Below are 57,671 nucleotides of genomic sequence, written 5' to 3' on the forward strand. Positions count from 1 at the left end.
AAACCCAGATTTGTGTGGTCCATCAAATCCGAAACGCCAGCAGGTACGTTGTTTGGAAAGACAAAAAAGCATTTACAAGGGATATGAAACATATTTACAATGCACCCACAAAAGAAGCCGCCAGGGCCGCTTTGGACGATTTTGCAGCCGCATGGGAAGATAAATATTCCTACGCCATTAAAAGCTGGAAAGACAATTGGGAAGACCTGACCGTATTTTTTGAATTTCCCCTGGAAATCAGAAAAATAATCTACACAACGAACATTATTGAGAATCTGAATGGGAAAATCCGAAAGTACACCAAAAACAAACTTTCATTCCCTTCTGATCAATCTGTAATGAAATCCGTATATTTGGCTTTGAGAGAAGCTGCCAAAAAATGGTCAATGCCAATCCAAAATTGGGGCATTATCCTAAATCAGTTCCTTGTCATATTTGAAAAAAGGGTCCAGCTATAATTAGCTAAACCCTCGATATTTTATACTTACTCACTTTGTGAAACAGTGTCCTTTTTTTTAATAGTTTAATTGTTTTAAGTAGTCGAGTTTGGCTTTCCAAAGTTCTAATTTCTCTTTATATTCATCAATATGACCTCTAACATTCATTACTAAAGGATTTTTATCAGACACGTTGGAAATAAAACCAATATTATTTTCTAATTGCTGAATTTCTCTAATTGTTTCGTCAATTTTCTTTCTTACAAAAAGTTGTTCAGAATCTAATTTTCTATAATTTTTTTGATCTAAATAACTATTAACTAAGTTTTCAAACTTAATCATTTCTACCTCTTTTTTATCAATTGGGCTCGAATCTATAATTTTATCTAATAGTTTATTGAATTTAGCTTCAATATGTCTCATTTCATACGGAACTCTACCTAAGTTACGCCAAGTTTCAATATATTCTTTTAAACTTTCTAAAGTAAATTCATTTTTTTTCTCAACCTTCTCTTTAAGTTGCTTTAATAAAGCTTTCTTTTTATTAAAAACTTCAAGTTCCTCTTTATTTCCTTCATCTTGTTTATTGTGAAGCCTATCAAAATAATGATTACATGCATCTTTAAACTCTTTCCACAGTTTGTCAGAATATTTACGCGGTACATGTCCAATAGTTTTCCAATCTGCCTGAATTTTTTTCATTATTTCAGTTGCAGTATCCCAATCTTCACTATCTTTAAGTTCAATAGCTTTTTCAATTAAAGCTTTCTTTTTATTTAAATTTTCTAAATGTTGTTTTTTAACATCTTTAAAAAATTGATTTTTTTCAGTATTGAATTTTTTTGTAGCTTCTTTAAATTTGTTCCAAACATCATCATTTTTAGATCTTGGTACCTTCCCTAAACTAAAAAATTTATTACGCAACTCTTCAATATCCTTTATACTTTTTTGCCAATCAATTCTTGTATGATTTTTAGAAGTATCATATGCTTTAATTTGATTGATAACTTCTAACTTTTTTTCAATATTTTTCTCGTATTTTGATTTAAGGTCTTTAAAAAATTCATGCCTCTTATCATGAACTTTTTTAGTAGCTGCGCTAAAACGCTCCCAAACTTCTTCTCTAAATTCACTAGCAACAGGTCCAACCTCTTCTTTCCATAACTTATGCAATACCTGTAATTCTTTAAATGCAACATTTACATCTTCAAGTTCAGCTAGTTCTTCAGCCTTTTCAACTAATTTCTGTTTTTCTTCTAAATTATGTTTAAAATCCAGTTCTCTTAAATCATTATTTAAATGTAATAAATCATAAAAGCGTTCTACATGATGATGATATGTTCTCCAAGTATCATTATATTTAGCTCTTGGAATAGGGCCTATTTCTCTCCAACGTGCTTGAATATCCTTAAACATTTTATACATAGTTGCTCCATCGGCATTATCTATCAAATCTTTAAGTTCTTCTATTAAATCAAGTTTCGCTTGTAAATTTTCCTTTAGTTTATTTTCTTGATTAGAAAAGAATTCATTTCTTTTAACTTTGAAGTCGTAAAGAATACTATTATATGTAGTTTTTAAAGGATTTTTATATTGAAAATCAACAATATTACCTCCTTCTTCTAAAAATTTTTCTTTTTCTTTTCTAAGTAACGTCCCAAACTTAACATTAAAAACACTTTTAATATTATTTACATTATTTTGGATACTTTGTACCGGTTTATTTTTTACTAAATTACTTAATTCGTTAACTAAATCCTCCAGCGTAAAACTGCTGTAATCAAGCATTTCTTCATCTTGAAAATCAACATTTTCTGAACTTTCAGCAATTTTACTTTCAATTTCATCAATAGCTTGATTAGACGATACGATTTTTACTTCATCTAATTCATTCTTTTTTGATGTTTCAGTTTTTTTTGTATGGTCTGGATTAGAATTATTATCTTCTACTGGTAATTTATTATTGTTGTCTAACATATAAAAATGTTTAATGTTCGTTTAATTATACTATATAATTGCTTTATAAATAGCGTTTTATAAATAAAACACTATTTCTTTATAAGATGTTAATTTTTTACAAAAGTTGCGTAAATTTAAGTAATTCTTTTTATGAATTCCATATTTCCCATGACTTTTCAGCTTGCAATTCCAACATCTCGAGTCCATTTTTTGTAATAGCTCCTCTTTTTTTTCCTTCTTGCAAAAACTTAGTCTCTTCCGGGTTATATATTAAATCATAAAGTAAATGTTTATTATTTATAAATTGAAATGGAATATTTGGGGCATCGTCTATATTGGGGTATGTTCCAAGTGGGGTACAATTTATAATTACAGTATATTCTTCAATTATATCTTTATTTAAAACTGAATACAAATAAACATTTTCTGCTACTTTTCTAGAAACAAATTTAAATTGAATATTTAACATTTCCAAAGCAAAGGCAACTGCCTTTGAAGCTCCTCCGGTTCCTAATATTAGTGCTTTATTATGATGATTTTTCAGTAATGGTTTAATTGACTCCACAAAACCATAAGCGTCTGTATTATAACCAATTAATTTATTATCATTGGTTACTTTTATTGTATTCACCGCTCCTATTTTTTGTGCATCAACATCAACTTCACCTAAATATTTTATAATTGATTCTTTGTAAGGAATTGTAACGTTTAAACCTTTAAAATCATCTTTTTTTTGATATAAAATAAATGGAAATTCTTCAATTTCAGGAATATCAAAATTGAAGTATTTATATTTTGTTAATCCTAACTTTTGAAATTTTTCAGAAAAATATTTTCTTGAAAATGAGTAGGATATGTTTCTCCCTATCAAGCCAAATTTAAAACGATTATTCATCTATATATTCTTTACGTTCAGTTCCATACTTATCAAGCAACAATATAATTGCTGCTCCAACTAAAATAAAAAAAACTGCAATCCAAGTTTCCTTTTGGGCAAAATCAGGAAAATACCTGCTGAAATTTTGAATTACTTTATCTCCATTAACATCATATACAAAATTGCCATTTACAACTTTGTAAACTTCTTTTTTCCATGGCCATACTATACCTAAAGAACCTGTAATAAAACCTATGATGGTTGCAGTTACCAAATGATGCCACCTTTTAAGTACAAAACCTAATATATGAGATATAAAAACCAATCCAAATGCTGATCCTCCGGCAAATGTTGCTATTATTTTAAGGTACCTTATTCTTTCAACATTATCTATAAAGCTAAAATTCAATATAAGGATTTCCGACAAGGTTTTGTATAGCATTGTTACAGAATCAACCAATAACAACACGTAATTTCCCATTAAAATTAATATGAATGATCCTGACAAACCCGGTAATGTCATTCCTGAAACACCTATAATTCCGCAAATAAAAACAAACCACAAATTGTCATTTTCTTTCGCAGGATTCATAAAACTTATAGCTATACCTAATACCATACCCATTATCATTAAAACAACATTTTTAGCTCTCCAATCATTAAAATCTTTAGAGATATAGAATATTGAGCCTAAAATCATCCCAAAAAATGAGCTCCAAACATATAATTCGTAATTTGTTAGTAAATAATCTAATACCAATGAAACACTAAAATAACTAAAAACACTTCCACCTATAACCAGTAATAAAAAAGTACCATTAACATACTTATAAAAACTTTTAAATCTTCCGTTTATAAGTAATAAAAAAGCTTTGTAATTAATTTTTTTGAAAGAATATATTAATTCTTCATAAAATCCTAACACAAAAGAAACTGTACCTCCAGATACTCCGGGAACTTTATTTGCGGCTCCCATTGCCAATCCTTTAATAAAAAGGAAAAACTTATCTGAAAATGTGCGTTCTCTACGTGCCATTACTTATTTAGTTATTTATACTATTTGCAAGTTTTTCTAATATCAAAATTACTGCAAATCCTAATATAGACAACATTAAAGCTGTTGTTAATTGCGGATTTCCATCGAATGACAATGGAGAAACACTAACTTCTTTTATTACTATGGTTTTATCTCCAAACATTTTTGTTTCTAATACTTTTTTCCATGGCCAAATTTTATTTAAAGAACCTAAAATAAAACCTGTTAAAATTGCTAAAGTAAAATTTCGGTAATGACTAAATAACCATTTCAATATTTTAGAAAAACTTAATAATCCAACTATTGCTCCTGCAGCTAACACCGCTAATAATTGCAAGTTTTTAGTGTGTACTGCGTCCAAAACAGGTTTATATGCACCTAACAAAACCAATATAAAAGCACCAGAAATACCTGGTAAAATCATTGCACATATTGCTAAAGCACCCGCTAAAAACAAGAATAAAGGTGATGAATTTTCAGAAATTAAAGGTTGTAATGTAGTTATATAATATGCCAATATTGCACCTGCCAACAACAAAATTACAGTAACTATATTCCACTTTGTAATTTGTTTTGCAACATATAAGATACTCGCCAACACTAAGCCAAAAAAGAATGACCAAACTAAAATTGGTTTATGCTCTAATAACCAAGAAATTAATTTTGCCAATGAGATTATGCTAATAAATATACCTGACAATAATGCTATTAAAAAATTACCATTTATTGCTTCCCAAGCCGCTTTAATACCTTTTGATTTCAGGAGTTTTAAAGTAGCAATATTTATGGAACTTATTGAGGTTAACAACTCCTCATAAATACCTGAAATAAAAGCTATTGTACCTCCAGACACACCCGGAACTACATCAGCAGCTCCCATAGCAACTCCTTTAAGGGTAATTACTATATAATTAATAAATTTTCGCTGTTGCATTTATGGCTAAATATTTTCCCACAAATGTAGCATTTTTAAAATGAAGTTTATTTGAAATTACTTATAATATCCTTTACTTGATTCATTTGATAAACTTCAGGAAATAATTCTTTAACAATCGAATTATATTCAAAATCTATAGCCAATCCTTCAAGTAAATGTTCCGTTCCTTTTTCAGCATTTTTCAACTTAAAATATAAAGCACTTAGCCTATATTCTATTTCAGCAAAATCTTTAAAATATGCTTTTGCTTTTAAAAGATTTGTAAGCGCATCTTCATAATCGCCAATAAAACATAATACATCACTTAAACCAACCCAAATTGTTAAATCGTAATCTTGCAACATTAAACAACGCTGAAATGCTTTTATTACTTCTTCAAAAAAGTTAAGTTTTAAATTAATCTCGGCATACTTTCTCCAATACAATGTGTTTTCTTCGTCAATCTCAATAGCTTTATTGATATTATATAATGCTTTTCTATATTTTTTTTGTTTGATATTTAAATTTGTAATAGCAATCCAACCTTTATCTAATAAAGGATCTTCGTGAACTGCTTTTTGATAATATTGTATTGCCAGCGATAATTTATTTAATTTTTCGTAGCACTCTCCTATTCTTAAAAAAGCAAAAGAAGTAGGGTCATCCAACTCAATTGTTGTTTTGTAATTATCAATAGCTTCATCAAATCGATTTAATTGCTCTAATGTTTTGGCTTTTTCAAGATATGCTCCAACAAAATATTCATCAATTAAAACAGCATAATCAAAAGCCCTGTAAGCTTCTTCAAATTTGTCTAAAATAAAATATTGTCTTCCTAATTGATGCCAAGCAACTTCACTATACGGATCTGTATCAATATAATTATTTAAATATTCAACCGCTTCTTCATGTTGATTTTGCATATCAAAACAATATATTACATTGTAGAGTGATGAATAATCTTCAAAATCAACTTCTAAACATTTTGCAAAATTTAATCTTGCTTTATCAAAATCATCTAAAAACAAATATTCCATACCAATCATAGACAAAATATCTGCTTCATCATCTGTATAACTTAAAGCTAATTTTAATGAATTTATAGCATTGTTGTGATCGTCTTTTTTTGAATAAATACTTGCTTGTTGTACATATATTTCTTCATTAGTAGGTTCTATGGCTTGCAAATCTTTTAACAAGGCAGAAGCTTTGTCTAATTCGTTATCAAAAATTAATAATTCGGCCTGTAATAATTTTAGCATAATTGAATTTGGATGCTGCTTTAAACCAAGGTTTATAGCTTTTTTTGCTAATGCGTTCTTCCCTGAATCTATATAATAATGTATAATCTCTTCAAACTCAACCGAGTCGAAGAAATAAACATTATTCGTTTTTAACATAGATTCAAATTTTGATAGTGGTAAATTGTTTTCTTTTGGAGTTAAAGACATAATGAAGATTATATAATTACTACTTTAATAAAAGTACAAGACTAATTTTTAAAATTAATAGCAACATATAAATGTTTTTAACAAATTAATTAACAAAATACATTATATTTGTATTACAAACAATGTTTGGTATACAATGAGTAAAAAAATACTACTTAGCTCAAAAGAAATTCATATTATACTACATAGGTTAGCGTGTCAGTTAATTGAAAATCATAACAATTTCGAAAACACCGTACTAATAGGACTACAACCTAGAGGTATATTTTTAGCTGAACGTTTAGTTGCTATTTTAAAAAATGACTATAATGTTTCTAATGTTGAATTAGGGCAATTAGACATTACCTTTTATAGAGATGACTTTAGAAGGCGTGAAGCACCCTTACAAGCTAATAAAACAACTATTAATTTTATTGTTGAAGATAAAAATGTAGTATTTATTGACGATGTTCTTTTTTCAGGAAGAAGTATTCGATCAGCTTTAACAGCCATCCAATCATTTGGAAGACCAAGTAAAATTGAGCTTTTAGTACTGGTAGACAGAAGGTTTAGTCGTGATTTACCAATTCAACCTGATTACAGAGGTAGGCAGGTTGATGTTATTAATAAAGAAAAAGTTACAGTTCATTGGAAAGAAAAAGACGGTAAAGATGCCGTTTATATAATAAACAATTAATCTCATGAGTCAATTAAGCGTACAACACCTTTTAGGCATAAAGCATATAAACAAAGCTGATATTGATTTAATTTTTAAAACTGCCGACCACTTTAAAGAAGTAATTAACAGACCCATAAAAAAAGTACCCTCTCTAAGAGATATTACAATAGCCAACTTATTTTTTGAAAACAGTACGCGCACAAGGTTATCTTTCGAATTAGCAGAAAAACGTTTATCTGCCGATGTGGTTAACTTTTCAGCTGCTCAATCTTCAGTAAAAAAAGGTGAAACACTAATTGATACTGCAAATAATATTTTATCAATGAAAGTTGATATTATAGTAATGAGACATCCTGATGTTGGCGCTTGCGATTTTTTATCAAAACATGTTAATGCACGAATAGTTAATGCAGGAGATGGTACACACGAACACCCAACTCAAGCATTGTTAGATTCTTTTTCTATACGTGAAAAATTAGGCAGTGTAAAAGGTAAAAAAATTGTGATTGTTGGAGATATTTTACATTCTCGTGTAGCATTATCTAACATCTATGCCCTTAATTTACAAGGCGCCGAAGTTAAAGTTTGTGGTCCAAAAACATTAATACCAAAGTATATTGAAAGTTTAGGTGTTGGCGTAGAATACAATATTAAAAAAGCATTAGAATGGTGTGATGTTGCTAATGTTTTAAGAGTTCAAAATGAACGTATGGAAATAAATTATTTTCCTTCAACCAGAGAATATTCTCAATTATTCGGAATAAATAAACAATTATTAGACTCACTTGGCAAGAAAATTGTTATTATGCATCCTGGACCAATAAATAGAGGTGTAGAATTAACAAGTGATGTTGCTGATGCTGATCAATCTATTATTTTAAATCAGGTTGAAAATGGTGTTGCAATTCGTATGGCTGTAATCTATTTATTAGCTCAACAAATTCAACATAAATAAAAATGATAATTAATAAAACTGAAAAATACACACATATAAAACCTGGTCAATATTCTGTAAATCAATTCATAACAAAACTACAAAATAAACAACCAGAATTTATTGAAGAACATATCATTATAGATTTTTCTGAAAAAATTAACATCAATATTAAAGAAATTTTATTATTTTTGAATATGAGTGTGCTCCACTACCAGAATGATAAAAGCTTTGTGATTGTATGTAATGGTATAAATATAAGCGATGTCCCTGAAGAAATTAATGTTGTTCCAACATTTGTTGAGGCATTAGATGTTCTTGAAATGGAAGCCATTGAACGTGATTTAGGATTTTAAAACCAATAGCTTATTGATGAAAAAATTACTTTTAATAACTTTTTTACTGTTATTTACTTATTCTTTTGCACAACAAAAGGAAAAAAATATTCAGGCTGATGATACTAAACCTCCTGTAACTTTATCATCAATATCAGCCTATCCAAATCCTTTTTCTGTAAATACAAGCATAAATTTTAATTCTACAAAAGTCCAACATATTGAATTTACGGTAAAAAACTTATTGGGAAAAACTGTTTATAAGGAACTGATCAACTCAAAATCAGGATATAACACTATTCAATTTAATCGAAATGATTTAAGTAAAGGTATGTATATTTATACACTGCAAACTGAATCTGAGATTGTTTCTAAAAGACTCGTAATTAGATGAGTTTAAAACTCACTATTTTAGGATGCCATTCTGCCACACCACGTGTAAATGCTCACCCAACATCACAATTTTTAGAAATAAAAAATCATCATTTTTTAATTGATTGTGGAGAAGGAACTCAAGTTCAATTAAGAAAGTATGGTGTTAAATTCACAAAAATTAAACATATATTTATTTCTCATTTACATGGGGATCATTTTTTTGGTTTAGTTGGTCTAATTTCAACCTTTAGACTTCTTAACAGAAAAACAGAATTACATATATATGCTCCAAAAGGATTAAAGGAAATAATTACTTTACAATTAAAAATTTCAAATTCGTGGACTAACTATCCTTTGATTTTTCATCAATTAGAATCTAACAACAGTGAACTTATTTTTGAAGATGAAAAAGTTGAAGTTTATACAATACCATTAAACCATAGAGTTTACACAAATGGATTTCTTTTTAAAGAAAAAGTTGGAGCACGTAAATTAAATACAAATGCAATAAAAAAATTTGATGAAATTGATATTTGTGATTATCAAAACATAAAAAATGGAAAAGATTTTGTTTTAAGTAACGGCTTAATTATAAAAAACAAAGAATTAACAATTGATCCACCTAAACCACTAACTTACGCCTATTGTAGTGATACCTCATTTAAACCTGATATTACTCCTGTAATTTTTAATGTAAACTGCTTATACCATGAATCAACTTTTTTAAAAGACAAAGAAAATTTAGCAGAAAGCACAAAACATACAACAGCAGAGCAAGCTGCAAACATAGCTAAACTTGCTCAAGTAAAACAATTAATACTTGGACATTTTAGTAGCAGATATAAAGATAAAGAGAAATTTAAAGAAGAAGCGCAAGAAATTTTTGAAAATACTATTTTAGCTGAAGAAGGTAAAGTTTATAAAATAGAATAACTGAACAATTTCAAACTAACTAATGTAGTTTTTTAAAAATTCTTTTAATGGCATAGGTTCTAACTTTCTTGATCTGTAGTGTTCCACATAAATTTCATAATTCTTTCTGGCAAAATTTTGTATTGCTTCAGAAGTGTGAGACTCCATTATAGATATCGTTTTCATAATAAAAATATTTGGGGTTGAGTTAATTACAGAATCGATATTAAATTCTTACGACAGTAAATTTATAAAAAAATAAATAAATAAAACAAATATATTTACCTTTTATTTGATTTTTTATACCATTTATTTAATTTTTATAACCATTTATTTAATATGCAATAAACTTATTATATATAAAATTCAACATTTAAATCTGATTTACTTATAAGAAAAAAATTTATATATATTTATATAACTTTTTAATAGTATTAGTTTTAATTAAATTATATTTTGAAGAACTTCTCAATACATACACTTTATAAAGAAATTTTTGAAACTTATAGTTCAACTAAAATTGAAAAACATATAAAAAAAATAATTGAACTCGATTTTTATTACCCATATAACACAACTTTCTTTTGCATAACAAATACTGTAGATCAAAAATTTGAATATATCAGCAAAAATTTTTCTTCTTGTTTGGGCTTAAACAGTAAAAAAATGATGGATGAAGGAATGGATTACTTTTGGTCTCGTTTTCATCCTGATGATATTGAAGTTTGGATTCAATCTTTAAAACATCTAATGGAATTCACTATGAATGAATTAGGTGATGAAAAACGTAGAAGAATGAGTTATACCTGGAATTATCGTTTAAAAAATGGCAACAATAAGTATGTGAATATTATCCAAAATACTACCCCTTTACAATTTGATGAATTTAATAAACCTGTAATAGGTTTAGCACATTATACAGTTTTAGATAGTAGAATTAAAATGGACATCTGTGCTTCTGCAAAGTATTTAAATGACAAAGACGAATACCAAACATTATTTTTTTCCAATTTATCTAATAAAAACCTTTTAGATATGATTAGTAACAGAGAAAGAGATATTATGCGTTTATTGCTTTTAAAACAAACTAGTAGTGAAATTGGTGAGAAACTTTTTATAAGTAAACATACTGTAGATACTCACAGAAGAAATATCTTAAAAAAATTAAACCTAAATTCTACAGGAGAATTAATAAGTTATTTTAAAAACAACCCAAGCTTTATATAGTTAATAATAAAAAATTACTCAATATGAGTATTGAATAGTAATTATTTGATAACTAAATTAGCTATCAAATAAATAGGTTATTATAAAATTGCTAACTTATAGAGAAAGTAAATTATGTATTAATATGCTCAGATAGTTAAATAAAACGGAACTAGTTTTAATTATTTTGAATGAATTAAACTTTTGTTGCTGTTAAAACGTTTTTTTTACTATCCCACAAAACTACTACCAAATAATACAAATAATATTCCCACATTATTATTTAAAATCTCTAAATAATAACCTATTTTATTTTTACATTCTACTAAAAAACCAATTAATATGTTTTATTAATTAACTAATTTTTAACACAATACATATCATAAAAATAAACCTTTTACCGTTGAAATTAAAACATTGGTGTATAAAAATATTAAAAGGATATTGTAATTATTTGAATTAGTTAACTAGTACCTTTTAAAAAAAAGCCTCTAAACTTTTCAAGTTTAGAGGCTTTTATATTTTATTTAATTATTATTTATTCTTTTATAGAATCATATACAGCTTTTATCTCATTGTATTTATCAGTCATATCAAGATTTTGATATAATCCCATTAAAGTTTGTATAACACTAATATTTGAACCATTAAATTCATAAGCTTTTTCATAAAATGGCACTGCTTCTTTATAAATTTCTAATTGTTGCGCTTGCAATCTATCATATTTAGCAAAGTCTGATAAACTATTATTCATTTCTTCAATAATAGGCTCAGCTTTATCAATAATTGCAGCACCAATGTTATTATAGGCATCTCCATAGTCCGGCTTTAACTCTATAGCTTTTTCAAAATATTTTATAGCTTCATCGGTATTTTTTTGTTCCATATTCATTACACCAACATTATAAAACAAAGTAGGATCTGTTGGATTAATATTGATAGCTTCTTCTAATTTTTCTTTAAACATATCTTTATTATCCATTTTATAATAAAGATTAGCTTCATCTATCAATAATGAATAACTCTCAGGAAATTCTTCTCTACCTTTTGCAATAATTTCTAAAGCCTTGTCAGTATCACCTAATTCAGAATAATTTAATGCTAAATTTTTAAAGATGCTTTCTCTTCTGGAATCTTTTTGTTCAACTTTAGGATTTTCAGCTAAACCTAATTTAACTTGTAAATCCATACTTTTTTTGTCATTATACGTTACTTCTTTACCTGTAGCTTTATTTGTTGCAATATAAACAGTAGAAATTCCTGTATAATTTAAATCTAAAAGTTCTTCGTATAGTTTTTTTGAAGTTTCAAAATCTTTACCAAAATAGTAAACTAAAGCAGCATTATCCAAAAATGAAGTATCCTTTGGGCTTAACGCATAAACTTGTTGAAAACCTTTTGCCGCTTTTATATAATCAGCAGGTTCTTTTGTTTCAACAGCATATTCGTAATCATCAGAAGCTTTAGTCGCTACATTAGTAATTAAACTGTTAATCAACTCTGCTATTTCGTTAGAATATTTTTGGCTTTTGGTTTGTTTCTCATAATCGATTAATTCATTAAAAGCAGCACCTACTTTATCATAATCTATTTGACCTGATCCATTTTTATACAAAGCTTTACCTTTTAAGTAGTAAAATTTTGCTTTTGTTTTTTGGTCTGCATTTGCAATTAAGCTTTCAGCTGAATTTATAGCCGATAACGCTGCAGTAAAGTCATTGGCTTTGATAGCTTTTTCTGCTGTTTTTAATTCACTCTTTTGTCCGAATACTGTCATACCGACAAATAAAGCAGACATAACTAATATTTGTTTTCTCATTTTAATTGATTTATTCTTGGTTTTTATTTTCTTCATTATTATTTTCAATTTCCGTATTATTTTCAATTTCCGTGCCATTTTCATTTTCATCCATCACTTCATCTTCATGCATTACTTTTGCTACCGCAGCTATAGAGTCGTTTTCTTTAATATTAATCAGTTTTACACCTTGCGTTGCACGTCCCATTATTCTAAGGTCTGTAACTGCTAACCTGATTGTAATTCCTGATTTATTAATAATCATCAAATCATCTTCATCAGTCACATTTTTTATAGCCACTAAATTACCTGTTTTTCCCGTAATATTAATAGTTTTTACACCTTTTCCTCCACGATTTGTAATTCTATAATCATCTAAACTGGATCTTTTACCATAACCATTTTCAGAAACAACCAAAATGTTACTTTCATCATCATTTACAGCTATCATTCCAATAACTTCATCTTTTTTATTTGCTAAAGTAATACCTCTTACACCCGAAGCATTTCTACCCATAGGTCGTGTTTTACTTTCTTCGAACCTAATTGCTTTACCAGATTTAACTGCCAACATTACTTGACTATCGCCTGTTGTAAGTTTAGCTTCTAATAATTCGTCATCTTCTTTAATAGTAATTGCATTTATACCATTTGTTCTTGGGCGAGAATATTGTTCTAACGAAGTTTTTTTAACTTGACCTTTTTTAGTAGCCATAATTACATAATGGCTATTTACATATTCTTCATCTTTCAAATCTTCAGTTACAAGAAATGCCTTAACCTTATCATCTTGTTCTATATTTATTAGATTTTGAATTGCTCTACCTTTTGAATTTTTGCCTCCTTCAGGTATTTCATAAACACGCATCCAAAATACTTTTCCTTTTTGAGTGAAGAAAAGCATATATTGATGATTGGTTCCGACAAATAAATGTTCTAAGAAATCTTCATTACGAGTTGTTGCTCCTTTTTGCCCTCTTCCTCCTCTATTTTGAACTTTATACTCATCAAGATTAGTTCTTTTAACGTAACCGGCATGAGATATAGTTACCACTACGCTAGAGTTTGGAATCATATCTTCTATTGATAAATCTCCTCCGGCATATTCAATTATAGATCTACGGTCATCACCATATTTATCTTTTATAGCAATAAGTTCTTCTTTTATAATCTCATATCGTCTATCTTCATTAGATAAGATATCTTTTAAATCAGCAATTAATTTAATAATATCTTCATACTCTGATCTAAGTTTATCTTGCTCCAGACCTGTTAATTGGCGTAAACGCATTTCAACTATAGCCTTAGCTTGAATTTCACTTAACTCAAATCTTTCTATCAAACTATCTCTTGCTTCGTCGGCATTAGAAGAAGCTCTAATTATTTTTATAACCTCATCAATATTATCACTAGCTATAATTAAACCTTCTAAAATATGAGCTCTTGACTCAGCTTTTTTAAGTTCAAATTCTGTTCTTCTAACTACAACTTCATGTCTATGTTCAACAAAATAATGAATTAATTGCTTTAAGTTTAATTGTCTTGGTCTACCATTAACAAGTGCAATATTATTTACACTAAATGAAGTTTGTAAAGCTGTGTACTTATATAATTTATTTAAAACTATGTTTGGTATTGCATCTCTTTTTAACACATATACTACACGCATTCCATTTCTATCAGACTCATCACGTATATTAGCAATTCCTTCTAGTTTTTTTTCATTTACCAATTCAGCAGTTTTTTTAATCATTTCTGCTTTATTTACCTGATAAGGAATTTCTGTAACAATAATACATTCTCTACCATTAACTTCTTCAATAGTTGCCTTAGCACGCATTATAATTCTTCCTCTTCCGGTTTCAAAAGCTTCTTTAACACCTTCGTAGCCATAAATTATACCTCCGGTTGGAAAATCAGGAGCTTTTACATATTGCATTAATTCAGAAATTTCAATATTTCTATTATCAATATATGCTAAAGTTCCGTTTATAACTTCTGTTAAATTATGAGGTGCCATGTTAGTTGCCATACCTACAGCAATACCTGAAGCTCCATTTACCAATAAATTTGGAATACGTGTTGGTAAAACAGTAGGTTCATTTAACGTGTCATCAAAATTCAATTTATGATCTACAGTATCCTTTTCAATATCAGAAAGCATTTCTTCCGAAATTTTCTGCATACGCACCTCTGTATAACGCATTGCTGCCGGGCTATCTCCATCTACAGACCCAAAGTTACCTTGACCGTCAACCATCATATAACGCACACTCCAATCTTGAGCCATACGCACCATAGAATCGTAAACAGAAGTATCTCCATGTGGATGATATTTTCCTAAAACTTCCCCAACAACCCTGGCTGATTTTTTATAAGATCCTGTAGCTTTAATTCCTAATTCATGCATTCCGTATAACACTCTTCTATGTACTGGTTTTAAACCATCTCGCACATCTGGTAATGCTCTTGAAACAATCACTGACATTGAATAATCAATGTATGCAGATTTCATTTCATCTTCAATATTAATTGGTATCAGTTTTTCTCCGTCTGCCATATAATTTTAATTTTATTTTAGTGTCAAATTTTAACAAAGCAATATACAATATTTCACTTTTTTACAACCAATTTAAAGGTATGTTTTTATAATTTTTATCAACAATTACGCACTTCAATAACACCCTTATAACACTCTGGTTTTCAGTGTTTTTTACATTCAAAAATTACCTGTTTTAATAAAATTCAGAAAAGTGATTTCGTTTTTATATAAAAAAAAGAAAAAAATCAGTTAATTTTACAATATAAACATATAAGAATGGACGAAAATTTTTCACCAAAAGTTAAAGATGTAATTGCTTACAGCAAGGAGGAAGCCCTACGCTTAGGGCATGATTTTATTGGTACAGAACACCTAATGTTAGGTATGTTAAGAAAGGGAGATGGAAAAGCTATTGAAATATTAAATTCTTTAGATATTAACTTAGATCACTTACGTAAAAAAATTGAAGGTTTAAGTCCTATCAACCCTACTATTGAAACCACTACTGAGAAGAAAAGCTTACACTTAACAAGACAAGCCGAAAAAGCGCTAAAAACCACTTTTTTAGAAGCTAAATTATACCAAAGTGAATCCGTAAATACTGCTCATTTATTGTTATGTATTTTACGAAATGAAAATGATCCTACTACAAAATTATTACACAATTTTGATGTTACTTATGAAGATGTTAAAACTATATTTAAACAACTTTATTTTGACGAAGAAATAAATTTACCAAGAGCTGAAGATACTTCTGATGACGATTTTGATTCTCCAAAATCGAATCCGTTTGAACAACCTAAAGGTGGTAAAGTTGCACCTAAAAAATCCAGAACTCCTGTTTTGGACAATTTTGGACGTGATTTAACCCGTTTGGCAGAAGAAGGAAAATTAGACCCTGTTGTTGGTAGAAAAAAGGAGATAGAACGCGTATCACAAATTTTAAGTCGCAGAAAAAAAAACAACCCAATGTTAATTGGAGAACCGGGTGTTGGTAAATCTGCTATAGCTGAAGGTTTGGCATTACGTATTATTCAACGTAAAGTTTCTCGAATTTTATTTAATAAACGTATCGTTTCATTAGATTTGGCAAGTTTGGTTGCTGGTACAAAATATCGCGGACAGTTTGAAGAACGTATGAAAGCCCTTATGAATGAGTTAGAAAAAAATGATGAAATAATTTTATTTATTGATGAAATCCACACTATTGTTGGTGCCGGTGGAGCTACAGGTTCTTTAGATGCTTCAAACATGTTAAAACCAGCTTTGGCTCGTGGAGAAATTCAATGTATTGGTGCCACTACTTTAGATGAGTTCCGTACAAATATTGAAAAGGATGGAGCCCTTGAACGCAGATTTCAAAAAGTGATTGTTGAACCAACTTCTGTTGAAGAAACAATTCAAATTCTGCACAATATAAAAGATAAATATGAAGATCATCATAATGTTGATTTTACTGACCAAGCAATTGAAGCTTGTGTAAAATTAACTAATAGATATATGACGGATCGATTTTTACCGGACAAAGCTATTGATGCTATGGATGAATCTGGTTCTCGTATACATATCACAAATATAATTGTTCCAAAAGAAGTACTTCAACTTGAAGCTGAATTAGAAAAAATAAGAGAAGATAAAACTGCTGCTGTAAACGGCCAGAAATATGAAGAAGCAGCTCGTTTACGAGACGATGAAAAACGTGTTGAAACTTTGTTGCAAACTGAACAACAAAAATGGGAAGAAGCTTCAAAATTACACAGAGAAATTGTTACCGAAGATAATGTTGCCGAAGTTGTTTCTATGATGACCGGTATACCTGTAAATAGAGTTGCTGAAGCCGAAAGCCATAGATTACACGATTTACCAAATCTTATAAAAGGTAAAGTTATAGGCCAAGATGAAGCTGTATCTAAAGTTGTAAAAGCCATCCAACGTAACAGAGTTGGACTTAAAGACCCTAACAAACCTATTGGTTCTTTTATCTTTTTAGGTCAAACCGGTGTTGGTAAAACTCAACTTGCAAAAATACTGGCAACTGAATTGTTTGACAGTGAAGATGCTTTAGTTAGAATTGATATGAGCGAATACATGGAAAAATTCGCTATTTCTAGACTTATTGGAGCTCCTCCAGGTTATGTTGGTTACGAAGAAGGCGGACAACTTACTGAAAAAATAAGAAGAAAACCTTATGCTGTTGTTCTTTTAGATGAAATTGAAAAAGCACATCCCGATGTTTTTAATATGTTATTACAAATTTTGGATGACGGACATATAACTGACAGCCTTGGAAGAAAAATTGATTTTAGAAATACAATTATTATTATGACATCTAACATTGGTTCTCGTCAATTAAAAGATTTTGGAACAGGTGTTGGATTTGGCACTGCAGCAAAAACTGCTCAAGCTGATGATAATGCCAAAAAAGTTATTGAAAATGCTCTTAAAAAATCTTTTGCACCTGAATTTTTAAATAGAATTGATGATGTAATTGTATTTAATGCTTTAGAACGAGAAGATATTCATTCAATAATTGACATAGAGTTAAACAAACTTATCAAACGTATAGAAGATTTAGGTTACAATTTAACTTTAACTGATAACGCTAAAGACTATATTGCCGATAAAGGTTTTGATAAACAATATGGGGCACGACCTTTAAAACGTGCTATTCAGAAATATATTGAAGATGCCTTGGCTGAAGAAATTGTTAACTCTAAACTTAGTGAGGGAGATTCTATTTTTATGGATTTAGATGAAGATAGTAACGAGCTTACAATTAAAATAAGTAAAGGAAAAGATAAGGTTGAGTAATTCTCAACCTTTTTTTTGAAAAAAATTAGCTATTTTTAAAGAAGATATTTAACAATTCTATAATTATGAGATCTTCAACAAAAATTTGGTTAGGTATATTTACTTTTTTACCTTTTATTTTATTTATAGTTTTCTTTATTTTCTTTTTTATTTTCTTTTTAGAGAATATAATCGAACTGGAAAATCATCAAAATGAATTTCCTATAGAGTTCATACAATCACTATTTGGAATTATTACGTTAATAATTATTGCCGGTTTAACAAGTTTAGGGATTAAAATCTACTATATTGTTCACACTATCAACAATCCTGAAAACGAAACCAATAAAAAAATAATGTGGACTTTAATTTTAGTTTTTGCAGGAATTATAGGTTCTGTTGTGTATTATTTCATAGAAATTTTACCTCTAAAACCAAAATTAACTGAGAGTAATCCTTTAACAAAACCCATTCCGTAACCTAAAAACTGAATAACGGTTGTAATTAAACTTAAAAAAGCAACTGCTAATGACCTGCTCTTTATTAATGAGTCAATAAAAAGCACCAAAAAATAGATTAAAAAAGCTATAGCAAACAACTGAAAATCAAAAATTAGAAGTATTAACGATATAGCCAACATCAGTATAAAAAAAGTTGGAAACCAATAGGTTATTTTTGCTGTTTTAGGATATTTTTTATTTAATAGAGGTCTTGCTTTACCAAATGAAAAAATTTGTTTAAAAAACTGTTTTAAAGTGGTTCTGCGTTTATGGTAAACATATGCTTTTTCAATAAACTGAGTTTCAAAATTATGTGCCCATAATCTAAAAGTTAAATCAATATCTTCACCTATTTTCATTGAGCTAAAACCCTTGGTGATTTCAAAAGCATTTTTGGACATACCAAAATTAAAACTTCGAGGCTGAAATTTATCAACCGCCTTTTTATTCCCTCTAATTCCTCCTGTAGTAAAAAAGGAAGTCATACTATAATTAATAGCTTTTTGAATTTTTGTAAAAGATTCATCTGCTGCATCAGCTCCACCAAAAGCATCGGTAAAATTTTGTGATAATGCCTTATCAACTTCAGTTAAATATTGGGGCGGAATTATACAGTCGGAATCAAAAACGATATAATAATTACCGGAAGATCTTTCCATTCCAAAATTTCTACTTGCCCCTGCACCACTATTTTCTTTAAAAAAATATTTTAAATTTAATTTATCAGAATATTTTAAAACTATTTCATCAGCCTTTAAAGTTGACCCATCTTCAACAATAATAACTTCAAAACTATCGGTATATGTTTGCTTAGTTAAACTTAATAACAGTTCATCAATTTCTTGAGGGCGATTATAAACAGGAATGATAATAGAAAATTGGAACTCCACTCATAGATTTTTAATAAATTCAAAGTTAAGTTAATTTGGGTAAATATGACAAACCAATCTTAAAAGAAAAGACCTACTTAAATATAAGCAGATCTTATTTATATTTATTGATAATTTAAAGTTGTTCTTCTAAAACTTTTTCTTCTTCAAGTTTATATAACTCCAGATTTTCAATTTCAAAATTATTGATATAATCATACATTTCATTATTCTCAGAACTAACTAAATTAACATATAATTTAGCTGATTTACTAAACTTCTCATCACGCTGAGCATTTAGTACCAATAAATATCCCATAATGATATTACCTGCCATTTCTACCAACCTTCTTGAATGAAAATCTAATAACTCTTGATTATGAGTTTCTATCACTTTAGTAGAAGTTTCTTCATATTTAGAAGTCATTTCTTGTAGCTTTTCCTTTAAAATTTGATTTTCTTCAGAAACCTCAGCATCATAACTTCTAATTTGTTCTAAGAAAACTGATGTTGTTACACCTTTAATAGCTGCAACCGCCTGTAATTGTGTAGTGCCTTCATAAATAGAAGTAATTCTAGCATCTCTATAAATCCGTTCTATAGGAAAATCTTGCATAAAACCTGTTCCTCCATGAATTTGCAATGAGTCATAGGCTATTTTATTACAAGCTTCACTTGCTGTAAGTTTAATTAATGGAGTAAATACATTTGATAATTTCATATAATGTTTCATTTCCATTCTTTCCTCTTTCTCTAAAGGTCTATCATTCATAACATCTTCATACACTTTAGAAATATCTACAAATCTTGTAGTTTCATACAATAATGAACGTAGAGCATCTATGCGAATTTTCATATTGGTAATCATCTCATAAACAGCAGGGAATTTCACAATTACTTTACCAAATTGAGCTCTTTCTTCAGCATATTTTAAAGCTTCTCGATAAGCAGCATCAGCAATACCTACTGATTGAGCACCAACACCCAAACGAGCAGAATTCATTAAAGCCATTACATATTTAATTAATCCGAATCTTTCCTTCCCAACCAATTCTGCTGGAGCGTCTTTAAAAACTAACTCACAAGTTGGTGAGCCTTTTATTCCTAATTTCTTTTCTAAGTGTCTTACCTCTACCGCATGGTCATTGCGATCATAAATAAACATTGATAGTCCTCTCGCATCAGTAGTACCTTCTTCTGATCTTGCCAAAACTAATGAAATATCTGCATCTCCATTGGTTATAAATCTTTTTACTCCATTTAGTTTCCAAGTATTCTCCTTTTCATCGAATGTGGCTTTTAGTTTTACAGATTGTAAATCAGATCCTGCATCAGGTTCTGTTAAAACCATAGCTGCAGTTGCTCCATCTCTATTAAAACGTGGTAAATATTTTTCTTTTTGCTCTTCTGATCCAAATTCATAAATTGTTTCAGCACAATCTTGCAATCCCCAAATATTAGCAAATCCGGCATCAGCTCTTGCCACCATTTCTGCCGCCATTACATAAGGAAGTAGTGGAAAATTAAGTCCATCATATTTTCTTGGCAAAGACATCCCAATTAAACCTGCATCGTACAAAGCTTTATAATCGGCAGTAGTTCCTTTTGCATATACAACTTCATTATTTTCTATATGAGGACCTTCAACATCAACAGACTCTGCATTACTTGAAATGGTATTGGCACAAATATCTCCTACAATTTCTAATATTTTTTCATAGGTATCGATAGCATCTTCATGATTTAAAGGAGCATAATCATACATTTCTGATTCCGTAAAATTTCGTTCTTTTAATTTTACAATCTTTTTAACGATTGGATGCTCTAAATGAAATTTAAAATCGGGCGTATCTGTAAAAAAATTATCCATTTTGTATATTTTTATATTTTCAAAGAACTATCTAAAACCAAAAATTTTCGTCAACCTGAATTTATTTCAGGTTCTCATTAAAATTGGTAAAAATATCGTGAGATTCTGAAACAAGTTCAGAATGACGTCTCTTAATTATTTTAGAGTTTCTCTTTAATTATAGTTATTATTTTATTTTGCGTTCTTTTTATAATACTTTATCATTTTAGGAACTACTTCTCCTAAATCTCCTTCAATAACATAATCTGCTAATTTATTAATTGGTGCATCAGGATCATTATTAATAGAAATTATCATAGATGCATCTTGCATACCTGCTGTATGTTGTATTGCACCGGAAATTCCTGCAGCGATATACAATTTTGGTCTAACCGTAGTTCCTGTTTGTCCAATTTGACGATTATGATCTATAAAGCCTGCATCAACAGCAGCTCTGGAACCCCCTACTTCTCCACCTAACAAATCAGCTAAATCTTTTAAATGCTGAAAATTTTCTTTAGAACCAACTCCATAACCACCTGCAACAATAATTGGTGCTTCTTTAAGATTTACATCTGATTCTTCTATATGTCGTTCAATAATTTTTACAATAAAATCTTCATCTTTTACTATTGAATTTACATCAATATTTATAATTTCTGTTGAGTAATCTGCATCAAAAATTTCTTTTTTCATAACACCTTCTCTAACTGTAGCCATTTGCGGATGCATATCCCAATTGATAATATTAGCCATAATACTTCCTCCAAAAGCTGGCCTTATTGCATACAACAAATCTTTATACTCTTTCTTTTCTTTTTTAACGAAATGATCTCCAATATCTAGAATTGTGCAATCTGCCGTAAGTCCACAATTTAATACAGAAGCTATTCTTGGTGCTAAATCTCTACCGACGGATGTTGCTCCAAACAATACAATTTGAGGATTTTGCTTTTTTAAAATTTCTGTTGCTAAAGCAGCGTGTGGTAATGTTCTATAAGGTTCTAAACGCTCATCGTCTGCAACATATAACTTATCTACACCATAAGGTGCTATTTGTTTTGAAATATCTTTTAATTTTGATCCAAATACCATTGCTTCTAACGGACATCCTAACTTTTGGGCTAATCTTTTTCCTGCTGATAATAACTCTTGACTTATTTCTGCTACTTTTTTATTTTCTACTTCGCAGTATACAAATACACTTTTCATTTTTAACTATTTTAAAGTTATAGCACTCTTAACCAATCGTATGATGCTCAATTAGTTCTTTAATCATATTCTCTATATCAACATCTGAATCACTTAATATTTTAGCTTCACTTGATGTTAATACAACACTTTCTACACTTTTTACTTTGGTAGGAGAACCCGATAAACCTATTTTATCCATATCAGCATTAATATCTTCTACACTCCATTCAGGAATAGTTAAATGAGGTCTTTTTTGATGCAACGAAATTAACATCTCATCTGCTGATCTAAGTTCTGTTTCTGTTCTTGCATATTTATATTTCATCACTTTTTTTGCATGTCTTGATCTGCAATCCGGAGAAGAACCATGAACCGTCATTAAACAAGGAAAAGTTGAAGAAACAGTTTCAACTCCTTTTTCTAAACGTCTTTTTGCTATAATCTCCTTATCTCTAATTTCTAAAATTTCTTCTACGTAGGTTACTTGCGGTATTTTTAATTTATCAGCACATTGCGGACCAACTTGCGCAGTATCTCCATCAATGGCTTGTCTACCACCAAGAATAAGATCGAAAGGAGCTAATTTATTTATACCTTTTACAAGTGTGTAGCTTGTTGCTAATGTATCAGCTCCACCAAACCGTTTGTCAGAAATCATAATTCCATTATCGGCTCCCCGGTAATAACCTTCTCTAATAATATCTGCTGCGCGTTTTGGTCCCATTGTTAATACAATAACTTCTGAGCCTGCTACTCTATCTTTAATATTTAATGCAAGTTCTAACGCATGTAAATCATCCGGATTGAAAATTGTTGAAAGTTTACCTCTGTTAACTGTACCATCAGGTTTCATGGCATCAGGACCTACATTTCTTGTATCTGGCACTTGTTTTGCCAGTACTATAATTTTAAGTGGTCTCATAGAATAATATTACTTGTATATATTTAATTCTATCAAAATTAAAATATTTAATTCTGGAAAAACGTGATAATACTCATACTTCTAAAATTTAATTTTATATAGTGTAGGTAACCTAAATTCAATTTTATAAGCGCACAAAAAAAGCGAGAATTTTAAAAATTCTCGCTTTTTTTTAATTTATAAAGTACTTAAATCTACTTTTTTGTACTCTTTTTTGGTTCTTCAACTCCTAATTCTTCAGAAATTTCTTTTTTCATAAATTCATCCATTATAGCTGTGCTAACTCCCATATTAGAAAATCCTCCATCATGAAATAAGTTTTGAAGTGTTACTTTTTTAGTAAGATCTGAAAATAAACTTATTGTATAATCTGCACATTCTAAAGCAGAAGCATTCCCTAATGGAGACATCTTATCCGCAAAGGCTAAAAAACCATCAAAACCTTTTACACCACTTCCGGCAGTAGTTACAGTTGGTGATTGTGAAATTGTATTTACTCTTACTTTTTTATCACGCCCAAAGAAATACCCAAAACTACGAGCAACAGATTCTAAATACGCTTTGTTATCAGCCATATCATTATAATCCGGAAATACTCTTTGAGCTGCCATATACGTTAAAGCTACAATACTTCCCCATTCACTCATAGCATCTTTTTTATATAACATACTCATCAATCTATGAAAAGATAGCGCAGATACATCCCAACCTGTTTTTGTAAAATTATAATCTTGATTTGTATAATGATTTCCTCTACGAACATTTACTGACATACCAATTGAATGTAATACAAAATCAATTTTACCTCCTAAAATTTCCATTGATTTATCTATTAAATCCTCAAGATCCATCATTGACGTTGCATCTGCAGGAATTACTATAGATCCGGTTTTTTCAGCCAATTCAGAAATAGTTCCAAGTCTTAAAGCAACTGGAGCATTTGTTAAAACAAATTTCGCTCCTTCTTCATGAGCTCTTTCTGCAACTTTCCATGCTATAGATTTTGAATCTAAGGCTCCAAATATAATTCCTCTTTTACCTTTAAGTAAGTTATACATAATCGTATTTTATTTAGTTTTTAGTTTTAATTGGTCGCAAATATAGTAATTTCTTAATTTAACAGTTGTTTTGCGTGCTCAATTGCTGTCTCGGTAATATCTTTTCCACTTAACATTTCTGCAATTTCATTAACACGCTCATTATCCGTTAAATATTTTAATTTTGTAACTATGTTATTATCAATATCTTCTTTATACACTTTATAATGTTGCACTCCTTTTGCAGCAATTTGAGGTAAATGCGTAATTGTTATTACCTGCATATTCTCGCTCATTTGTTGCATAATCTCAGCCATTTTTTGAGAAACATCACCAGATACACCACTATCAATTTCATCAAAAATAATAGTTGGTAAGTTTAAATATTCTGATAAAATTGCTTTTACAGCCAACATTATTCTAGACATTTCTCCGCCAGAGGCTATCTTTTTTAATTCGCCAAAATTTGTTCCCTTATTTGCTGATATTAATAATTGCAATTCATCCTTCCCATTAGAAAAATAGTTATGTGTATGATTTAAATTGAATTTAAATCGGGTATTTTCCATTCCTAAATTTATAAGAATATCTTCCAGTTTTTTTATCAATACAGGAATCGCTTTTTTACGTTCATCAAAAATTATTTTGGCTAATTTATCAATTTTTACGGCAACCTTTTTTACTTCATTTTCTTTTGCTGAAATTATGGCTGAAGAATTTTCTACAGCATCAACTTTTATTGAAAGTTCTTCTTGAACAGCTAATAATTCTGAAATAAACGAAACAGAATGTTTTTTTTGTAAATTATAAATTAACTGCAATCTATCATTTAACTTTTCTAATTCAACCGGATCAAAACTTACATTTTCATTTAAGTTCTCAACTTCATTGGCAATGTCTTCAAACTCTATTTTTAAACTAACAATTCTATCACTTAACTCTTTATATTCGTTTGAATAAGCTGCAATTTTATGCAAATTACCCGAAAAAGAATGCAATAATGCTTGTAAACCAATTTCATCATTAAAAGCTAAGGCCTGAGCTTCTGCTAAATTGAGTTTAATTTCTTCAATATTATTTAGTTTATCTAAAGATTGCTCAATTTCTTCCTGTTCATCAACTTGTAAATTTGCAGTTTCTAACTCTTTAAACAAATGCAAATTATACTCGTATTGCTCTTGCTCTTTTTCCTGATTTATTTTAAGATTTCTTAATTCTTTTGATAATTTATTGAATAATTGCAATCCTCTTTGATACGATTCAATTTTTGCAGAATTATTAGCGAGTGCATCAATAATTTTAAACTGAAAATTAACATCAGATAACTGTAATGTTTGATGTTGCGAATGCACATCAATTAATTTTTCACTCAAATCCTGTAAAACCTGAATTGTTGTAGGTGTATCGTTTATAAATGCTCGTGATTTTCCGCTTGGTAAAATTTCACGTCGAATAATAGTGTCTTTTTCAAAATCAATATCATTTTCATTAAAAAACGACTCTAACTTATAATTTGAAATTTGGAATTGCGCTTCAATTATACATTTTTTGTCGTTATATTTTAATGAAGTAGAATCTGCTCTTTTCCCTAAAACCAAACCTAAAGCACCCAATAAAATAGATTTACCGGCGCCTGTTTCTCCTGTAATAATAGATAAATTATCTTTAAAATTGACTGATAAACTTTCTATTAATGCAAAGTTTTTTATGGAAAGATTTGTAAGCATTCTTGTTATTTAATGTTAAGAATTTACTTTATTTCATTCCACTTAGAAGCGTTTATTGGTGAAATTTTTAATAAGTCTTCTTTTAGGGTGAATGTTTCATATCTTGGGCCGTCAGAAAAAATATCAACAATTTCATCAGCTTTAGAATCCATAAATACACGTAATAAAAATGCATTAGGACGCGTATTATAAATTGCTTTTAAGGTTTCTATTGACTTCGCAATGTTTTGCTTAGCTACTTTTTTATCATTACTCATAGCATCAAGTCCTTTAATATGATAACTGTAAATTGTGTTTCTAAACAAACTATACGTTGGAGACAAAACATTGTCAATTAAAGTAAATCTTGTGTTTGTACCATCATTTTGGTTCCATCCTACATAACCACTTTGTTGTGCTTGTACAACTATATTTTGCGCTCTTGTAAAAAATGGGCTTCCACCATTTAATACAAAAGTATCAGCATCCATACCTAAAATGGTATAAACATAAAATGATACTACAGACACTAAATTAGATTCAAAAGAGTTTTGATTGAATTGTAACGGTTCAAACTCTATATATTGAAAAGAAAAATTATCATCTTTAAAATTAAAAACCGGAGTTAAATAAGTTGAATTATAAACCGGACGCGATGATTGAATTTGAATATGACCTTTGTAATCATTCCCATTTTGTTCTAAAATGGTTAGTGTTAAATTACAATGTATACGTTCTTGAGGTTTGTAATTGTAATTTGTCCAATGTTTTTGATTTACAAATTCGTTTAACGAATTTTGCAGCGTAGTAAATATTTGTTTATTAGACCCCGGAATTTTATCGGCATTTACTGTAATTGTACAATTTAACTCCTGTGCATTTAACTGAACAGCCACAAAAAAGACGAGTACTATTTGAACTATTTTACGCATAAATTTTATTCAAAATTTCATTAAATATATCGGTAGCCACTTCAGCCTTAGATTTCAGACCAAATTCCGAAATTTTTTCGACTTTATCAATTATAGCAACTTTATTTGTGTCTTCTTTAAAACCAGCACCTTTGTCTTGAAGTGAATTCAATACAATTAAATCTAAATTCTTATTTTTTAATTTTGTAAGAGCATTTTTAATTTCGTTATCAGTTTCTAAAGCAAAGCCAACCAAAAACTGTTTTTCTTTAATTTTACCTAGTGACGCCAAAATATCTTGTGTTTTAACTAACTCTATTGTAAACGTATCTTCCGATTTCTTTATTTTATTTTGAGCTGTATATTTTGGCTTATAATCAGAAACTGCGGCAGAAAGAATTGCCACATCAACTTTCGAATATATTTTATGTACTTCGCTATACATTTCATCGGCGCTTACTACATCAATTCGATGAATTAATGAGTGAGAGATTTTCTCGTTTGAAGGACCTGTTATCAAGTAAACCTCTGCTCCTAAATTAGCTGCTGCTTTAGCGAGTTCAAATCCCATTTTACCGGAAGAATGATTTCCAATAAAACGTACAGGATCTATAGCTTCATAAGTTGGCCCGGCTGTAATTAAAACTTTTTTATTCAATAATGGCAAACTGTTTAAAATATCATTTTCAATAAAAGAAATGATATTTTCAGGTTCTTCCATACGTCCTTCACCCACTAAACCACTTGCAAGTTCACCACTTGAAGGTGGTATAAAAACATTGCCAAAACTTTGCAATTTTTGAATACTTTGCTTAGTTGCAGGGTGCTGATACATATCTAAATCCATTGCAGGTGCAAAATACACTTTACACTTTGCTGATAAATATGTGGCTAACAATAAATTATCGCAAACACCATTTGCCATTTTTGAAAGTGTGTTTGCTGTAGCCGGAGCAACAACCATATAGTTGGCCCATAAACCTAAATCTACATGGCTATTCCACTCTTCATTTTCTTCATCTCCTTTGTCAAAAAAAGTAGAATATACCGGATTTTTAGATAATGTTGATAATGTAAGTGATGTAACAAAGTCTTTTGAAGCAGGTGTCATTACTACTTTTACCTGCGCACCTGCTTTAACAAAAAGTCGTACCAAATGTGCCGTTTTATAAGCAGCAATACCGGCTGTAACACCTAAGAGTATATTTTTACCGCTTAAAACAGACATTTATTTTTGTGGTTCTTCAGGGTTTCTGTGATAAATTTTACCTTCCAACCATTCTTCAACAGCAATTGCAGTAGGCTTTGGTAATTTTTCATAGAATTTAGAAACTTCTATTTGTTCTTTATTTTCAAAAACCTCATCTAAACTATCAGTATAAGTAGCAAATTCTTCTAATTTTTCAATTAGTTCATTTTTTAAATCACCGTTAATTTGTTGAGCTCTTTTAGCTATTATTGTTATAGCTTCATAAATGTTGTTTGTTGGGGCTTCAATCTTATTTTTGTCATAAGTTATAGTAGTTGTAGCCGCATTTGAGTTTTTATAATCCATCAGTTTCAGTTTTTAATGCTAGTAAAGAGTTTAATTCTTTTTCTAAGTTTTCTTTTAATTCTTCAGTTTCTTTCAAATATTCAGAATCAGGAAAATTTCTTTTAAATCTTTCGTGAAATTTTATTGCTTCTTTTAGTCTTTCTTCCTTTTTAATAATAATACTGTTTATACCTAATTTATACGAAGCTAAAAACTTGTAATATAATGCATCTTCTTTAAAAGATGTACCTAAATAATCAGACATTAAATTATCAAATGCAACAATTGCAGCAATATAATCTTCAGTATGATAATATTGCTTTGCTATTTCAAAAGATTTTTTTTCTAATTTATATGTTAATTCTTTTATAAACTTATTTGCTTCAGGAATTTTATCTGAGCTTGGGTATTTATAAATAAAATTTTGTAATGCTGTAAGTGCTTCTTTAGTATCCTTTTGATCTAAACTATATACAGGAGAAGCTAAATAATAACTATGAGCTGATAAAAATGCTGCTTCTTCAATTTTTGAACTTTTAGGATAGTTTTTTACAAACTTATCAAAATAATATGCCGATAAGCTATATTGTTTTGTATTGTAATGAGATTGCGCTACCATATATTGAATACGCTCCATTTGAGGTTTTCCTCTATAACTTGGCGTAATTTTTTCGAACAATTGAATGGCTTTATTAAACTTTTGCTCTTCGTATAATTTAGTAGCAAATTGATACTGTTTTTCAACAGTACCTTTATTTAATACCTTTTGATATTCACTACAAGAAGAAAAACCTGTAGCAATCAATAAAATGAAAATATAAATTTTAATTTTTCGCATTTTGCAAAATTAGTTATTTATTATGGATTATTAAAATGATTTTTTTATCATAAACAATCCACAAAAATAACTAGCTGATTACAATAAAGTTTACCTTACAATCTTAATTGTTTGTTAATTATTACGCTGTAGGTGGAGCAACCGAACTATCAACTTGAAGATTTTTTATATCATTATCAAATAAATACAATCCTCCTTTATCGTCGCCAATTAAATTTATTTTATCTAAAATAGTTCTTGCTTGCGCTTCTTCTTCAATTTGCTCTGCTACATACCATTGTAAAAAGTTGTGTGTAGCATAATCTTTTTCTTCTAAAGCAATATGAACAAGTTCATTTATTGATTGAGATACAAACACCTCATGTTTAAATAGCGTTTCAAACATTTCTTTGATAGATCCAAACTCTATAGCCGGCGCACTAAGCTCTGAAACTATGGCATGCCCTCCTCTTTCATTTATGTATTTGAAAAATTTCAACATATGCATTCTTTCTTCGTCTGATTGATTATACATAAATTGAGAAACACCTTCTAAACCTTTAACTTCTGACCAAGATGCCATTGCTAAATATATTTGAGAAGATTCGGCCTCTATTTTTATTTGCTTATTTAAAGCTGATTGCATTTTTTCCGATAACATAATTGTAGTAGATTTTTATGGTTAATAATTATAATAACTCGAAGTAAAATTACTAATAAATATCAATATACTTATTTATTTTTTGCTGTAATAAATCTGAAGCCTTTACCAAAGGCAAACGCACATTTAAAGAACAAATATTTATTTTACTTAATAATGCTTTAATTCCTGCCGGATTTCCTTCTTCAAAAATATAATCAATACTATCCATTACTTTATAATGTAGTTTGTATGCTTCATTTACATTTCCGCTTAAACCTTGCTGTATCATTTCAGAAAAATCTTTTGGCAACCCTTGACCTATTACTGAAATTACACCTGCACCACCTGCTAAAACCATTGGTAAAGCAATCATATCATCTCCTGAAATTACCATGAAATCTTTTGGCTTGTGTTGAATTAAACGCATCGCTTGCACAATATCACCTGCGGCTTCTTTAACTGCAACTATATTTTTAAAGTCGTTTGCCAATCTAATTACAGTAGTTGCTTCAATATTCTTACCTGTTCTTCCCGGAACATTGTAAATAATAATTGGCTTCGAACTTGCTTCAGCTATTGCTTTAAAATGTTGGTAAATTCCTTCTTGTGAAGGTTTATTATAATATGGAGAAACAGATAATATTGCCGTAAAAGCCGATAAATCTGTAGTTTGTACTTCATTTACAACGGCAGCAGTATTATTACCTCCAATACCTAGAACTAAAGGTAATCTCCCATTGTTTACTTTTATTATTGTATTTTTTACTTGTTCTTTTTCTTCTGCTGTTAAAGTTGCCGGCTCACCGGTAGTTCCTAAAACAACTAAGTAATTTATACCATTTTCTATTTGAAAGTTCACTAAACGTTCTAAACCTTCAAAATCTACTGATTTATCTTCGTTAAAAGGTGTTACCAATGCTACTCCAGTCCCTAACAATTCTTTCATTTGTTTAAAATTATATTGTTTTTAATTGTAAAATGTAACCTTTGGAGGTTTCATTATATTTTACCTAAAATCTTTAAATATTTTTTTAATTCTTTATTAAACAAACTTATATCTATTGAATTACAGCTTATTAATAAATCGTACAAACGATTATCTAAATGCGAAAATCCAACTTTAAAAGCTGCTTTATACTGCAATAATAATGTGTTGGTATATATATTATCAACTTTACTATAATTAATTAACAAATCGCATGTATTTGTTAAAATATTTTTCAGTTTTTCTGATTTTACTTTGCCGTACCAACCAAAATCTTTAGGTGTTATTATTTCTTCAGTTACTTGATCTTTACTAATCGATTTACTAAAAACAACTATTCTTAAATCATTTTCTGAAACCTGAAACAACGCTAACAACTCTCTTTTAATTTGATCTTTTTCAGAACCATCATCATCTAAAAAAATAAGTATTTTTTTTACTTTTTCTGAACTGATATTATTTGAATTGTTTTGTACCTCAACCACCCTTTTGTTAAAAAAAATTTGATTGCTTTTTCGTTTAAATCCTGTAAAAATCATCTATATTTACCCTTGAGTCACAAAATTAATTAAAATCATTAGTATTTCAACAATGAAAAAAATTATAATTTCATTTTTCGCAATTATACTTTTAGTTGCCTGCAAAAATGAACCTCCATATATTGTTAAGATTGAAGGAAAACAACTTCCTGTAAATGAAGATATTAATTCAAAAAATGAGATTGAAGAATATATAAAACCTTATAAAGAAAAGGTTGAAAAAGAAATGAGTACAGTTTTAAGCTATACACCAATTGAATTAAACAGAATAGATGGAGAACTTGAAAGCTCTTTAGGAAATTTATTGGCCGATATGTGCTACCAAAGAGCAAATCCTGTATTTAATTCAAGAACCGGTAAAAATATTGATTTTGCAATGTTTAATTACGGTGGCATCCGATCCGGAATTTCACAAGGTAATATTACCGTAGAAAATGCTTTTAATTTAATGCCGTTTGAAAACACGCTAGTTGTAGTTGAACTTACTGCCGAAAAAATTAAAGAACTTGTTAATTATCTTATACTTGCAAAAAGAGCTCACCCAATTTCTAAACAACTAAATCTAGCTGTTAAAAAAAATGGATATACACTAAAAATTAACAGTAAAACTATTGATGATACTAAAACCTATTTTGTGTTAACTTCTGATTATTTGCAAAATGGTGGAGACCGTATGGATTTTTTTAAAAATCCTGTAAACCTTTACACGCTCGACTATAAAGTACGAAATGCCATTATTGATTATTTTAAAGAAACAGATACTGTTAAAGTTAAATTAGACGGCAGATTACGTAATGAAAAGTAATATTATGAAAAGAAGAAATTTTATACAAAAATCAACAGCTGTAACTGCTTTTTTAACTTTAGGCGGATTTTCATTACAATCTTTTGCTGAAAAAAGCACCAAACATATCACTATTTTACATACTAACGATGTACATAGCCATATTGAACCTTTTCCAATAAATGACTCACGTTACCCAAATCAAGGAGGTGTTGCTCGTAGAGCTACATTAGTTGAAAGCATTCGAAAAGAAAATCCGAATACCTTATTATTAGATGCCGGTGATATTTTTCAAGGTACACCTTATTTTAATTTTTATGGAGGTGAACTTGAATTTAAATTGATGAGTATGCTAAATTACGATGCTGCCACCATTGGTAATCACGATTTTGACAATAGTATTGATGGCCTTTATGCTCAATTACCACATGCTAAATTCGATTTTTTATCAGCTAATTACAACTTTAAAAATACAGTACTAGACACACATGTTAAACCGTATAAAGTTTTTGTAAAAGAAGGAATTAAAATAGGTGTTTTTGGACTGGGAATTGAACTTAAAGGTTTAGTTGACCCTAAAATGTATAAAGAAACTAAATATTTGGATCCAATAGAAATTGCTCAAGACATTACCCAAACTTTAAAAGTTGATGAAGATTGTGATTTAATAATTTGTTTATCACATTTAGGCTACAATTACAAACAAGAACATCAAAAAATTGGAGATTTAACTTTAGCATCTAAAACCAAAGATATCGATTTAATTATTGGTGGTCATACACACACATTTTTACCAAAACCAACAGTTACAAAAAATATTGTTGGAGAAAATGTATTGGTTAATCAAGTTGGATGCTACGGAATTAATTTAGGCAGAATTGATTTTTATTTTGATAAAGATTACAATAAGGCAAGTAAAGGAAAAAGTATAATTGTTTAAAACAACTGATATAGAAAATGCGTATAGAAACCGATTTAAAATTGGGCTTTAAAGATGTTATGATCCGCCCAAAAAGATCAACATTAAACTCAAGAGCCGAAGTAACATTAGATAGAGATTTTACTTTTTTACACAGTAAATACCAATGGAACGGAGTTCCTATTATGGCTGCTAATATGGATACCGTAGGAACTTTTGAAATGGCAAAAGCTTTAGCAAACCACAAACTATTTACTGCAATTCATAAACATTACTCGTTGCAAGAATGGAAAACTTTTATGCAATCTGTTAATGAAGAATTTATGGATTATATTGCTGTGAGTACAGGTACCGGAAGTACTGATTCTGAAAAGTTAACCGCTATTTTTAATCAAAGTCCACAATTAAAATTTATTTGTATTGATGTTGCCAACGGCTATTCCGAACACTTTGTAAACTTTTTAAAAAGAACACGAGAACAATATCCTGATAAAATTATTATGGCAGGAAACGTAGTTACAGGTGAAATGGTTGAAGAATTATTATTAGCCGGAGCAGATATTGTTAAAGTTGGTATTGGTCCGGGATCTGTTTGTACTACACGTGTTAAAACAGGTGTTGGTTACCCTCAACTTTCTGCAATTATTGAATGTGCAGATGCAGCACATGGTTTAGGCGGTCAAATTGTTTCTGATGGAGGATGCAAAATCCCCGGTGATATAGCCAAAGCATTTGGTGGTGGTGCCGATTTTGTTATGTTAGGCGGTATGTTTGCCGGACATAATGAAAGCGGAGGTGAAACTATTGAAATTAATGGCGAAAAACATAAACAATTTTATGGTATGAGCTCTGAAACAGCGATGAATAAGCATGTAGGTGGTGTTGCAGATTACAGAGCTTCCGAAGGTAAAACTGTACAAATACCTTATCGTGGTGAAGTTGAAAATACAATACAAGATATTTTAGGCAGTTTACGCTCAACATGTACTTATGTTGGTGCAAAACGTTTAAAAGAACTAACTAAAAGAACTACTTTTATTAGAGTTCAGGAACAGCATAACGAAATTTTTTCAAAATAAAATTACCATAATCATAATATTCAAAAGCTTTCTTAAAAAATAAGAAAGCTTTTTTGTTATAAGCAAATATGATATTTTAATTTAAATTATGTGTTTCAAACTCTTTGATTCCAAAATCATTGAACGGAAAATTAAATACTGAGCCAATATATAAGTAACCATTACCAAAACTTCAAATAAATGTGTTGAATGATAAAATTTATTAATTGCTAATGTAGCATCAGAAATAATAAAAACCAATGCTCCTAAAAACATAAAAAGCGATTTTGCAGATGTTGTATTCAAATAATCTAACAAAGAAACCATTCCAAATATTGAAATTGTTAAACCATAAACAATAACAGGCAACAGCATATCACCAAGTGAATTTTTTAAGGTTAAAATCAGAGTCAATAAAAATAATAAAAATGGAATTGTAGAGATTATAACTTTTAAAAGTGTTGAATTTTGAATGCGATTCAGTACAATTTTTATAAAAAGAAAATGTGCCAGTAAAAATGAAACCAAACCTACTATAAAATACATTTCACCTTTGTACATTAAAAAAACATCTCCTAAAAAACATAGTAGTAAGGCTAAAATATACAACTTGTATTTCTTATCTACTTTTAAAACATACATAACAATAAGAGACAGCAGTATAAATGGTTTAGAAAAATGAATAAGCGTTTGATTATTAAAAATAATTCCTGCTACGTCTAAAACAGAAAATAAGAAAAATAAAAAAGTTGCAATTTTAATTTTACTCATAGTTAATTAGTCCCAAGTTGGTAAAATACATTGTTTATCTAACTTTTTCAACAAAGGATTAATTCCGTCAATTAAACTTTGTTGCATTACTTTAGAATCATCTTTATGGCATTGTAAACAAGCACCAACTAAAAGCAATTGTTGTTGTTCTTTAACAGTAAAAGGTCTAAAATCTGTCCTGGTAGAGTTTACTACATCTTTACCAACTTCAATTAAAAATGGTACCCAAGCATCTTCCGGTAAATTATCATTTGGATTGTTTGCATATTCCGGGGTAAACTCCCATTTTCCTTCTCCATTTGCTATACTATAAATTAATTCACCTTTGCCATAACCTAAAGTTGCTGAATTTGAATGGCACGATTTGCAATCTCTAACTTTTTTTATGGTAGTATGTGGCGAATTTGGTGCATACAATCTATGAAAAGAAACATCTTCGCCTATTTCTTTACCATGATAACTTCCTTTATCAATAGTCAAAATCATACCGGGAACTGCCGGTTCAATATGTTTTCCTTCATTATTTTCACGAACTCCCATTGCTGGTAGCGATGATGAAAACTCAGCCACAAATTCTTTCCATTGCCCTTTTCCGTATTTTTTATCCAATAAATCAAAAGCTCTAGGCTCGTTTTTATCAAACTCGTTATGGCAACCAATACAACGTGAAGTCCATGATGAATGACACGTTGAACAACTCACATTTTGATGTGCGTTATCACGTGAACAAATTTCAGATTGAGGCTTTAACTCGTGTAATTTACCATCTTTCTTTCCTATTAAAAACGCATTTCCTAATGAATCAACAAACGTATTTACCAATGGATGTCCGTCTTTTTCAACAGCAATAATTGGTTTATTCGTATGCTTATACTCTCTATGTGTAAAAACCAATAAACTTTCAATATCTAAAGAATCGTACGGAATTGTAGTTGGTTTATTTTTAAAATGACAGTCTGAACATTGCAATTTAACCACTTGTTCTTCATGGGCATATTGTTTTCCATCACCCATAACTTCATGAGATGAATGGCAATCAATACACAACAAACCTTTGGTATGATGTACATCTTCCTCAATATACTTATACACTCTTTTATCTTCTAAAACTCTATACCCTTCTATAGTGTTAATTTCACCTTCATCTAAAAGTGTTTCTTGCCAACCCTCATAATTAGTTGAAATTCTACTCGATCGGCTATGACAACCAAAACAATGCTCGTTAGTTACAAATACATCTGTTGAAGGATGAAATTTCGGAAGTGTTTTTTTATCCGATTTTAGATATTCAGCTAAATCGTTTTTAGAATTTTCCGAATAATTTAAATGACAAGCATTGCAACCTCCTCCTCTACTTAACTGATTAATAGCTCCAAATTCTTTTTTTTCTGCGCCTAAATGGCAGTTAGCACATAAATCTCGTAAATGTTTATCGGAAGCAGAGTATTGAATATCTTTAATATGATAATGATAATTGGGAGAATCAGCTTCTCCAAAAATATATTTATCAACTGCTACAATACCACTATTAGTTGTCATTAAAGAATTTTCTATTTTGTGAAGCTCATTTGGATGACACTTCCCACAAGTTTCTTTAGCATCAGATAAATTTCCCGGAATTAGAACCATTCCCTTATGAGATTCTTCCATATCTAACGTATTGGTTTGCCCTAAATGACAGCTTGCACAACCAATTAACTCGGGATTATGATATTTAGAAAACCCTTTTGTATTTTGATGACATACCAAACAAGATTCTTTATCACCACTTTCAACTTTGGTATATTCATCATCTGTAATAAAACTGGTATCAAAAGAATTTTTATTCTTTAAAAAAAACAAAGTAATGATTATTAAACCAATCACTAAAAAAAGCCACAATCTAGAATCTTTTATTTTCATAAAAATGTTTCAAACAAATTTACAACATTTTAAAAAAGTATTTACAATTATACCAACTACAAAAAAATATTTTTAGGATATAAACAGAAAATTAAAACAATTATATAGTGATTTTTTTTATTTAAAATGATTATTAAGTGTAACCAATGTTACCTTACGATATTGGTATTTATGACATTTATCATAATCTAAACTTTAACGAGTAAATACCTTTACGTCAGAAATAAATTAATAAACTTATGACTACTTCAAGAAGAAAATTTATAAAAATTTCTGCTTTAGGTTTAGGTGGTGTAGCAGCTTCTACAACTGCACTAAATATGTTTGGCGCAAATTCATATTTAGACGAGTTGGTTAAAGAAAATATTGCTAAAAAATTCAAGAGAACCCCTACCTATTGCGAAGTTTGTTTTTGGAAGTGTGCTGCTTGGACCTATACAGATGAAGAGGGAGCAATTAAAAAAATTATAGGTAATGATGATGATCCACATTGTTACGGACGTTTATGCCCTAGAGGTACTGGCGGAGTTGGTATGTATAATGATGAAGACCGACTAAAAACACCTTTAATTAGAACCACCGTAAATGGTGAAGAAACTTTTAGAGAAGCTAGTTGGGATGAAGCCCTAGATTTGATAGCCTCAAAATTTAAAAATATAAAAGAAACCTATGGTGCTGAATCATTTGCTCTTATTAAACACGGAGCACCTGGAGCACACTTAGAACACTTATTTAAAGCTTATGGGTCAGACACCATTGCCGAACCGGCTTATGCGCAATGTAGAGGACCACGTGAAACTGGTTTTGCTTTAACTTTTGGATCATGGGTAGGTTCACCAGAACCAACTGATATAAGAGACACCAAATGTTTGGTGCTTATTGGTTCGCATATAGGTGAAAACATGCATAATTCACAAGTTCAGGAAATGTCTGACGCTATTGATAATGGAGCTACTATTATTACTGTAGATCCAAGATTTTCAACTGCAGCCAGTAAATCTAAATTTTGGTTACCAATAAAACCGGCTACTGATATTGCATTAATGCTTTCTTGGATGAATGTTTTAATTGAAGAAGACATTTATGATAAAGAATATATTAAAAAATACGCTACCGGTTTTGATGAATTAAAAAATCATGTAAGTCAATATACTCCTGAATGGGCATACGGAATAACCGGAATTAAACCTGAAGAAATTAGAGAAACTGCAAGAGCAATGGCACATGCAGCACCTTCTGTAATTATACATCCCGGACGACATGTTGTTTGGTATGGTGATGATTCTCAAAGAGCTAGAGCAATGGCAATTTTAAATGCTTTATTAGGTTCTTGGGGACGTAGAGGAGGTTTCTACTTTAAAGAAAGTATAAAAGTTCCTAAATACCCACATCCTGAATTCCCGGAACCAAAATGGGGTTGGAAAGAAATTGGAGCTAAATATCCTTTAGCTCAAATGGGAATTACAACTGAAGTTTTACAAGCGGCATTACCAAGTGAAAATAATGAATATCCTGTAAAAGCAATGATGATTGCCGGTACAAATATTACTAAGTCTATTCCTAATAAAAAATTATTGGAAGAAGCAATTGATGCTTTAGAGTTTTTGGTAGTAATTGACACTATGCCAATGGACGTTACCGGTTATGCTGATGTTGTTTTACCTGAATGTACTTATTTAGAACGTTACGATGGTATTCGATCTGCAACAAACAGAGAGCCTTCCATAGCTGTTAGAGTTCCTGCAGTTGAACCAAAATACGATTCAAAACCAGTTTGGTGGATTTCTAAACAAATTGGAGAACGTTTAGGTTTAGGTGAATACTTTAATTATGATGATTTTAAAGAAGTGATAGATTGGCAATTGAAAAAAATGGGAACTTCTTTAGAAGAAATGGAAAAAATTGGCGTTAAAAATTTTCCTCGTACATCCGGACCACTTTATTTAAATGAAAATGAAACTTATACATTCCCTACTGCAAGTGGTAAAATCGAATTATATTCACATGAATTAAAAAACTTAGGCTTTGATCCAATGCCTAATTATACTAAACATCCGGAACCACCTCAAGGTTTTTACAGATTAAATTATGGTAGAGCTCCTATGCATACTTTTAGTAGAACAGCTAATAACCCTAATTTAAATGATTTGAAAAGTGAAAATAATCTATGGGTAAATCCAAAAGTAGCACGAATACTTGGTTTAAAAACAGGTCAAGCAGTATGGTTAAGAAATCAAGATGATGTTACTTCAACTTTTTCAATAAAAGTGAGAATTACAGAAAGAGTTCGTTGGGATTCTGTATATATGGTTCATGGTTTTGGACACGATAATAAAAAATTGAGCCGAGCTTATGGAAAAGGTATTAACGATACTCAATTAATTTCAAAAGTAGCAATTGATCCTATTATGGGAGGTACTGGTATGAGAGGAAATTTTGTAACAATTTTAACTGAAAACCCACATAAAAATATTGAGATATGAGATATGCAATGGTAATTGACACTTTAAAATGTGTTGGATGTAGCGATTGTGTAGTTGCTTGTCAAACAGAAAACGATGTCCCAATTGGGTATTGTAGAGATTGGATTACAGAAACCGTAAATGGTGCATATCCAAATATCGAATTAGAATTAAAATCTGAACGTTGTAATCATTGTGAAAATGCTCCTTGTGTTAGATGTTGCCCTACGGGTGCAAGCCATATAATTGATGGAGGTATCGTTTTAGTAACAGCTGATGAATGTATTGGTTGTGGTGCATGTATAGAATCTTGTCCTTACGATGCACGTTTCCAACATCCTGATGGATATGTAGATAAATGTACATTCTGTCATCATAGATTAGAAAAAGGACAACTACCTGCTTGTGTTTCAGTTTGTCCAACAAAATGTATGTATTTTGGAGATTTAGATAATCCTAACAGTGAAGTTTCACAATTATTAAAAAACAGAAAACATAAAACATTAGCTCCTGAAGCAGGAACTAATCCTCATGTTTTTTATTTAATTTAAAAATTTAAATTATGCAAGAAGAATTATTTACAAGCGGACGTAATATTCCAAATATTGACCCATCACTAAATATTTGGCATTGGCCCATTTCAGTATATTTATTTTTAGGAGGTTTAGCAGCAGGACTATTATTTTTTGCAGGATTAGTAACTTTATTAAATAAAGAAAAAGATTATCCTACTACAGTAAAATATGCATCATTAGTATCTCCAATAGCTTTAACTTTAGGATTGTTGGCTTTATTTTATGACCTAACTCATAAATTTTATTTTTGGAGACTGTACACAACTATAAGATTAGAATCTCCAATGTCTTGGGGAGCTTGGGTTTTACTTATAATTACACCATTATCCTTTTTATGGGTATTTAGTTATTATTCTGAAGTATTTACAAAATGGCCTTTGAAATATGATTTTTTAAAGAATTTAGAGCGTTTTTTAAGTAAAAATAGAAAATATATAGCAATGGCTTTAGTTCCTTTATCAATAGTATTAGGAATTTATACAGGTATTTTATTATCTGCCTTTAACGCAAGACCATTATGGAACAATGCTATTTTAGGGCCTTTATTTTTAACATCAGGACTATCAACAGGAGCAGCAACTATTATTTTATTAACTAAAAATGCTAAAGAAAAACACTTATTCAGTAAAATAGATTTAGTATTGATAATTATAGAATTAGGCCTTATTGTACACATGATTATGGGAATGTATGCAGGCTCACAAGTTCAATTGGAAGCTATGGAATTATTGGTAGGTGGCGAATTTACTCTAATGTTTTTTGGCTTTGTAGTACTACTTGGTTTATTAATACCTGCAATTTTAGAATTAACTGAAATAATAGGTTATAAAATTCCTGTGGCAATACCTGCTATTCTTATATTAATTGGAGGATTGGTATTTAGATTTGTTATGGTAGAAGCCGGACAAATAACTCGTTACCTTTATTAAAACAACATAAATCATGAATTTAGAAAATCAAAATAAACACACATATTGGAATCCATATTTTGGAGGATTTCTATTCGGTTTAGTCATCATATTCACTTTTTATATGACTGGTAGAGGTTTAGGAGCAAGTGGAGCCATGAAAAGTACTGTTGTTGCAGTTGTAGATACCGTAGCACCTACACATGCCGAAAATAATGAATATTACAGCAAATTTATTAGTGAAGATAAATCGCCTCTTGATACTTGGTTAATTTTTGAAGTAATAGGTGTATTACTTGGTGCATTTATATCTGGAGGATTATCAGGCAGAATAGGTTGGAGAGTTCAACATTCACCAAAAATAACATCAAAAAGAAGACTTATTTTCGCTTTAATTGGTGGTATTTTGTTTGGACTAGGAGCTCAAATTGCTCGTGGTTGTACTAGTGGTGCCGCTTTAAGTGGCTTAGCTGTTCTTTCAACAGGAGGTATAATAACTATGTTAGCTATATTTGGAACAGCTTATTTAGCAGCATATTTTTTTAGAAAAAACTGGATTTAATTAATTAAAACAACATATATGGGACCTTTAATTCCAAACGGTATAATTCCAATAGAATGGGATAGCATAATTGCAATTTTAATAGGTATAGCCTTTGGGTTTATACTTGAATCTTCAGGATTTTCTTCTTCCAGAAAGCTTGCAGGTGTATTTTACGGCTATGATTTTGCGGTATTAAAAGTATTTTTTACAGCAGGTATTGTAGCATTAATCGGTATTTATTATATGGATTATTTAGGATTTTTAGACGTAGCTCAGCTATACGTTCATCCAACATATTTATGGGGTGCAATAATTGGTGGTGTTATTATGGGAGTAGGATTTGTGGCCGGAGGTTTTTGTCCCGGCACAAGTTTATGTGCAGTAGCAATTGGTAAAATTGACGCAATAATATATGTGTTAGGTATCATGATAGGTGTATTTATTTTTTCTGAATTTTACCCTCTTTTTGATGAATTATACACAGGCTCTTTCTTAGGAAATATAACACTCGTAGATTCTTTGGGTGTATCGCCATATTGGCTTATATTTATTTTCGCAATAATCGCAATAATTGCTTTTGTAGTTGCAGATTTTGTTGGAAAAAAAATAAAAAAAGTATTTTATTAATTAAAACTATAAATAAATGATTAATAGAAATTTAGTAAAAGTTTTATCTTTTAGATATCCAATTATAGCAGCTATATTTTTAATTCTTGCCGGTGGTTTAGTATTATTACCTAAATATGAAAAACAAAAGGGAATAGCACCACAAGAATTATTAAATAAATCAACTAGTCCGGAAAGATATATTTCAACAGACCAATTAGCCGATATCATCATAAATCAAGATCCTTCTTATATATTTGTTGATGTTAGAGATGAAGAAAGTTTTAACAAATACACTTTACCAAACGCAGTTAATATACCTCTTAAACAATTATTTGATGAAGATTTAGTTATGTACTTAAATCAAGATCAATTTGATGTTGTTCTTTTTTCTAATGATAATTTTTATGCAGATCAAGCATGGATACTTTGCAATCGTTTAAAATATAAAAACCTTCATGTTTTAAAAGGAGGATTAAACGAGTGGTATAATACAATTATAAACCCGCCTTTTCCTAATGAAAATATGCCGGCTCAAGATTTTGAATTGTTTTCTGCAAGAAAAGCTGCAAGTATGTATTTTGGTGTAGCATATCCGGAACAAGCAAAAAAAGAGGTTAAAGCCCCAATAAAAACAGCACCTAAAAAAATAGTTCCTGTTAAAAAGAAAAAGAAAATGCCTGTTGAGGGTGGTTGTTAATTTTCAACTATTATAAAATAACATTTATGAAAGAATTAGAAAAAACCAAAAGGTTATCGATTGCAGCAGTAATTTCAATATTGGTGGTATTAATTGGTCTGTTAACTTTTAAAAGACCAAAAATTGTTTACAATGTAAATGCTGCAACTACCATAGAAAAAATTACAAATCCCGATTATTTAATCTCTTTAAATAACATTAATAATCCTGATTATATTTTAATTGATGTTAGAAACAAATTTGAGTTTGATAGAGGTCATTTGGAAAATGCAATTAATATTGATGCTTCTGAAATTTTAGAAGATGAGAATTTGAAAATTTTTAATGAGTTAAAAAAAGATAACAAAACAGTGTTATTATACGGTAAAAATCCAAATGAGGCTATTCCGCCTTATATGCTTCTTTATCAATTGGGCTTTGACAATCTCAAAATTCTAACTGTAGAGAATAGTTACCAACAAAATAAACTTGTTACAAAAAATATAGAAATTGAAAAATCTGTTGCAGATATCAATGCTTTTATTCAGGAATCTATAAAAAAAGCTGAAGTACAACCTAAACCACAACCTAAGGTAGTAAGTACTCCAAAAAAAATAGTTCCTGTTAAAAAGAAAAAGAAAATGCCTGTTGAAGGCGGTTGTTAGTTTTAATTATTTTAAAAAGCTGTTTTAAATTTAAAACAGCTTTTTTTTATGAAATTAACAAAATTTACATCTAAAAATTGCTAAAAATTCCACGAAACCACTCCCGTAAATCTAAACTCATGTTTCTGTTTCATTAAACATCAAAAATATTTAAGATAAAAACATCTTTATATCTACCTTAACTATCTGTTTTTCTGATACTTACATGTGTAACAAAAGTTACTAAAAAGAACAAATATATATTGGTTTTTACATGATAAATGTCATAAAAACAGCATTTATCCGTGACTAACTTTAATAGTGAAAACAACATTATTTATTTACTATTAATAATTTAACAAAATGAAAAAATTAACATCATATTTAGTATTACTTTTTATAGCTGCTACAATATTTAGTAGTTTTAAAAACACAGAAAAACAAACAAACGAACCTTCTTCAGAATTTGAACTTTTAGTTCAATATTTAGAGGAAAACGGAAACTTCATTAACAGCACTTCTGCACCGGCAATAATTCAACCAGAAGAAATTAAAAAGAATCTTAAAAATAAAAAATATTTAGTATTAGATATAAGAAGTGAAAGCTGGTTTGAATATGCTCATATCCAAAATGCTGTAAATATTGAAGGTTCTGAAATACTTAACTATTTTGAAACAGAAATTGATCCTTCAAAATTTGAAAAAATTACCATAGTATGTTACTCAGGTCAATCTGCAGCATATTATACAAGTCTTCTAAGATTATATGGTTATGATAATGTATATAATTTAAAATGGGGAATGAGCTCTTGGAATGAAGAACTTGCAGAAAATATTTGGATTAAAAACTCAAAAAGCGACTATGTAAATGACCTTGAAACAACTGCCAATCCTTTACCTGAAAAAGGAGCATTTCCAGTGTTAGAAACCGGTAAAACTGAAGCTAAAGACATTTTAAAAGAACGTGTAAAATTAGCTTTTGAAAAACCTTATAAAGAATTTATAGTTAAAGCTGATAGTGTATTTCAAAGTCCTTCAGATTTTTATATTGTTAACTATGTAGATGAAGAAAAATACAACTTTGGACATATTAAAGGTGCTGTTAGATATGAACCAAGTTCATCTTTAGCACCTACAACAGATTTATACACTTTACCAGCTGATAAAAATATTGTAGTTAATTGTACAACAGGACAATCTGCAGCTTATGTTGTTGCTTATTTAAACGTGTTAGGCTACAACGTTTCAAACTTAGCTTACGGATCAAACAGTTATATGAATTCAGTTTTAACTGAAAAAGGTTGGGATGGTTTCTCTACCGATGAAATTAAAAATTACCCAGTAATAGAATAAAAAGACCTCAAAGTCATAATTAAACAAACCTAAACAAAATAAAATCATGAAAAAAATATCATTATTACTAATAGGATTATTATTAGTTCCAACGCTTTTCTTAACATCATGTGATGAAGGTGATGATATTGGAGTAGATGTAGCTCCCTCCTTTACGTTAATGAAAGATTATCTAATTAATAATAATTTAGATATAGATAAAATCGTTAAAAATACTGATGGCGCAATGTTTGTTGCCGGTGCACCTGCTGAAGCAGATTTACAAACATTTTTAGACAAATATTATATAATTGACATTAGAAGTGCTTCAGATTATGAAAAAGGACATATTCAAGGTGCAAAAAATGTGGCCTTTGGTAATATTTTAGATGAAGGTGCTGCAGCAGGAAGTAAACCCGTTTTAGTTGTTTGTTATACCGGACAAACTGCTTGTTATGCAACAGCTTTAATGCGCATGTATGGTTATACAGATACACAAGCTTTAAAATGGGGTATGTCTGGATGGAATGAAACTACCGCAGGCTCATGGAATAATAATATTGGAAATGAAGCTGATGGCCATGCAAATTGGACTTATGGAGCAGAACCTTCAAAACAAGTATTTAGTGATCCTTCAATTAGTAGTTTATCAACTAGTGGAGCTACAATTGTAAACAACAGAATAGAAGATGTTGTTGCAGAAGGTTTTAAAACCGTAAAAGGTACTGATGTACTAAATTCGCCAACCAGTTATTATATCAATAATTATTTTTCTGCTACTGATTATGCTTCATTTGGCCATATAGACGGATCTTACAGAATTAACCCATTAACATTAGCTGACAATAGTTATAAAAATTTAGATCCTTCGGCTAAAGTAGTAACTTATTGCTATACAGGTCAAACTTCAGCAGTAGTAACAGCTTGTTTAAGAGTATTAGGCTATGATGCTTATAGCTTAACTTTTGGTGTAAATGGTTTATACAATTCAAATTCTGCTTGGGCATCTAACCAATGGGGAGGCGATAGTAATCCAAAAAATTTACCGTTAGTAGTTAACTAAAATCTATATCTATAAAATAAGTAATAATCTTAAAGCCCTAAAAAATTACATCAAATGCTAAATACTTAAATATTTAATGATGTTTTTTATACCAATAAGTAATACAAATTTTTTAGGGCTTTTTATAAAATAAAAAAAATGAGAACAAAATTAATTATCCTTTTTACGTTAATATTCGTTTTTCAAATTAACGCAACTTTTGCTCAAGGATGTGAAGATACACCTCCTCCTACAAAAAAGACAAAAAAAGCTGATAGTGATGAGGTTACATATCCTACAGTAACAGTTTTTGGATATTTTCAACCTCAGTACAACTACTACTCGGGTGATATTGAAGATGAAAACACATTTAATTTCAAAAGAGCCAGATTTGGTATTAGAGGTAGAGTAAGCGAAGATTTTTCATACTATGTTATGGTAGAAACAAGCGATTTTATTTCTTCTGACGGTGATGTTTATCTAATGGATGCATTTATAACTTATGATAAATATGATTGGTTAAAAGCATCATTAGGTTCTTTTAAACAACCTTTCGGACTTGAAGTTACAACTGCATGTCACGGTTTAACAACAATAAACAGATCAATTGTTGCTGATCAATTAGTAGCACCTCAAAGAGATTATGGTTTAATGTTATTAGGTAAAGACCCTTCTAAAAAATTCAGCTACTCATTGGCTTTAATGAATGGTAGAGGTTTAGGCACAAAAGATAATAATGAGAAAAAAGATTTTATTGGTAGATTAACTTATAAATTCTTTGATTTTGTTGAAGTTGGTGGTAGTTTTAGATATGGATACCCTAACAATCAAGATGATGACCGAACAACATTTGGTGGAGATGTAGTAGTAACTTATAAAGGTTTAAAAGTACAAAGTGAATATATTCATGATGAAGGTGATTACAACAGAGCTGCCGGTGGTGGTTGTGGATCTACTCCTGTAGAACTTGGAGAAAAAAGACAAGGTGCTTATGTAATGGCTTCGTATGATGTAAATGAAAAATTTCAACCTGTATTTAAATACGAATATTTTGATGCTGATACCGATATTAAAAAATTAGGTTATCAAGAAATGATGACCATCGGTATAAATTATTTCTTTAATAAATCTACAAGATTACAAATAAACTATCAAGACAATATTGAAGGAGGAAGTTATGACAATGCCCTATTAATGCAAATGCAAGTTAAATTCTAAGCAATAAATAATTAAATTTATTAATAAAAAAACTCTTGGTAGGTACCAAGAGTTTTTTTAATGTCTTTTTTTGTATTTTTGTAAAACACCGTTTTTTACAATTAAATAAATAAGATATGACTGGCGATAAAGAAATTATAAGGGAAAAATTGAATGATTATTATTCTGAAATTTTTGAAAAAGAACTTATTGATGAAATTGTAAGTATTGCTAAATACAAAACAATTCCTGCCGGTGGAATTTTAATTGATATTGGAGATAATATGACACATGTTCCTTTAATTTTAGAAGGCGCTGTTAAAATTATTAGAGAAGATAAAAATGGTGATGAAATTGCTTTATACTTTTTAGAAAAAGGTGATACTTGTGCAATATCTTTTATCAATTGTATTAACAGAAGTAAAAGCATGTTTAGAGGCGTTGTTGAAAAAGATACAGAAGGTGTTTTTGTACCGGTAGAAAAAGTTGATGAATGGCTTAAAAATTATGAATCTTGGCGACATTTTATTATTGACAGTTATCACATTCGTTTAATTGAAATGGTTGAGTCTATAGATTGTTTGGCCTTTATGAAGTTAGATAACAGGTTGCTTAAATATTTAACCGATAAAGTACAGATTATGAAAGATAATACATTGGTTATTACACATCAAGAAATTGCCGATGATATAAATACTTCGAGAGTTGTTGTTTCTCGTTTACTTAAACAACTGGAAAACGAGGGGAAAATTAAAATTAGAAGAAATAAAATTATTATTGATAGTATCTAACACTATTTTAACTTATTACTATACCAATGACAGCAAACCAAACATTAATACAAGAAAAATTAAACAGCTACTTTTCTACAATATTTGAAAAGAAACTTATTAAAGAAATTATAAACATTGGTGTATTCAAAACAATAAAAACAGGAGATTCACTAATAAACATTGGCGATCAAATGACGCACATTCCATTAATTTTAAATGGAGTTATAAAAATTATACGCGAAAATGATCATGGCGATGAAATTGCTCTTTATTTTTTAGGAGAAGGAGATACTTGTGCAATCTCAATAATGAACTGTATCAATAAAAAAGACAGTATTTTTAAATGTATAGCTGAAAAAGACTCAGAAATAATACTTATTCCTTTTGAAAATGTATTAAAATGGTTTAAACTATTTGATACTTGGAGTTATTTTATTTTAAACAGTTATCATGAAAGATTATATGAAATGGTTGACTCCATTGATGGCTTAGCTTTTACCAAACTTGATGAACGATTACAAAAATATTTAACTGAAACCGTTAAAGTAATGGAATCTCATGAATTAAATATTACACATCAAAAAATAGCTGATGATCTTAATACTTCAAGAGTTGTAATTTCAAGATTGCTAAAACAATTTGAACACGAAGGAAAAATTGAATTGCTGCGCAATAAACTAATTGTAAAAGTATTTAACTAATCATTTTTAAATACTCAATTTCTGAAATAATTGGTACTCCTAAGCTTTCTGCTTTAGTTCTTTTACTTGGTCCCATTTTATCTCCTGCAACTAAATAATCAGTTTTTTTAGATATTGAACTTGCAACTTTACCTCCATTATCTTCAATAGATTTTTTTAAATCATTTCTGCTAAATTCAGTAAAAACTCCAGAAACTACAAACGTTTTACCTTGTAAAATGTTTGTTAAATGTTGTAAATCTTTTTCTGAAATCTCCAATTGAACTCCATAAGATTTTAACCTTTCAATAAGTTGAATATTTACTAAATTATTAGAAAAATTGATGACACTTTCAGCTATTTTATCTCCAATTTCATCAACTGATATCAATTGTTCAAAAGTTGCATTCAATAAATTATCAATAGATTTAAAATGTTTAGCCAGTTTTTTTGCAACCGTTTCACCAACATACCTGATTCCTAAAGCAAACAAAACTTTTTCAAAAGGAATTTCTTTTGATTTTTGAATGCCTAAAACAATATTTTGAGCCGATTTTTCTGCCATTCTTTCTAATGGTATAATTTGATCTTCCTTTAATTCATATAAGTCTGCATAATTATGAATTAATCCTTCTTTAAATAACAACTCAATGGTTTCGGCTCCTAACCCATCAATATCCATTGCTTTTCTACTAATATAATGCTGAATTCGACCTGTAATTTGAGTTGGACAACCATATTCATTAGGGCAATAATGTTTAGCATCTCCTTCATTTCTAACCAATAAAGTATCACAATCCGGACAACGAGTTATATATTCAGTCGGAATCGAATTTAAAGGTCTTTTACTTAGATCTACCCCAACAATTTTAGGTATGATTTCACCACCTTTTTCAACAAAAACAGTATCACCTACTCTAATATCCAATTTTTCAATTTGATCAGCATTATGTAATGATGCCCTTTTAACAATAGTTCCTGCCAATTGTACAGGCTCTAAATTTGCTACCGGCGTAATTGCTCCTGTTCTTCCAACCTGGTATGTTATTTCGTTTAAAACTGTACTTCCCTGTGCTGCTTTAAACTTGTAAGCAATTGCCCAACGAGGAGATTTTGCTGTATATCCTAATTCATCTTGTTGTTCTAAAGAATTTACTTTAACTACAATTCCATCAGTCTCATAAGGTAATTCAAAACGTTTTGTATTCCATTTTTCAATAAAATCAAAAACCTCTTCAATTGAATTACAAACTTCAATGGCTTTAGGTATTTTAAATCCTAATTTTCTGGCATATTCTAAAGTTTCAAAATGTGTTGGTTTTATATTTTTATCAGAAACTACATGATACAATAAACAATCTAACGGTCTTCTTGCTACTTCTGCACTATCTTGTAGTTTTAAACTTCCACTCGCTGTGTTTCTTGGATTACTATAAGGGTCTTCTCCAGCTTCAATACGCTCTTCATTCATTTTTTTAAATCCATCAAGAGGTAAAATTATCTCACCTCTAATTTCAAAACTATCAATATTTTTTTCATTTAAAATTAATGGAACAGATTTTATAGTTTTTATATTGGTAGTTACATCATCTCCTTGAAAACCATCTCCTCTAGTTACTGCCCTCACTAATTTAGAATCTTCATACGTTAAATTAATAGAAGCTCCATCGTATTTTAATTCACAGGTATAATTTATATCATCAGTTCCTAAAAGTTTTTGAATGCGCTTTTCCCAATCTAATAAATCTTCTTTTGAATATGAATTATCTAAAGAGTACATCCTATTTTTATGAACAACCGTTTCAAAATTTTTGGTTATTTGTCCTCCTACTCTTTGTGTTGGCGAATTAGGGTCGAACAAATGCGGATTTTCTTCTTCAAGTATTTCTAATTCTTTAAGTTTTACATCAAACTCGTAATCTGAAATTGTTGGATTATCTAACACATAATAATTATAATTATGCACTCTTAACTCCTCTCTTAATTGTTCAATTTTTTGTTCAATATTACTTGGCATACCTATTAATTTCAACGCTAAAAATAAGTATATTTTTTATAATTCTCATCAATTTATACTTACTTTCAAATTTGTTTTCAAACAAAAAAACAATACAACTTTAGCACTAATCTTTTTTTACGGATGAATATAACTGTAGGAATATCTTAATTGATTTTAGATATGCTTACCTCACATATTTTCAATTAAACAGATTTACTGAAATTTAATTAACTAATTTTTAACATAATACATGAAACAATACATCAAATAGTGCGTCTTTATATAAAGACAATTATGAAAACTATAACAATATTAAAAGGATATTATAATTATTTGAATTAGTTAATAGTACCCTTTAAAAAAGCCTCTTAACTTGCATTTAGAGGCTTTTTGTTTTAATTTAAAATATAATAAAACTAATTTTAAGTAGCATTTACTAACTGATATTTCATTAAAATTATGCCAAGAATTACTTTAACTATATTCATTTTTTGTATGTGTTATGCAAATGGTTTTGCAGACAACATTAATAATATAGTTTTTCCAAAGGCAGAAATTTTAAACAAATATACAGCAAGAATACCTTTTAAACTCATAGATCATTTAATTGTTGTTGAAGCCGAAGTGTTAAATAAAAAAGGAAATTTTATAATAGATACAGGCTCTCAAAATCTAGTACTTAATAAAGTGCATTTTCCATTACAGTATACTTTAAATAAAAAAAACAATAAAACTTCAGGAGTAATCCGGATTATTGACGATCCGCTTGAAAAAAAACTTAGTGAATTTAAATTACAAAACTTTAGTTTAAAAGATCAAAATTCTGACATAATAGATTTATCTCATATAGAGAAAACCAAAAAGATGAATTTATTAGGAATAATTGGGTACAGTATCTTAAAAGAGTATGAGGTTTTTATTGATCTTCATTTAAATCAAATTACTTTAACTAAAACCGATAAACAGGGTAACAAATTAGATTCTAAAGTTTATCTGGAGAAAATTGTAGATAGTATCGATTTTAAATTGAAAAAACATACTATTGTAATTAATGGAGTTGTTAATAATCAAAAAGTTAAACTTGGATTAGATACTGCTGCTGAGTTTAATCAGATAAACAAAAGCGTGAATAAAAAAGTGCTAAAACAATTTTTTCCAAAAAAACGAATTAATTTAGTAGGTGCTAGCAATAAAAAAATAGAAGTTATGGCAGGGAATTTGTTTAACTTAAAACTGAGCGAAACCATATATTTTGGACCTATGAAAACTGTTTTAACAAACCTTAGTAAAATGTATGAAGTATATGGAACATCACTTGATGGTGTTTTAGGTTATGAATTTTTTAAATATAAAAGAACCATAATTAATTATCAAAAAGAAAAACTTTATTTTATAGATTATCCTCGTATTAGACAGTGAAAAAAATAATAGTACATAGTATCAATTTCTTATTTCTTTTTATAAGCTTATATGCTTTCGCCCAAAACGAAACACATAAAGGCTACAGAATTGAAGGTGATGAAATTGTATTTACTTTTAATAAAAGTGATTATAAAAAAATTACATCTGATGGCTTTGGTAACAAACAAGATTTTGATGATTTAAAAATAGACAACGTAGTAGTTTCAGGTAAATTCAACAATTGGTCTAAAAACAAATGGAGAATGGCCAAAGTTAATAACAACACTTACGAACTAAGAAAAAAACTTAGCGATTTTACCGATGAGTTTTCATGGGAGTTCAAATTTGTAATAAATAATTATTACTGGGCTGAACCTTCTAAAGATGATATAAATATAACCAGAGCTACAAAAGATGGATTTTATCTAAATACTTATAATCTACATTTTTTAACAAACTATCCTGACAAAAATGGAAATGCTCATTTTAAACTCAAAGGGTATAAAAACGCTAAAAAAGTGATACTTTCCGGCACATTCAACAGATGGAATGAAGAATTATTTAAAATGAATAAAACCGAAGAAGGCTGGGAATTAACATTGCTATTAAAACCGGGTGAATATGAGTATAAATTTATAGTAGATGGTAATTGGATGGAAGATCCAGATAATCCGCTAAAAAAACGTAACGAATTTAATGGTTTTAATTCATTAATTAATATAAATAAATTGATAACATTTAAACTCGACAATCATTTAAATGCAAAAAAAGTTATCCTCTCAGGGTCATTTAACAATTGGGATGAAAATAATTACTCAATGCTTAAAACAAAAAGCGGGTGGGAATATAGTATCAAGCTTAGTGGTGGAAAACATCATTATAAATTTATTGTTGATGGGAATTGGATTGTAGACCCTAAAAATTCAGTAAAAGAATATGATTATGATGGCAATATTAATTCTGTATGTATAATTAAATAAAAAAACACCTAAAAAGGTGTTTTTTTATACTATTCTAAATTGATTTTTGTAAAAACGAGAGTGTAATTTTTACCAACGCATAATAACACTTCCCCACGTAAATCCACTACCAAATGCAGCTAAAACTACAAGGTCATTATCTTTTATTTTACCTTGTTCCCAAGCTTCTGTAAGTGCTATAGCTATAGAAGCAGCTGTTGTATTTCCATACTTCATAATGTTATTAAAAATTTGATCGTCAGACAATCTAAATTTCTTTTGAACAAATTGTGAAATACGTAAATTAGCTTGGTGTGGAATAAACATATCAATATCCGTATCCTTTAAACCATTACTTTGCAAGCCTTCCATAATTACTTCTGAAAAACGAACAACTGCATTTTTAAATACAAATGTACCATTCATATATGGGAAATACGACTCGTCATTTTCATCATTAGCTTCCAAAATTTCAGGTACCCAATGTCTAATACTTGGAGCCAATACGGTTAATTCTTCAGCATGTTTACCTTCAGAATGCAAATGAGATGATAAAATACCTTTTGTATTGTCTTCAGTTCTACTTAAAACAACCGCTCCTGCACCATCGCCAAAAATTACCGAAACACCTCTACCTCTTGTTGTCTTATCTAAACCACCAGAGTGAAATTCTGAACCAATAACCAACACATTTTTATACATTCCGGTTTTTATAAATTGATCAGCTACAGAAAGCCCATAAATAAAACCTGAACATTGGTTTCTAACATCAAGCGCACCAATAGTTTTCATATCAAGCATTTCTTGTACTTGAACTCCACAACCTGGAAAATAATAATCCGGACTCAATGTTGCAAAAACAATAAAATCTATATCGTCTTTTGTAAGCCCCGATCTCTCAATTGCAATACGAGCAGCCTTAGCTCCCATAACTGCTGAGGTATCTTCACTTCCCTCTGTAATCCATCTTCTTTCTTTAATACCTGTTCTTTCTTGAATCCACTCATCACTAGTTTCCATAAATTTGGTCAAATCTTCATTTGTCACAATATTGTCCGGAACGTAATAACCAAGACCTGTAATCTTCGAATTGTACATAAATTTTAATATTTGTTATAAAAAATCAAACATACTAAAAACTTCATATTTCCACAACATTTAAATTATTAATATATCAATTTTCAATAAAGATAAAACTTCTTTTTTACGAATATGCTTATTTTCCTAAAAAATTATGTCATAATGTCACAGTTACAAGTTTGGTATTTTTTTTGACTAAACAAATACATTAAATTATAAATTAAAAAAAATAAAAAATATGGCAACTGGAAATATTAATGTAACGGCAGAAAATATTTTTCCTGTTATTAAAAAATTCTTGTATTCTGATCACGAAATATTTTTACGTGAATTAATTTCAAACGCAACCGATGCTACTTTAAAGCTAAAACACCTTTCTACTTTAGGAGAAATTAAAGGAGATATTGGTAACCCAATAATTGAAGTTAAAGTTGATAAAGACAAAAAGGAAATTAGAATTATTGACCAAGGAATTGGTATGACTAGTGAAGAGGTTGAAAAATACATTACTCAAATTGCTTTTTCCGGAGCTGAAGAATTTGTAAAACAATACAAAGACAAAGTAGAAGATTCTGGAATTATTGGTCATTTTGGTTTAGGTTTTTACTCTTCTTTTATGGTAGCCGGCAAAGTTGAAATTTTTTCAAAATCGTTTAAAGAAGGATCAAAAGCAGTACGTTGGGAATGTGATGGAAGTCCACAATATATAATAGAAGAAACTTATAAAACAGACAGAGGAACTGAAATAGTTTTACATATTGATGATGATTCAACTGAGTTTTTAGAAGAACATAAAATCACAGAGCTTTTAAATAAGTATAATAAATTTATGCCTATTCCAATTAAATTTGGAACTCGCGAAGAAACATTGCCTTTACCCGAAGATGCAGATAAAGAGGCTAAACCTGAAAAGATTACTGTAGATAATATTGTAAACAATCCAAACCCGGCTTGGACTAAAAACCCAAGCGATTTAAAAGATGAAGATTATAAAGCTTTTTATAGAGAATTGTACCCAATGCAATTTGAAGAACCTTTATTTAATATTCATTTAAATGTTGACTATCCTTTTAACTTAACAGGAATTTTATATTTTCCTAAACTAAATAAAAATTTAGATCCAACTAAAGACAGAATTCAACTATATCAAAATCAGGTTTTTGTAACTGATAATGTTGAAGGTATTGTGCCAGACTTTTTACAAATGCTACGTGGTGTTATTGATTCACCGGATATTCCTTTAAACGTTTCACGTTCCTATTTACAAGCGGATGGTGCGGTTAAAAAAATATCAAGTTACATTACAAGAAAAGTAGCCGATAAACTAATTAGTTTATTCAAAAATGACCGTAAAGGTTTTGAAGAAAAATGGGATGATATTAAAGTTATTATTGAGTACGGAATGCTTTCTGAAGAAAAATTCTTTGAAAAATCTGACAAATTTGCATTGTACCCAACTGTAAATAAAGAATATTTTACTTTTTCTGAATTAGAAGAAAAAATAAAACCACTTCAAACAGATAAAGACGATAAACTGGTAATTTTATATGCTTCAAATGAAAAAGCGCAACACAGTTATATTGAAGCTGCTAAAGAAAAAGGTTACGAAGTTTTATTGTTAGATTCTCCAATTGTTTCTCATTTGCTTCAAAAACTAGAAACTTCTAAAGAAAATATACACTTTACACGTGTTGATGCTGATCATATTGATAATTTAATTAAAAAAGACGAAGATAAAATCAGTAAACTTTCTGATGAAGAAAAAGAAACATTAAAACCAATTATTGAAGAAATTATTCCTAAAGAAACATATACTGTTCAAATGGAGTCTATGGATTCAAGTGCAAATCCGTTTATTATTACACAACCAGAATTTATGCGACGTATGAAAGAAATGCAAGCTACAGGTGGTGGCGGATTTATGGGAATGGGAAATTTCCCTGAAATGTATAATTTAGTAGTTAATACCAATAACGATTTGGTTGTTGAAATTTTAAACACTAAAACCAAAAAGAAACAAGAACGTTTAATAAAACAAGCTTTTGATTTAGCTAAATTATCTCAAAACCTATTACATGGCGAAGAGTTAACTAATTTTATTAAACGTAGTTTTGAAATGATAAAATAGTTTATCGCTATAAAACTTTAAAAAAGCCTTAACACTTGTTAAGGCTTTTTTAATTATTTTTACACTGAAAATTAGCATTTTAAAATAATTGGCATTTTTTTTGCGAGCTGTTACATTAAATTTAAAGTATGAAAAACTTACTTAAAATAGCACTTTTTATTACCACAATATACTTATTGCCGGTAAATTCATTTTCACAAATTGATAGTAGCAAAACTGCAAAAAAACCACAAGAAATTGATAATGAACTAACTACAGTTAAAAGTAACAATCAATTAAATGCAAAATCTTTAAATACAAAAGTACCTAACAGTTCTAATATAGATCTAAATTCGAACAATAAACTAAATGAAAATGCTGTTGTAGAACAATTGAAAAAGAGCAATACTAATTCGAATAATTCAAACTTTTTAATGGAAACTTTACCAGAAGATAGAGATATTATAGGTAAAAAATATTGGAAAGGTCAAGATGTAACCAATAAAAGATTAGAAAGTAATTTAGGTTTAGGAACTATTTACAGCACATCAAAAACAGTTAGAATAGAATGTAGAGACCATAGCTATGTTGATGGAGATATTATTAAAATTTTTATAAATGAAAAACCTATTGATTCTAAAATTGCTTTAAAAGGAAATTATTATGTGCTTTACGTTAATTTAGAGCAAGGTTATAATAGAATTGATTTTCAGGCTATGAATCAAGGATTATCTGGTCCAAATACTGCCGAACTGAATGTTTATGACGATAAAGGGAATTTAATTTCTGCTAAAGAATGGAATTTACCAACCGGTTATATTGCTACACTAGGAATAATTAAAAAATAATTTTTTAATATGATTTTAGCTGCTTCAGGAGTTATTTTACAAGAAAAAAAAATTCTACTGTTACAACGTTCAAATTACACACAAAATTATCCCGGCTATTGGGGTTGCCCCGGAGGCAGAGCTGAAAAAGGTGAAACAGCCGAGCAAAATGTTATACGAGAAGTAAAAGAAGAATGTAATTTAGATTTTACACCAACATCTATATTAAAAACCGGTATTTGGCAAGACAGGGAATACTACAGATTTTTAGGTAAATGGAGCGGAACTATAAAAGTACAAGAAGAAGAAGTTATTGATTTTAACTGGTTTACATATAATGAAGCTATAAAATTGAACCTTTCTTTTGATTATAGAGATGTGATAGAACTTCTATATACAAAAAACTTGCTGTAATATAATTATTAAAACAGCAGATATACCTTAAAAATAGTTTTCCTAATTTTAGAACAATTAAAAGTGTAACTTTTGCTTTTTAGCTTCGTCTTTAATTAAAAAGCGCTATACTTTTTTAGTAATCAAAAAATTAAAATTATAAAAACTATTCATTCACATATTGTTCCAAAAGGTATTAAAAATATACGCTTACAAGATTATGCTTTCAAAGTTTTTGAAAATCAAATACCATCTAAAAGTGGTATAAAAAAAGCTATTAAACGTGGAGAAATATTT

General features: G+C 29.3%; 55 protein-coding genes (1 of these 55 running past the window's edge). 30 read left to right on the forward strand and 25 right to left on the reverse strand.

Annotated features, from left to right (window positions below):
* Positions 1-458: transposase (locus HGB55_RS08290; protein ID WP_168816427.1), on the forward strand; the 458-nt coding region annotated here is incomplete at its 5' end.
* A gap of 57 nt (positions 459-515) precedes the next feature.
* On the opposite strand, the gene HGB55_RS08295 is transcribed toward HGB55_RS08290, so the two are convergent.
* The 5 genes from HGB55_RS08295 to HGB55_RS08315 form a co-directional block, all read right to left on the reverse strand.
* Positions 516-2,414 carry a DUF349 domain-containing protein gene (locus HGB55_RS08295; protein ID WP_168816428.1) on the reverse strand — a complete coding sequence of 633 codons (1,899 nt, stop codon included), beginning with the start codon at positions 2,412-2,414 and terminating at the stop codon, positions 516-518.
* 130 nt (positions 2,415-2,544) lie between these two features.
* Positions 2,545-3,291 carry a shikimate dehydrogenase gene (locus tag HGB55_RS08300; RefSeq protein ID WP_168816429.1) on the reverse strand — a complete coding sequence of 249 codons (747 nt, stop codon included), beginning with the start codon at positions 3,289-3,291 and terminating at the stop codon, positions 2,545-2,547.
* The gene (locus tag HGB55_RS08305; protein WP_168816430.1) at positions 3,284-4,309 is read right to left on the reverse strand and encodes a DUF368 domain-containing protein; all 1,026 of its coding nucleotides are present in this window, start codon (positions 4,307-4,309) and stop codon (positions 3,284-3,286) included. Before HGB55_RS08305 ends, HGB55_RS08300 begins: the two co-directional genes overlap by 8 nt.
* A 7-nt stretch (positions 4,310-4,316) precedes the next feature.
* Positions 4,317-5,243, reverse strand: a complete 927-nt coding sequence (locus HGB55_RS08310) for a DUF368 domain-containing protein (RefSeq protein ID WP_168816431.1) — start codon at positions 5,241-5,243, stop codon at positions 4,317-4,319.
* A 47-nt stretch (positions 5,244-5,290) separates the two neighbouring features.
* Positions 5,291-6,625, reverse strand: a complete 1,335-nt coding sequence (locus HGB55_RS08315) for a lipopolysaccharide assembly protein LapB (RefSeq protein WP_247649197.1) — start codon at positions 6,623-6,625, stop codon at positions 5,291-5,293.
* 187 nt (positions 6,626-6,812) lie between these two features.
* Between HGB55_RS08315 and pyrR the strand changes: the two genes are divergently transcribed.
* From pyrR to HGB55_RS08340, 5 genes are read left to right on the forward strand one after another with little or no spacing between them, the layout of a single operon-like run.
* The gene (gene pyrR / locus HGB55_RS08320) at positions 6,813-7,352 is read left to right on the forward strand and encodes a bifunctional pyr operon transcriptional regulator/uracil phosphoribosyltransferase PyrR (protein ID WP_168816433.1); all 540 of its coding nucleotides are present in this window, start codon (positions 6,813-6,815) and stop codon (positions 7,350-7,352) included.
* A 4-nt stretch (positions 7,353-7,356) separates the two neighbouring features.
* On the forward strand, positions 7,357-8,289 hold the full coding sequence (locus HGB55_RS08325) for an aspartate carbamoyltransferase catalytic subunit (RefSeq protein WP_168816434.1): 933 nt from the start codon (positions 7,357-7,359) through the stop codon (positions 8,287-8,289).
* Positions 8,290-8,291: 2 nt separating this feature from the next.
* Positions 8,292-8,624: a hypothetical protein gene (locus tag HGB55_RS08330; protein WP_168816435.1), complete on the forward strand. Its 333-nt coding sequence runs from the start codon at positions 8,292-8,294 to the stop codon at positions 8,622-8,624.
* A 16-nt stretch (positions 8,625-8,640) separates the two neighbouring features.
* Entirely contained in the window at positions 8,641-8,997 is a 357-nt protein-coding gene (locus HGB55_RS08335) for a T9SS type A sorting domain-containing protein (RefSeq protein WP_168816436.1), read from the forward strand.
* Complete coding sequence (locus HGB55_RS08340; protein WP_168816437.1) at positions 8,994-9,911, forward strand: ribonuclease Z; 918 nt, start codon at positions 8,994-8,996, stop codon at positions 9,909-9,911. The genes HGB55_RS08335 and HGB55_RS08340 overlap by 4 nt, the downstream gene beginning before the upstream one ends.
* Positions 9,912-9,926: 15 nt before the next feature.
* Here HGB55_RS08340 and HGB55_RS08345 read toward each other — a convergent pair whose 3' ends face one another.
* A complete protein-coding gene (locus HGB55_RS08345; protein ID WP_168816438.1) occupies positions 9,927-10,076 on the reverse strand; it encodes a hypothetical protein in 150 nt (49 codons plus the stop codon).
* Positions 10,077-10,346: 270 nt separating this feature from the next.
* Here HGB55_RS08345 and HGB55_RS08350 point away from each other — a divergent pair, with 270 nt between their 5' ends.
* Positions 10,347-11,117 (forward strand): helix-turn-helix transcriptional regulator, encoded by a 771-nt coding sequence (locus HGB55_RS08350; protein WP_168816439.1) that lies wholly within the window; start codon positions 10,347-10,349, stop codon positions 11,115-11,117.
* A 517-nt stretch (positions 11,118-11,634) separates the two neighbouring features.
* Here HGB55_RS08350 and HGB55_RS08355 read toward each other — a convergent pair.
* The gene (locus HGB55_RS08355; RefSeq protein WP_168816440.1) at positions 11,635-12,915 is read right to left on the reverse strand and encodes a tetratricopeptide repeat protein; all 1,281 of its coding nucleotides are present in this window, start codon (positions 12,913-12,915) and stop codon (positions 11,635-11,637) included.
* A 10-nt stretch (positions 12,916-12,925) separates the two neighbouring features.
* Positions 12,926-15,454 (reverse strand): DNA gyrase subunit A, encoded by a 2,529-nt coding sequence (gene gyrA / locus HGB55_RS08360; RefSeq protein ID WP_168816441.1) that lies wholly within the window; start codon positions 15,452-15,454, stop codon positions 12,926-12,928.
* 258 nt (positions 15,455-15,712) lie between these two features.
* Here gyrA and HGB55_RS08365 point away from each other — a divergent pair, with 258 nt between their 5' ends.
* Entirely contained in the window at positions 15,713-18,247 is a 2,535-nt protein-coding gene (locus HGB55_RS08365; protein WP_168816442.1) for an ATP-dependent Clp protease ATP-binding subunit, read from the forward strand.
* A 65-nt stretch (positions 18,248-18,312) separates the two neighbouring features.
* On the forward strand, positions 18,313-18,705 hold the full coding sequence (locus tag HGB55_RS08370) for a PLDc N-terminal domain-containing protein (RefSeq protein WP_168816443.1): 393 nt from the start codon (positions 18,313-18,315) through the stop codon (positions 18,703-18,705).
* Here HGB55_RS08370 and HGB55_RS08375 read toward each other — a convergent pair.
* The 13 genes from HGB55_RS08375 to HGB55_RS08435 form a co-directional block, all read right to left on the reverse strand.
* The gene (locus HGB55_RS08375; protein ID WP_168816444.1) at positions 18,633-19,616 is read right to left on the reverse strand and encodes a glycosyltransferase; all 984 of its coding nucleotides are present in this window, start codon (positions 19,614-19,616) and stop codon (positions 18,633-18,635) included. The two genes, HGB55_RS08370 and HGB55_RS08375, sit on opposite strands and share 73 nt — an antisense overlap.
* A gap of 115 nt (positions 19,617-19,731) precedes the next feature.
* Positions 19,732-21,465 (reverse strand): acyl-CoA dehydrogenase family protein, encoded by a 1,734-nt coding sequence (locus tag HGB55_RS08380; RefSeq protein WP_168816445.1) that lies wholly within the window; start codon positions 21,463-21,465, stop codon positions 19,732-19,734.
* A 171-nt stretch (positions 21,466-21,636) separates the two neighbouring features.
* A complete protein-coding gene (locus HGB55_RS08385; protein WP_168816446.1) occupies positions 21,637-22,656 on the reverse strand; it encodes an electron transfer flavoprotein subunit alpha/FixB family protein in 1,020 nt (339 codons plus the stop codon).
* Positions 22,657-22,684: 28 nt separating this feature from the next.
* Positions 22,685-23,560: an electron transfer flavoprotein subunit beta/FixA family protein gene (locus tag HGB55_RS08390; protein ID WP_168816447.1), complete on the reverse strand. Its 876-nt coding sequence runs from the start codon at positions 23,558-23,560 to the stop codon at positions 22,685-22,687.
* Between the two features lie 194 nt (positions 23,561-23,754).
* The gene (locus HGB55_RS08395; RefSeq protein ID WP_168816448.1) at positions 23,755-24,618 is read right to left on the reverse strand and encodes an enoyl-ACP reductase; all 864 of its coding nucleotides are present in this window, start codon (positions 24,616-24,618) and stop codon (positions 23,755-23,757) included.
* Positions 24,619-24,671: 53 nt separating this feature from the next.
* Positions 24,672-26,324 (reverse strand): DNA repair protein RecN, encoded by a 1,653-nt coding sequence (gene recN / locus HGB55_RS08400; RefSeq protein ID WP_168816449.1) that lies wholly within the window; start codon positions 26,322-26,324, stop codon positions 24,672-24,674.
* A 23-nt stretch (positions 26,325-26,347) separates the two neighbouring features.
* Entirely contained in the window at positions 26,348-27,235 is an 888-nt protein-coding gene (locus HGB55_RS08405) for a DUF4835 family protein (RefSeq protein ID WP_168816450.1), read from the reverse strand.
* The gene (gene coaBC, locus HGB55_RS08410; protein ID WP_168816451.1) at positions 27,228-28,442 is read right to left on the reverse strand and encodes a bifunctional phosphopantothenoylcysteine decarboxylase/phosphopantothenate--cysteine ligase CoaBC; all 1,215 of its coding nucleotides are present in this window, start codon (positions 28,440-28,442) and stop codon (positions 27,228-27,230) included. Before coaBC ends, HGB55_RS08405 begins: the two co-directional genes overlap by 8 nt.
* Entirely contained in the window at positions 28,443-28,769 is a 327-nt protein-coding gene (locus tag HGB55_RS08415; protein ID WP_168816452.1) for a DNA-directed RNA polymerase subunit omega, read from the reverse strand.
* On the reverse strand, positions 28,759-29,586 hold the full coding sequence (locus HGB55_RS08420) for an outer membrane protein assembly factor BamD (protein ID WP_168816453.1): 828 nt from the start codon (positions 29,584-29,586) through the stop codon (positions 28,759-28,761). The genes HGB55_RS08415 and HGB55_RS08420 overlap by 11 nt, the downstream gene beginning before the upstream one ends.
* A 121-nt stretch (positions 29,587-29,707) precedes the next feature.
* On the reverse strand, positions 29,708-30,226 hold the full coding sequence (locus tag HGB55_RS08425) for a ferritin (protein WP_168816454.1): 519 nt from the start codon (positions 30,224-30,226) through the stop codon (positions 29,708-29,710).
* A gap of 52 nt (positions 30,227-30,278) precedes the next feature.
* Positions 30,279-31,154 carry a 4-hydroxy-tetrahydrodipicolinate synthase gene (gene dapA / locus HGB55_RS08430; protein WP_168816455.1) on the reverse strand — a complete coding sequence of 292 codons (876 nt, stop codon included), beginning with the start codon at positions 31,152-31,154 and terminating at the stop codon, positions 30,279-30,281.
* A 53-nt stretch (positions 31,155-31,207) separates the two neighbouring features.
* Positions 31,208-31,732 (reverse strand): hypothetical protein, encoded by a 525-nt coding sequence (locus HGB55_RS08435; protein ID WP_168816456.1) that lies wholly within the window; start codon positions 31,730-31,732, stop codon positions 31,208-31,210.
* A gap of 52 nt (positions 31,733-31,784) precedes the next feature.
* Here HGB55_RS08435 and HGB55_RS08440 point away from each other — a divergent pair, with 52 nt between their 5' ends.
* From HGB55_RS08440 to HGB55_RS08450, 3 genes are read left to right on the forward strand one after another with little or no spacing between them, the layout of a single operon-like run.
* Positions 31,785-32,537 carry a 5'-nucleotidase C-terminal domain-containing protein gene (locus tag HGB55_RS08440; RefSeq protein ID WP_168816457.1) on the forward strand — a complete coding sequence of 251 codons (753 nt, stop codon included), beginning with the start codon at positions 31,785-31,787 and terminating at the stop codon, positions 32,535-32,537.
* Between the two features lie 4 nt (positions 32,538-32,541).
* Positions 32,542-33,456 carry a bifunctional UDP-sugar hydrolase/5'-nucleotidase gene (locus HGB55_RS08445; RefSeq protein ID WP_168816458.1) on the forward strand — a complete coding sequence of 305 codons (915 nt, stop codon included), beginning with the start codon at positions 32,542-32,544 and terminating at the stop codon, positions 33,454-33,456.
* A 17-nt stretch (positions 33,457-33,473) separates the two neighbouring features.
* On the forward strand, positions 33,474-34,514 hold the full coding sequence (locus HGB55_RS08450) for a GMP reductase (protein ID WP_168816459.1): 1,041 nt from the start codon (positions 33,474-33,476) through the stop codon (positions 34,512-34,514).
* Positions 34,515-34,595: 81 nt separating this feature from the next.
* On the opposite strand, the gene HGB55_RS08455 is transcribed toward HGB55_RS08450, so the two are convergent.
* Both HGB55_RS08455 and HGB55_RS08460 read right to left on the reverse strand, forming a co-directional pair.
* Entirely contained in the window at positions 34,596-35,264 is a 669-nt protein-coding gene (locus HGB55_RS08455; protein WP_168816460.1) for a lysoplasmalogenase, read from the reverse strand.
* A gap of 6 nt (positions 35,265-35,270) precedes the next feature.
* Positions 35,271-37,166 (reverse strand): hypothetical protein, encoded by a 1,896-nt coding sequence (locus HGB55_RS08460; protein WP_168816461.1) that lies wholly within the window; start codon positions 37,164-37,166, stop codon positions 35,271-35,273.
* Between the two features lie 239 nt (positions 37,167-37,405).
* Between HGB55_RS08460 and HGB55_RS08465 the strand changes: the two genes are divergently transcribed.
* From HGB55_RS08465 to HGB55_RS08520, 12 genes are all read left to right on the forward strand, one after another.
* Positions 37,406-39,649, forward strand: coding sequence for a molybdopterin-dependent oxidoreductase (locus tag HGB55_RS08465; protein WP_168816462.1), 2,244 nt, complete (start codon positions 37,406-37,408; stop codon positions 39,647-39,649).
* Entirely contained in the window at positions 39,646-40,179 is a 534-nt protein-coding gene (locus HGB55_RS08470) for a 4Fe-4S dicluster domain-containing protein (protein ID WP_168816463.1), read from the forward strand. The genes HGB55_RS08465 and HGB55_RS08470 overlap by 4 nt, the downstream gene beginning before the upstream one ends.
* An 11-nt stretch (positions 40,180-40,190) precedes the next feature.
* Positions 40,191-41,132, forward strand: coding sequence for an NrfD/PsrC family molybdoenzyme membrane anchor subunit (nrfD, locus tag HGB55_RS08475; RefSeq protein ID WP_168816464.1), 942 nt, complete (start codon positions 40,191-40,193; stop codon positions 41,130-41,132).
* A 13-nt stretch (positions 41,133-41,145) separates the two neighbouring features.
* Positions 41,146-41,673 (forward strand): YeeE/YedE thiosulfate transporter family protein, encoded by a 528-nt coding sequence (locus tag HGB55_RS08480; protein WP_168816465.1) that lies wholly within the window; start codon positions 41,146-41,148, stop codon positions 41,671-41,673.
* A gap of 18 nt (positions 41,674-41,691) precedes the next feature.
* Positions 41,692-42,282 (forward strand): YeeE/YedE thiosulfate transporter family protein, encoded by a 591-nt coding sequence (locus HGB55_RS08485; protein WP_168816466.1) that lies wholly within the window; start codon positions 41,692-41,694, stop codon positions 42,280-42,282.
* Positions 42,283-42,298: 16 nt separating this feature from the next.
* Entirely contained in the window at positions 42,299-42,961 is a 663-nt protein-coding gene (locus HGB55_RS08490) for a rhodanese-like domain-containing protein (RefSeq protein WP_168816467.1), read from the forward strand.
* A gap of 26 nt (positions 42,962-42,987) precedes the next feature.
* The gene (locus HGB55_RS08495; RefSeq protein WP_168816468.1) at positions 42,988-43,605 is read left to right on the forward strand and encodes a rhodanese-like domain-containing protein; all 618 of its coding nucleotides are present in this window, start codon (positions 42,988-42,990) and stop codon (positions 43,603-43,605) included.
* A gap of 342 nt (positions 43,606-43,947) precedes the next feature.
* Positions 43,948-44,937, forward strand: a complete 990-nt coding sequence (locus HGB55_RS08500) for a rhodanese-like domain-containing protein (RefSeq protein ID WP_168816469.1) — start codon at positions 43,948-43,950, stop codon at positions 44,935-44,937.
* Positions 44,938-44,983: 46 nt separating this feature from the next.
* A complete protein-coding gene (locus HGB55_RS08505) occupies positions 44,984-45,979 on the forward strand; it encodes a rhodanese-like domain-containing protein (protein ID WP_168816470.1) in 996 nt (331 codons plus the stop codon).
* Between the two features lie 138 nt (positions 45,980-46,117).
* Positions 46,118-47,176, forward strand: coding sequence for a porin (locus HGB55_RS08510; protein WP_168816471.1), 1,059 nt, complete (start codon positions 46,118-46,120; stop codon positions 47,174-47,176).
* 116 nt (positions 47,177-47,292) lie between these two features.
* Positions 47,293-47,946, forward strand: a complete 654-nt coding sequence (locus HGB55_RS08515; RefSeq protein WP_168816472.1) for a Crp/Fnr family transcriptional regulator — start codon at positions 47,293-47,295, stop codon at positions 47,944-47,946.
* 26 nt (positions 47,947-47,972) lie between these two features.
* Positions 47,973-48,629, forward strand: a complete 657-nt coding sequence (locus tag HGB55_RS08520; RefSeq protein WP_168816473.1) for a Crp/Fnr family transcriptional regulator — start codon at positions 47,973-47,975, stop codon at positions 48,627-48,629.
* On the opposite strand, the gene ligA is transcribed toward HGB55_RS08520, so the two are convergent.
* Entirely contained in the window at positions 48,622-50,625 is a 2,004-nt protein-coding gene (gene ligA / locus HGB55_RS08525) for an NAD-dependent DNA ligase LigA (protein ID WP_168816474.1), read from the reverse strand. The two genes, HGB55_RS08520 and ligA, sit on opposite strands and share 8 nt — an antisense overlap.
* A 441-nt stretch (positions 50,626-51,066) precedes the next feature.
* On the opposite strand from ligA, the gene HGB55_RS08530 reads away from it, so the two are divergent.
* Complete coding sequence (locus HGB55_RS08530; protein WP_168816475.1) at positions 51,067-52,026, forward strand: hypothetical protein; 960 nt, start codon at positions 51,067-51,069, stop codon at positions 52,024-52,026.
* Entirely contained in the window at positions 52,023-52,988 is a 966-nt protein-coding gene (locus tag HGB55_RS08535) for a hypothetical protein (protein WP_168816476.1), read from the forward strand. Before HGB55_RS08530 ends, HGB55_RS08535 begins: the two co-directional genes overlap by 4 nt.
* Positions 52,989-53,057: 69 nt before the next feature.
* On the opposite strand, the gene HGB55_RS08540 is transcribed toward HGB55_RS08535, so the two are convergent.
* On the reverse strand, positions 53,058-54,065 hold the full coding sequence (locus HGB55_RS08540; RefSeq protein WP_168816477.1) for a 3-oxoacyl-ACP synthase III family protein: 1,008 nt from the start codon (positions 54,063-54,065) through the stop codon (positions 53,058-53,060).
* Between the two features lie 220 nt (positions 54,066-54,285).
* Between HGB55_RS08540 and htpG the strand changes: the two genes are divergently transcribed.
* The 4 genes from htpG to HGB55_RS08560 all read left to right on the forward strand — a co-directional run.
* Positions 54,286-56,175: a molecular chaperone HtpG gene (gene htpG / locus HGB55_RS08545; RefSeq protein WP_168816478.1), complete on the forward strand. Its 1,890-nt coding sequence runs from the start codon at positions 54,286-54,288 to the stop codon at positions 56,173-56,175.
* Positions 56,176-56,303: 128 nt separating this feature from the next.
* A complete protein-coding gene (locus tag HGB55_RS08550; protein ID WP_168816479.1) occupies positions 56,304-57,002 on the forward strand; it encodes a hypothetical protein in 699 nt (232 codons plus the stop codon).
* Positions 57,003-57,011: 9 nt separating this feature from the next.
* Positions 57,012-57,395 carry an NUDIX hydrolase gene (locus HGB55_RS08555; RefSeq protein ID WP_168816480.1) on the forward strand — a complete coding sequence of 128 codons (384 nt, stop codon included), beginning with the start codon at positions 57,012-57,014 and terminating at the stop codon, positions 57,393-57,395.
* A gap of 183 nt (positions 57,396-57,578) precedes the next feature.
* Positions 57,579-57,671, forward strand: the 5' portion of a protein-coding gene (locus HGB55_RS08560; RefSeq protein WP_371807810.1) for an RluA family pseudouridine synthase. Its footprint extends 762 nt past the window's final position; the window shows 93 of its 855 coding nt (coding positions 1-93); the start codon lies at positions 57,579-57,581; the stop codon falls past the right edge of the window.

Origin of the sequence: Lutibacter sp. B1 (assembly GCF_012524075.1) — a bacterium.
Lineage (GTDB): Bacteria > Bacteroidota > Bacteroidia > Flavobacteriales > Flavobacteriaceae > Lutibacter.

Excerpts from the sequence above, each read along its gene's own strand:
- HGB55_RS08515 (WP_168816472.1), top strand. The coding sequence starts at position 47,293 with ATGACTGGCGATAAAGAAATTATAAGGGAAAAATTGAATGATTATTAT.
- HGB55_RS08405 (WP_168816450.1), bottom strand. The coding sequence starts at position 27,235 with ATGCGTAAAATAGTTCAAATAGTACTCGTCTTTTTTGTGGCTGTTCAG.
- HGB55_RS08460 (WP_168816461.1), bottom strand. The coding sequence starts at position 37,166 with ATGAAAATAAAAGATTCTAGATTGTGGCTTTTTTTAGTGATTGGTTTA.
- HGB55_RS08465 (WP_168816462.1), top strand. The coding sequence starts at position 37,406 with ATGACTACTTCAAGAAGAAAATTTATAAAAATTTCTGCTTTAGGTTTA.
- HGB55_RS08325 (WP_168816434.1), top strand. The coding sequence starts at position 7,357 with ATGAGTCAATTAAGCGTACAACACCTTTTAGGCATAAAGCATATAAAC.
- HGB55_RS08435 (WP_168816456.1), bottom strand. The coding sequence starts at position 31,732 with ATGATTTTTACAGGATTTAAACGAAAAAGCAATCAAATTTTTTTTAAC.
- HGB55_RS08395 (WP_168816448.1), bottom strand. The coding sequence starts at position 24,618 with ATGTATAACTTACTTAAAGGTAAAAGAGGAATTATATTTGGAGCCTTA.
- HGB55_RS08520 (WP_168816473.1), top strand. The coding sequence starts at position 47,973 with ATGACAGCAAACCAAACATTAATACAAGAAAAATTAAACAGCTACTTT.
- HGB55_RS08300 (WP_168816429.1), bottom strand. The coding sequence starts at position 3,291 with ATGAATAATCGTTTTAAATTTGGCTTGATAGGGAGAAACATATCCTAC.
- recN (WP_168816449.1), bottom strand. The coding sequence starts at position 26,324 with ATGCTTACAAATCTTTCCATAAAAAACTTTGCATTAATAGAAAGTTTA.
- HGB55_RS08295 (WP_168816428.1), bottom strand. The coding sequence starts at position 2,414 with ATGTTAGACAACAATAATAAATTACCAGTAGAAGATAATAATTCTAAT.
- HGB55_RS08455 (WP_168816460.1), bottom strand. The coding sequence starts at position 35,264 with ATGAGTAAAATTAAAATTGCAACTTTTTTATTTTTCTTATTTTCTGTT.
- HGB55_RS08305 (WP_168816430.1), bottom strand. The coding sequence starts at position 4,309 with ATGGCACGTAGAGAACGCACATTTTCAGATAAGTTTTTCCTTTTTATT.
- HGB55_RS08530 (WP_168816475.1), top strand. The coding sequence starts at position 51,067 with ATGCCAAGAATTACTTTAACTATATTCATTTTTTGTATGTGTTATGCA.
- HGB55_RS08420 (WP_168816453.1), bottom strand. The coding sequence starts at position 29,586 with ATGCGAAAAATTAAAATTTATATTTTCATTTTATTGATTGCTACAGGT.
- HGB55_RS08315 (WP_247649197.1), bottom strand. The coding sequence starts at position 6,625 with ATGTTAAAAACGAATAATGTTTATTTCTTCGACTCGGTTGAGTTTGAA.
- htpG (WP_168816478.1), top strand. The coding sequence starts at position 54,286 with ATGGCAACTGGAAATATTAATGTAACGGCAGAAAATATTTTTCCTGTT.
- HGB55_RS08355 (WP_168816440.1), bottom strand. The coding sequence starts at position 12,915 with ATGAGAAAACAAATATTAGTTATGTCTGCTTTATTTGTCGGTATGACA.
- HGB55_RS08380 (WP_168816445.1), bottom strand. The coding sequence starts at position 21,465 with ATGGATAATTTTTTTACAGATACGCCCGATTTTAAATTTCATTTAGAG.
- HGB55_RS08340 (WP_168816437.1), top strand. The coding sequence starts at position 8,994 with ATGAGTTTAAAACTCACTATTTTAGGATGCCATTCTGCCACACCACGT.
- HGB55_RS08370 (WP_168816443.1), top strand. The coding sequence starts at position 18,313 with ATGAGATCTTCAACAAAAATTTGGTTAGGTATATTTACTTTTTTACCT.
- HGB55_RS08510 (WP_168816471.1), top strand. The coding sequence starts at position 46,118 with ATGAGAACAAAATTAATTATCCTTTTTACGTTAATATTCGTTTTTCAA.
- pyrR (WP_168816433.1), top strand. The coding sequence starts at position 6,813 with ATGAGTAAAAAAATACTACTTAGCTCAAAAGAAATTCATATTATACTA.
- HGB55_RS08345 (WP_168816438.1), bottom strand. The coding sequence starts at position 10,076 with ATGAAAACGATATCTATAATGGAGTCTCACACTTCTGAAGCAATACAA.
- gyrA (WP_168816441.1), bottom strand. The coding sequence starts at position 15,454 with ATGGCAGACGGAGAAAAACTGATACCAATTAATATTGAAGATGAAATG.
- HGB55_RS08480 (WP_168816465.1), top strand. The coding sequence starts at position 41,146 with ATGAATTTAGAAAATCAAAATAAACACACATATTGGAATCCATATTTT.
- coaBC (WP_168816451.1), bottom strand. The coding sequence starts at position 28,442 with ATGTCTGTTTTAAGCGGTAAAAATATACTCTTAGGTGTTACAGCCGGT.
- HGB55_RS08440 (WP_168816457.1), top strand. The coding sequence starts at position 31,785 with ATGAAAAAAATTATAATTTCATTTTTCGCAATTATACTTTTAGTTGCC.
- dapA (WP_168816455.1), bottom strand. The coding sequence starts at position 31,154 with ATGAAAGAATTGTTAGGGACTGGAGTAGCATTGGTAACACCTTTTAAC.
- HGB55_RS08330 (WP_168816435.1), top strand. The coding sequence starts at position 8,292 with ATGATAATTAATAAAACTGAAAAATACACACATATAAAACCTGGTCAA.
- ligA (WP_168816474.1), bottom strand. The coding sequence starts at position 50,625 with ATGCCAAGTAATATTGAACAAAAAATTGAACAATTAAGAGAGGAGTTA.
- HGB55_RS08385 (WP_168816446.1), bottom strand. The coding sequence starts at position 22,656 with ATGAAAAGTGTATTTGTATACTGCGAAGTAGAAAATAAAAAAGTAGCA.
- HGB55_RS08445 (WP_168816458.1), top strand. The coding sequence starts at position 32,542 with ATGAAAAGAAGAAATTTTATACAAAAATCAACAGCTGTAACTGCTTTT.
- HGB55_RS08335 (WP_168816436.1), top strand. The coding sequence starts at position 8,641 with ATGAAAAAATTACTTTTAATAACTTTTTTACTGTTATTTACTTATTCT.
- HGB55_RS08390 (WP_168816447.1), bottom strand. The coding sequence starts at position 23,560 with ATGAGACCACTTAAAATTATAGTACTGGCAAAACAAGTGCCAGATACA.
- HGB55_RS08495 (WP_168816468.1), top strand. The coding sequence starts at position 42,988 with ATGAAAGAATTAGAAAAAACCAAAAGGTTATCGATTGCAGCAGTAATT.
- nrfD (WP_168816464.1), top strand. The coding sequence starts at position 40,191 with ATGCAAGAAGAATTATTTACAAGCGGACGTAATATTCCAAATATTGAC.
- HGB55_RS08450 (WP_168816459.1), top strand. The coding sequence starts at position 33,474 with ATGCGTATAGAAACCGATTTAAAATTGGGCTTTAAAGATGTTATGATC.
- HGB55_RS08505 (WP_168816470.1), top strand. The coding sequence starts at position 44,984 with ATGAAAAAAATATCATTATTACTAATAGGATTATTATTAGTTCCAACG.
- HGB55_RS08310 (WP_168816431.1), bottom strand. The coding sequence starts at position 5,243 with ATGCAACAGCGAAAATTTATTAATTATATAGTAATTACCCTTAAAGGA.
- HGB55_RS08470 (WP_168816463.1), top strand. The coding sequence starts at position 39,646 with ATGAGATATGCAATGGTAATTGACACTTTAAAATGTGTTGGATGTAGC.
- HGB55_RS08540 (WP_168816477.1), bottom strand. The coding sequence starts at position 54,065 with ATGTACAATTCGAAGATTACAGGTCTTGGTTATTACGTTCCGGACAAT.
- HGB55_RS08485 (WP_168816466.1), top strand. The coding sequence starts at position 41,692 with ATGGGACCTTTAATTCCAAACGGTATAATTCCAATAGAATGGGATAGC.
- HGB55_RS08555 (WP_168816480.1), top strand. The coding sequence starts at position 57,012 with ATGATTTTAGCTGCTTCAGGAGTTATTTTACAAGAAAAAAAAATTCTA.
- HGB55_RS08500 (WP_168816469.1), top strand. The coding sequence starts at position 43,948 with ATGAAAAAATTAACATCATATTTAGTATTACTTTTTATAGCTGCTACA.
- HGB55_RS08490 (WP_168816467.1), top strand. The coding sequence starts at position 42,299 with ATGATTAATAGAAATTTAGTAAAAGTTTTATCTTTTAGATATCCAATT.
- HGB55_RS08425 (WP_168816454.1), bottom strand. The coding sequence starts at position 30,226 with ATGTTATCGGAAAAAATGCAATCAGCTTTAAATAAGCAAATAAAAATA.
- HGB55_RS08415 (WP_168816452.1), bottom strand. The coding sequence starts at position 28,769 with ATGGATTATAAAAACTCAAATGCGGCTACAACTACTATAACTTATGAC.
- HGB55_RS08365 (WP_168816442.1), top strand. The coding sequence starts at position 15,713 with ATGGACGAAAATTTTTCACCAAAAGTTAAAGATGTAATTGCTTACAGC.
- HGB55_RS08550 (WP_168816479.1), top strand. The coding sequence starts at position 56,304 with ATGAAAAACTTACTTAAAATAGCACTTTTTATTACCACAATATACTTA.